This window comes from Burkholderia sp. Bp9015, from assembly GCF_003853505.1.
Classification (GTDB): domain Bacteria; phylum Pseudomonadota; class Gammaproteobacteria; order Burkholderiales; family Burkholderiaceae; genus Burkholderia.
On sequence record NZ_QTPZ01000022.1, the window covers coordinates 1 to 56291 of the forward strand.

General features: G+C 68.0%; 54 protein-coding genes (1 of these 54 running past the window's edge). 12 read left to right on the forward strand and 42 right to left on the reverse strand.

Translation table 11 applies throughout. The features are described from left to right. The 6 genes from DIE12_RS22550 to DIE12_RS22580 form a co-directional block, all read right to left on the reverse strand. The coding region (locus DIE12_RS22550) for an ATP-binding cassette domain-containing protein (RefSeq protein ID WP_148092719.1) at positions 1 to 179 on the reverse strand (179 nt) is incomplete at its 3' end. After that, a complete protein-coding gene (gene gltK / locus DIE12_RS22555; protein WP_014898078.1) occupies positions 176 to 853 on the reverse strand; it encodes a glutamate/aspartate ABC transporter permease GltK in 678 nt (225 codons plus the stop codon). The genes gltK and DIE12_RS22550, both read right to left, overlap by 4 nt. Continuing rightward, complete coding sequence (locus tag DIE12_RS22560) at positions 853 to 1593, reverse strand: amino acid ABC transporter permease (RefSeq protein WP_044848294.1); 741 nt, start codon at positions 1591 to 1593, stop codon at positions 853 to 855. Before DIE12_RS22560 ends, gltK begins: the two co-directional genes overlap by 1 nt. Positions 1594 to 1677: 84 nt before the next feature. Then, a complete protein-coding gene (locus DIE12_RS22565; RefSeq protein WP_185500314.1) occupies positions 1678 to 2571 on the reverse strand; it encodes a glutamate/aspartate ABC transporter substrate-binding protein in 894 nt (297 codons plus the stop codon). A gap of 252 nt (positions 2572 to 2823) precedes the next feature. After that, positions 2824 to 4110 (reverse strand): Glu/Leu/Phe/Val dehydrogenase, encoded by a 1287-nt coding sequence (locus DIE12_RS22570; protein ID WP_044848295.1) that lies wholly within the window; start codon positions 4108 to 4110, stop codon positions 2824 to 2826. 276 nt (positions 4111 to 4386) lie between these two features. Then, entirely contained in the window at positions 4387 to 5340 is a 954-nt protein-coding gene (locus DIE12_RS22580) for a LysR substrate-binding domain-containing protein (RefSeq protein WP_044848296.1), read from the reverse strand. A gap of 263 nt (positions 5341 to 5603) precedes the next feature. Between DIE12_RS22580 and purB the strand changes: the two genes are divergently transcribed. Further along, positions 5604 to 6992, forward strand: coding sequence for an adenylosuccinate lyase (gene purB, locus DIE12_RS22585; RefSeq protein WP_044844148.1), 1389 nt, complete (start codon positions 5604 to 5606; stop codon positions 6990 to 6992). A gap of 147 nt (positions 6993 to 7139) precedes the next feature. Here purB and DIE12_RS22590 read toward each other — a convergent pair whose 3' ends face one another. From DIE12_RS22590 to edd, 4 genes are all read right to left on the reverse strand, one after another. After that, positions 7140 to 7637 carry a gluconokinase gene (locus DIE12_RS22590; RefSeq protein WP_044844149.1) on the reverse strand — a complete coding sequence of 166 codons (498 nt, stop codon included), beginning with the start codon at positions 7635 to 7637 and terminating at the stop codon, positions 7140 to 7142. Positions 7638 to 7650: 13 nt separating this feature from the next. Continuing rightward, on the reverse strand, positions 7651 to 9012 hold the full coding sequence (locus tag DIE12_RS22595) for a GntP family permease (RefSeq protein ID WP_044844150.1): 1362 nt from the start codon (positions 9010 to 9012) through the stop codon (positions 7651 to 7653). A 219-nt stretch (positions 9013 to 9231) separates the two neighbouring features. Next, positions 9232 to 9858: a bifunctional 4-hydroxy-2-oxoglutarate aldolase/2-dehydro-3-deoxy-phosphogluconate aldolase gene (gene eda / locus DIE12_RS22605; protein WP_044844151.1), complete on the reverse strand. Its 627-nt coding sequence runs from the start codon at positions 9856 to 9858 to the stop codon at positions 9232 to 9234. A gap of 19 nt (positions 9859 to 9877) precedes the next feature. Next, positions 9878 to 11734, reverse strand: a complete 1857-nt coding sequence (edd, locus tag DIE12_RS22610; protein WP_044844152.1) for a phosphogluconate dehydratase — start codon at positions 11732 to 11734, stop codon at positions 9878 to 9880. A 293-nt stretch (positions 11735 to 12027) separates the two neighbouring features. Here edd and DIE12_RS22615 point away from each other — a divergent pair, with 293 nt between their 5' ends. After that, complete coding sequence (locus DIE12_RS22615) at positions 12028 to 12876, forward strand: MurR/RpiR family transcriptional regulator (RefSeq protein WP_044844153.1); 849 nt, start codon at positions 12028 to 12030, stop codon at positions 12874 to 12876. Between the two features lie 151 nt (positions 12877 to 13027). Here DIE12_RS22615 and DIE12_RS22620 read toward each other — a convergent pair whose 3' ends face one another. The 9 genes from DIE12_RS22620 to DIE12_RS22660 form a co-directional block, all read right to left on the reverse strand. Then, positions 13028 to 13450 carry a CopD family protein gene (locus tag DIE12_RS22620; RefSeq protein ID WP_124519973.1) on the reverse strand — a complete coding sequence of 141 codons (423 nt, stop codon included), beginning with the start codon at positions 13448 to 13450 and terminating at the stop codon, positions 13028 to 13030. Positions 13451 to 13467: 17 nt separating this feature from the next. After that, positions 13468 to 14739 (reverse strand): glutamate-5-semialdehyde dehydrogenase, encoded by a 1272-nt coding sequence (locus tag DIE12_RS22625; RefSeq protein WP_044844155.1) that lies wholly within the window; start codon positions 14737 to 14739, stop codon positions 13468 to 13470. A gap of 138 nt (positions 14740 to 14877) precedes the next feature. Then, a complete protein-coding gene (gene holA / locus DIE12_RS22630) occupies positions 14878 to 15972 on the reverse strand; it encodes a DNA polymerase III subunit delta (protein ID WP_124488266.1) in 1095 nt (364 codons plus the stop codon). An 18-nt stretch (positions 15973 to 15990) separates the two neighbouring features. Continuing rightward, on the reverse strand, positions 15991 to 16545 hold the full coding sequence (gene lptE / locus DIE12_RS22635) for an LPS assembly lipoprotein LptE (RefSeq protein ID WP_124519975.1): 555 nt from the start codon (positions 16543 to 16545) through the stop codon (positions 15991 to 15993). 38 nt (positions 16546 to 16583) lie between these two features. Continuing rightward, positions 16584 to 19178 carry a leucine--tRNA ligase gene (gene leuS, locus DIE12_RS22640; protein WP_124551374.1) on the reverse strand — a complete coding sequence of 865 codons (2595 nt, stop codon included), beginning with the start codon at positions 19176 to 19178 and terminating at the stop codon, positions 16584 to 16586. A gap of 294 nt (positions 19179 to 19472) precedes the next feature. After that, positions 19473 to 19928, reverse strand: coding sequence for a biopolymer transporter ExbD (locus DIE12_RS22645; RefSeq protein ID WP_044844159.1), 456 nt, complete (start codon positions 19926 to 19928; stop codon positions 19473 to 19475). A gap of 22 nt (positions 19929 to 19950) precedes the next feature. Next, positions 19951 to 20619, reverse strand: a complete 669-nt coding sequence (locus DIE12_RS22650) for a MotA/TolQ/ExbB proton channel family protein (RefSeq protein WP_044844160.1) — start codon at positions 20617 to 20619, stop codon at positions 19951 to 19953. A 19-nt stretch (positions 20620 to 20638) separates the two neighbouring features. Beyond that, positions 20639 to 21436 carry a 4-hydroxy-tetrahydrodipicolinate reductase gene (dapB, locus tag DIE12_RS22655; RefSeq protein WP_044844161.1) on the reverse strand — a complete coding sequence of 266 codons (798 nt, stop codon included), beginning with the start codon at positions 21434 to 21436 and terminating at the stop codon, positions 20639 to 20641. A 65-nt stretch (positions 21437 to 21501) separates the two neighbouring features. Beyond that, positions 21502 to 22308, reverse strand: a complete 807-nt coding sequence (locus tag DIE12_RS22660) for an outer membrane protein assembly factor BamE (RefSeq protein WP_124488264.1) — start codon at positions 22306 to 22308, stop codon at positions 21502 to 21504. Positions 22309 to 22450: 142 nt separating this feature from the next. Between DIE12_RS22660 and fur the strand changes: the two genes are divergently transcribed. Continuing rightward, positions 22451 to 22879, forward strand: coding sequence for a ferric iron uptake transcriptional regulator (fur, locus tag DIE12_RS22665; protein WP_011350926.1), 429 nt, complete (start codon positions 22451 to 22453; stop codon positions 22877 to 22879). Between the two features lie 210 nt (positions 22880 to 23089). Here the strand turns inward: fur and DIE12_RS22670 are convergent, their stop codons facing one another. The 3 genes from DIE12_RS22670 to DIE12_RS22680 all read right to left on the reverse strand — a co-directional run bounded on the left by DIE12_RS22670 (position 23090) and on the right by DIE12_RS22680 (position 26059). Continuing rightward, entirely contained in the window at positions 23090 to 23614 is a 525-nt protein-coding gene (locus tag DIE12_RS22670) for an ureidoglycolate lyase (RefSeq protein ID WP_044844245.1), read from the reverse strand. Between the two features lie 14 nt (positions 23615 to 23628). After that, positions 23629 to 24636, reverse strand: coding sequence for an allantoicase (alc, locus tag DIE12_RS22675; RefSeq protein WP_124488263.1), 1008 nt, complete (start codon positions 24634 to 24636; stop codon positions 23629 to 23631). Positions 24637 to 24739: 103 nt separating this feature from the next. After that, a complete protein-coding gene (locus tag DIE12_RS22680) occupies positions 24740 to 26059 on the reverse strand; it encodes a C4-dicarboxylate transporter DctA (protein ID WP_124488262.1) in 1320 nt (439 codons plus the stop codon). Between the two features lie 202 nt (positions 26060 to 26261). Here DIE12_RS22680 and DIE12_RS22685 point away from each other — a divergent pair, with 202 nt between their 5' ends. Beyond that, positions 26262 to 26984 carry a FadR/GntR family transcriptional regulator gene (locus tag DIE12_RS22685; protein ID WP_185640885.1) on the forward strand — a complete coding sequence of 241 codons (723 nt, stop codon included), beginning with the start codon at positions 26262 to 26264 and terminating at the stop codon, positions 26982 to 26984. Positions 26985 to 27041: 57 nt separating this feature from the next. On the opposite strand, the gene cynR is transcribed toward DIE12_RS22685, so the two are convergent. After that, positions 27042 to 27932 (reverse strand): transcriptional regulator CynR, encoded by an 891-nt coding sequence (cynR, locus tag DIE12_RS22690; RefSeq protein ID WP_124488260.1) that lies wholly within the window; start codon positions 27930 to 27932, stop codon positions 27042 to 27044. A gap of 314 nt (positions 27933 to 28246) precedes the next feature. Here cynR and DIE12_RS22695 point away from each other — a divergent pair, with 314 nt between their 5' ends. After that, a complete protein-coding gene (locus DIE12_RS22695; RefSeq protein WP_124551375.1) occupies positions 28247 to 29446 on the forward strand; it encodes an MFS transporter in 1200 nt (399 codons plus the stop codon). A 95-nt stretch (positions 29447 to 29541) separates the two neighbouring features. Here the strand turns inward: DIE12_RS22695 and DIE12_RS22700 are convergent, their stop codons facing one another. Both DIE12_RS22700 and DIE12_RS22705 read right to left on the reverse strand, forming a co-directional pair. Next, entirely contained in the window at positions 29542 to 30600 is a 1059-nt protein-coding gene (locus tag DIE12_RS22700; protein ID WP_124488258.1) for an L-idonate 5-dehydrogenase, read from the reverse strand. Positions 30601 to 30615: 15 nt separating this feature from the next. Next, the gene (locus tag DIE12_RS22705; protein ID WP_124488257.1) at positions 30616 to 31389 is read right to left on the reverse strand and encodes an SDR family NAD(P)-dependent oxidoreductase; all 774 of its coding nucleotides are present in this window, start codon (positions 31387 to 31389) and stop codon (positions 30616 to 30618) included. A 162-nt stretch (positions 31390 to 31551) separates the two neighbouring features. Between DIE12_RS22705 and DIE12_RS22710 the strand changes: the two genes are divergently transcribed. Continuing rightward, complete coding sequence (locus tag DIE12_RS22710; protein WP_124488256.1) at positions 31552 to 32442, forward strand: LysR family transcriptional regulator; 891 nt, start codon at positions 31552 to 31554, stop codon at positions 32440 to 32442. A gap of 79 nt (positions 32443 to 32521) precedes the next feature. Here DIE12_RS22710 and gap read toward each other — a convergent pair whose 3' ends face one another. Next, the gene (gene gap / locus DIE12_RS22715) at positions 32522 to 33532 is read right to left on the reverse strand and encodes a type I glyceraldehyde-3-phosphate dehydrogenase (protein WP_006485712.1); all 1011 of its coding nucleotides are present in this window, start codon (positions 33530 to 33532) and stop codon (positions 32522 to 32524) included. Between the two features lie 87 nt (positions 33533 to 33619). Continuing rightward, on the reverse strand, positions 33620 to 35692 hold the full coding sequence (gene tkt / locus DIE12_RS22720; protein WP_124551376.1) for a transketolase: 2073 nt from the start codon (positions 35690 to 35692) through the stop codon (positions 33620 to 33622). Between the two features lie 215 nt (positions 35693 to 35907). Here tkt and speE point away from each other — a divergent pair, with 215 nt between their 5' ends. The 3 genes from speE (at position 35908) to DIE12_RS22735 (ending at position 38182) form a co-directional block, all read left to right on the forward strand. After that, positions 35908 to 36765, forward strand: coding sequence for a polyamine aminopropyltransferase (gene speE, locus DIE12_RS22725; RefSeq protein ID WP_044844174.1), 858 nt, complete (start codon positions 35908 to 35910; stop codon positions 36763 to 36765). A 215-nt stretch (positions 36766 to 36980) separates the two neighbouring features. Next, positions 36981 to 37397, forward strand: coding sequence for a glyoxalase/bleomycin resistance/extradiol dioxygenase family protein (locus DIE12_RS22730; protein WP_044844175.1), 417 nt, complete (start codon positions 36981 to 36983; stop codon positions 37395 to 37397). A 17-nt stretch (positions 37398 to 37414) separates the two neighbouring features. Then, complete coding sequence (locus DIE12_RS22735) at positions 37415 to 38182, forward strand: 16S rRNA (uracil(1498)-N(3))-methyltransferase (RefSeq protein ID WP_124519989.1); 768 nt, start codon at positions 37415 to 37417, stop codon at positions 38180 to 38182. A gap of 191 nt (positions 38183 to 38373) precedes the next feature. Here the strand turns inward: DIE12_RS22735 and DIE12_RS22740 are convergent, their stop codons facing one another. The 3 genes from DIE12_RS22740 to DIE12_RS22750 all read right to left on the reverse strand — a co-directional run bounded on the left by DIE12_RS22740 (position 38374) and on the right by DIE12_RS22750 (position 42103). Further along, positions 38374 to 38937: a barstar family protein gene (locus DIE12_RS22740; RefSeq protein ID WP_044844247.1), complete on the reverse strand. Its 564-nt coding sequence runs from the start codon at positions 38935 to 38937 to the stop codon at positions 38374 to 38376. Positions 38938 to 38953: 16 nt separating this feature from the next. After that, positions 38954 to 39385: a ribonuclease gene (locus DIE12_RS22745; RefSeq protein ID WP_124519991.1), complete on the reverse strand. Its 432-nt coding sequence runs from the start codon at positions 39383 to 39385 to the stop codon at positions 38954 to 38956. 375 nt (positions 39386 to 39760) lie between these two features. Next, a complete protein-coding gene (locus DIE12_RS22750) occupies positions 39761 to 42103 on the reverse strand; it encodes an NADP-dependent malic enzyme (RefSeq protein WP_311766318.1) in 2343 nt (780 codons plus the stop codon). A 100-nt stretch (positions 42104 to 42203) separates the two neighbouring features. Here DIE12_RS22750 and thiL point away from each other — a divergent pair, with 100 nt between their 5' ends. Genes thiL through DIE12_RS22765 form a run of 3 tightly spaced genes read left to right on the forward strand, consistent with a single transcriptional unit; the run spans position 42204 to position 44305 of the window. Beyond that, complete coding sequence (gene thiL / locus DIE12_RS22755) at positions 42204 to 43238, forward strand: thiamine-phosphate kinase (protein WP_124519993.1); 1035 nt, start codon at positions 42204 to 42206, stop codon at positions 43236 to 43238. Further along, the gene (locus DIE12_RS22760) at positions 43228 to 43773 is read left to right on the forward strand and encodes a phosphatidylglycerophosphatase A (RefSeq protein ID WP_124488251.1); all 546 of its coding nucleotides are present in this window, start codon (positions 43228 to 43230) and stop codon (positions 43771 to 43773) included. Before thiL ends, DIE12_RS22760 begins: the two co-directional genes overlap by 11 nt. 31 nt (positions 43774 to 43804) lie before the next feature. Further along, on the forward strand, positions 43805 to 44305 hold the full coding sequence (locus tag DIE12_RS22765; protein ID WP_044844180.1) for a CinA family protein: 501 nt from the start codon (positions 43805 to 43807) through the stop codon (positions 44303 to 44305). Positions 44306 to 44347: 42 nt separating this feature from the next. Here DIE12_RS22765 and DIE12_RS22770 read toward each other — a convergent pair whose 3' ends face one another. The 12 genes from DIE12_RS22770 to DIE12_RS22830 form a co-directional block, all read right to left on the reverse strand. Beyond that, positions 44348 to 45406, reverse strand: coding sequence for a haloacid dehalogenase-like hydrolase (locus DIE12_RS22770; protein WP_124519995.1), 1059 nt, complete (start codon positions 45404 to 45406; stop codon positions 44348 to 44350). Positions 45407 to 45614: 208 nt separating this feature from the next. Beyond that, positions 45615 to 46442: an orotidine-5'-phosphate decarboxylase gene (pyrF, locus tag DIE12_RS22775; RefSeq protein WP_124488249.1), complete on the reverse strand. Its 828-nt coding sequence runs from the start codon at positions 46440 to 46442 to the stop codon at positions 45615 to 45617. A 39-nt stretch (positions 46443 to 46481) separates the two neighbouring features. Continuing rightward, entirely contained in the window at positions 46482 to 47546 is a 1065-nt protein-coding gene (locus DIE12_RS22780) for an aldose 1-epimerase (protein ID WP_124519997.1), read from the reverse strand. 74 nt (positions 47547 to 47620) lie between these two features. Further along, positions 47621 to 48436: an SDR family NAD(P)-dependent oxidoreductase gene (locus tag DIE12_RS22785; RefSeq protein WP_124488247.1), complete on the reverse strand. Its 816-nt coding sequence runs from the start codon at positions 48434 to 48436 to the stop codon at positions 47621 to 47623. A 23-nt stretch (positions 48437 to 48459) separates the two neighbouring features. Continuing rightward, complete coding sequence (gene araH, locus DIE12_RS22790) at positions 48460 to 49476, reverse strand: L-arabinose ABC transporter permease AraH (RefSeq protein WP_044844185.1); 1017 nt, start codon at positions 49474 to 49476, stop codon at positions 48460 to 48462. Positions 49477 to 49556: 80 nt separating this feature from the next. After that, complete coding sequence (gene araG, locus DIE12_RS22795) at positions 49557 to 51077, reverse strand: L-arabinose ABC transporter ATP-binding protein AraG (RefSeq protein WP_044844186.1); 1521 nt, start codon at positions 51075 to 51077, stop codon at positions 49557 to 49559. 67 nt (positions 51078 to 51144) lie between these two features. Next, positions 51145 to 52140, reverse strand: coding sequence for an arabinose ABC transporter substrate-binding protein (locus DIE12_RS22800; RefSeq protein ID WP_044844187.1), 996 nt, complete (start codon positions 52138 to 52140; stop codon positions 51145 to 51147). Between the two features lie 102 nt (positions 52141 to 52242). Further along, positions 52243 to 53022 carry an SDR family oxidoreductase gene (locus DIE12_RS22805; protein ID WP_124520043.1) on the reverse strand — a complete coding sequence of 260 codons (780 nt, stop codon included), beginning with the start codon at positions 53020 to 53022 and terminating at the stop codon, positions 52243 to 52245. Beyond that, positions 53022 to 53699, reverse strand: coding sequence for a 2-dehydro-3-deoxy-6-phosphogalactonate aldolase (locus DIE12_RS22810; RefSeq protein ID WP_044844188.1), 678 nt, complete (start codon positions 53697 to 53699; stop codon positions 53022 to 53024). Before DIE12_RS22810 ends, DIE12_RS22805 begins: the two co-directional genes overlap by 1 nt. A gap of 22 nt (positions 53700 to 53721) precedes the next feature. Beyond that, the gene (locus DIE12_RS22815) at positions 53722 to 54747 is read right to left on the reverse strand and encodes a 2-dehydro-3-deoxygalactonokinase (RefSeq protein ID WP_124519999.1); all 1026 of its coding nucleotides are present in this window, start codon (positions 54745 to 54747) and stop codon (positions 53722 to 53724) included. Further along, positions 54744 to 55643, reverse strand: coding sequence for an IclR family transcriptional regulator (locus tag DIE12_RS22820; protein ID WP_044844190.1), 900 nt, complete (start codon positions 55641 to 55643; stop codon positions 54744 to 54746). Before DIE12_RS22820 ends, DIE12_RS22815 begins: the two co-directional genes overlap by 4 nt. Before the next feature lie 347 nt (positions 55644 to 55990). Continuing rightward, on the reverse strand, positions 55991 to 56291 hold the 3' portion of the coding sequence (locus DIE12_RS22830) for a hypothetical protein (RefSeq protein WP_044844191.1). It continues 104 nt past the right edge of the window; the window shows 301 of its 405 coding nt (coding positions 105–405); its start codon lies off the right edge, out of view; the stop codon is at positions 55991 to 55993.

The following is a 56291-nucleotide window of genomic DNA, read 5'->3' on the forward strand; positions in this document are numbered from 1 at the left end:
ACGAGGATCTCGCCCTGCTGGAACGGCTCGAGGCCGTTCACGGTCTTGATCAGCGTCGACTTGCCCGAGCCGGACGGACCGCACACGACCACCACCTCGCCTTTCTTGACCTCGGTCGTGCAATCGGTGAGGACCTGAAACTGGCCGTACCACTTGGAAACGTTCTTGATGGAAATCATCTTGTGACCTTTTTCTGGAGACCTTTGACGAGGGCAGACGCCACCGAGCAAATCACGAAATAGCATGCACCCGCGAACAGGACCATCTCGACGGTCGTGCCGTCGCGATCGCCGACGTTGGCGGCCGTGCGGAAGAAGTCCGCGAGACTGATCACGTACACGAGCGACGTATCCTGGAACAGGACGATCGCCTGCGTGAGCAGCAGCGGCACCATCGCGCGGAACGCCTGCGGCAGGATCACGAGGCGCATCGCCTGCGCGTAGTTCATGCCGAGCGCGAACGCGGCGTTGACCTGCCCGCGCGGCACCGCCTGGATGCCGGCGCGGATGATCTCGGAATAATACGCGGCTTCGAACAGCGAGAACGCGACCATCGCCGACGCGAGGCGAATGTCGATCGTCGGCGACAGCCCCAGCACGCCCTGCAGCACCTGCGGCACGATCAGGAAGAACCACAGCAGCACCATCACGAGCGGGATCGAGCGGAACACCGTCACGTACGCCTTCGCGAACCACGCGAGCGGCTTCACGCCCGACAGCCGCAGCAGCGCGAGCAACGTGCCCCAGACGATGCCGACGACGATCGCGATCAGCGTGATCTTGAACGTGACGATCGCCCCCGTCCACAGCGTCGGTATCGCGCCGGGAATACTACTCCAGTCGAACTGATGCATCACTTGCCTCCGATGTAGCCGGGCAGCCGCGTGCGGCCTTCGATCCAGCGCATGAACGCCATCACGACGAGGTTGATGATCACGTACGCGAGCGTGACCGCGATGAACGACTCGTAGGTCTGCGCGGTGTAGTCGACGAGCTGGCGCGCCTGCGCGGACAGGTCGAGCAGGCCGATCGTCGACGCGACCGCCGAGTTCTTGAAGATGTTCAGGAACTCGGACGTGAGCGGCGGCACGATGATCCGGTACGCAACCGGCAGCAGCACGTAGCGGTACGTCTGCCATTGCGTGAAGCCCATCGCGAGGCCGGCCGCGCGCTGGCCCTTCGGCAGCGCGTTGATCCCCGAGCGCACCTGTTCGCACACGCGCGCGCCCGTAAACAGGCCGAGACAGATGATCGACGAGGTGAAGAACTGCGTGGTCGGCGGCAACTGCTTGATCCAGGTGCCGATCGATGCGGGCAGCAACTCGGGCACGACGAGGTACCAGATGAAGAACTGCACGATCAGCGGAATGTTCCGGAAGATCGACACGTACACGGTGCCGATCGCGGACAGCCATTTGTTCGGCACCGTGCGCAGCACGCCGAACAGCGAGCCGACGATCAGCGCGATGACCCAGGCGACGAGCGACACCTCGATCGTCACCCAGAAGCCGGACATCAGCCATCCGAAATAAGTCGTCGGCTCGCCGGTCGAGACGGGGCTCAGGAAGACGCCCCAGTTCCAGTGGTAAGACATGGGCAAGACTCCAGCAAAAAGAAACGGAAGAAGCGTGGCCTCTTCCGTTTCAGTAGCGTCATTTCTGCGTCAACGGCCGCGTGGTCAGTCGAGCGCCTTGTCGTTCGGGTTCGCGTACAGCTTCTTCATCGAATCGGACAGCGGGAAGTTCAGGTTCAGCCCCTTCGGCGGGATCGGGTTCTCGAACCACTTCGCGTAGATCTTCGCGGCTTCGCCCGACTTCTCGACTTGCGAGATCGCGTCGTCGACGACCTTCTTGAAGTCCGCATCGCCCTTGCGCATCATGCAGCCGTACGCCTCTTCCGACTGCGGCGTGCCGACGATCACCCATTCGCCCGGCTGCTTCGCCTTCGCGCGCTCGCCCGCGAGCAGCGCGTCGTCCATCATGAACGCGACCGCGCGGCCCGACTCGAGCGTGTTGAACGAGTCGCCGTGGTCCTTCGCGCTGATGATGTTCATGCCCAGCTGCTTGTCGTTGTTCATCTTGCGCAGCAGGCGCTCGGACGTCGTGCCGGCGGTGGTCACGACCGTCTTGCCCTTCAGGTCGGCGAAGTCCTTCACGCCCGAATCCTTCTTCGTCATCAGGCGCGTGCCGATCACGAAGATCGTGTCGGAGAATGCGGCCTGCTGCTGACGCTCCAGGTTGTTGGTCGTCGAGCCGCACTCGATGTCGACCGTGCCGTTCTGCACGAGCGGGATGCGGTTCTGCGACGTGACCGGGATGTTCTTGACCTGCAGGTTCGGCAGGTTCAGCTTCTTCTTCACCGCGTCCACGACCTTCAACTGGAATTCGCGCGAATAGCCGACGACCTGCTGGTTCTGGTCATAGTAGGAGAACGGAATCGACGATTCGCGGTGGCCCAGCGCGATCACGCCCGTGTCCTTGATCTTCTTCAGCGTGCCGGTCTCCTGTGCGTGCGCGCCGCTCGCGAACGCGCACAGCGCCGCGACCATCAGGACTGCCTTCTGGTATTTCATTTTGGTCATCTCCTTGGCTAAAACCCGCGCCAGTGTATCAAAGTAATATTTTTGAAAGTACTGGTTGTTAACCGCACTACGAATCGCGCTGTGCGAAGCCGTCCTCCCGGCTCCGGGCGCCCGTTTCGGCGCCTGAATGCGCGCGCGGGCGATGCCGGATTCGGCATCGCCCGCGAAGGTTCATGCGCGCAATCGGGTGGATTGCGTCATGCTTTGATCGTAGTCAACCGATCGGCGATCGGCAACGACCGATCAGGGGTACAGGCCGCGCATTTCGCGCGCCATCAGGATGCGCTTGCACGCGACGATGAACGCCGCCGTACGCACCGTCACCTTGTGCTCTTCCGCGACCGCCCACACGCCGGCGAACGCTTCGCGCATCACGCGCTCGAGACGGTGGTTGATCTCGTCTTCCGTCCAGAAGAAGCTCGAGAAGTCCTGCACCCACTCGAAGTACGACACGGTCACGCCGCCCGCGTTCGCGATCACGTCGGGGATCACGAGCACGCCGTTCGCGCTCAGGATGTCGTCCGCCGCCGTCGTCGTCGGGCCGTTCGCGCCTTCGACGATGATCTTCGTGCGGATCTTCGCCGCGTTCTTTTCCGTGATCTGGTTTTCCAGCGCCGCCGGGATCAGGATGTCGGTCTCGACCGTCCAGAACTCGTCGTTCGGCATCGGCTCGGCGCCTTCGAAGCCCGCGACGCCGCCCGTGCGTGCGACGTGGTCGAGCAGCTTGTTCGAATCGAGGCCGGCCGGCTGGTAGATCGTGCCCGTGTGATCCTGCACCGCGATCACCTTCGAGCCCGCTTCCTGGAACAGCTTCGCCGCGATGCCGCCGACGTTGCCGAAGCCCTGCACCGCGATGCGCGCGCCTTCGATTTCCAGGCCCTTCTTCTTCGCCGCTTCGGAGCCGACGACGAACACGCCGCGGCCCGTTGCTTCCTTGCGGCCGAGCGAACCGCCGAGCGCGATCGGCTTGCCGGTCACGACGCCGGTCGACGTCTGGCCCTGGTTCATCGAGTACGTGTCCATCATCCACGCCATCACCTGTTCGTTGGTGTTGACGTCCGGTGCCGGAATGTCGGTGTTCGGCCCGATGATGATGCCGATTTCGCTGGTGTAGCGGCGCGTCACGCGCTCGAGCTCACCACGCGACAGCTTGCGCGGGTCGACGCGGATGCCGCCCTTCGCACCGCCGTACGGCACGTTCACTGCGGCGTTCTTCACCGACATCCATGCCGACAGCGCCATCACTTCCGACAGCGTCACGTCCTGGTGGTAGCGCACGCCGCCCTTGCCCGGGCCGCGCGACACGTTGTGCTGCACGCGATAGCCTTCGAAGTGCGCGACGGTGCCGTTGTCGAGCTCGATGGGGCAGTCGACGATCAGGATGCGCTTCGGACGCTTCAGCGTCTCGAGCCAGCGCGACAGCGAGCCGAGGTACGGCGCGACGCGATCGACCTGCTGAAGGTAGTTGCCCCACGGGCCGAGATCGTCGGCGTGAAGGTAGGACGGGATGGACTGCAGTTGCGAAGACATGGACACTCCAACGTTCAACGGATTGCGCACATTGTCGAAAAACCCGTTTTTTTTATCCAATGCCGTTTGCTTATTCGATTATGCGTTTCTTGCATGATCGTGATTTTTCGCAAATCCGCGGTCGATTTGCGCAAGAACGCCCGCGATCGGCCGTGCATCGCGGGCGTGAAAAATCGTCGTGAAAGTCGCGGGACGCCCGCCGGACGGGCGTCCGACAGGCGCCGAAAGCGGCTCGTCAGTCGCTCGCGCCCGACCGGCCCGGTTAACCGCCCACGGTTAACCGGTGGTTTCGCGCAGTTCGTCGCGCACGACGTCCCACAGCGCGCGCACGAGTTTCTGATGCGGATCGTCGCCCTGCAGCGCGAGCTTGTCGCAGTACAGGCGGATCTCCATCGTCAGCGTGAACGGATGGGTGCCGCCGCGCGCGGAACGGTCAAGCCGGATCAGGCGGCCGCTCGCCACCGCGTCCTCGACCGCGCTGTGCGGCAGGAACGCGACGCCGTGGCCCGCGAGCGCCATCGCCTTCAACCCTTCCGCCATGTCGGTTTCGTAAACACGATCGAGGAACAGCGACGTCGGTGCATTCGCCACGATGACTTCGGTCATCCGGCCGAGATACGCGTTCGGCGTATACGACAGGTACGGCACGCGCGCCTCGGCCGTGCCCGGCAGCGTATAGCGCGGCCGGCCCGCGCGGCCCGGCGCCGAAAACGCGCTGATCGGCTCGCTGCCGAGCACCAGCATGTCGTAGCGGGCCGGGTCGAGCGCGACCGGGTGGCTCGGGTGGTGGTAGCCCATCACGAGATCGCAGCCGCCCTCGACGAGCGACAGCACGGCATCGTGCACGTTCAGCGCGCGCAGCCGCGTGTGGACCTGCCCCATCTTCGCCTCGATCCGCTGCAGCCAGCGCGGAAAATACGTGAGCGACAGCGTGTGCGGCACCGCGAACTCGATCGTCGGCACCGGCGCGCCGACGTGGCCGCGCAGCAGCGTGCGCGCCTCGTGCGCCTGCGACAGCATCGTCAGCGCCTGCTCGTAGAAGATCTGGCCGGCCTGCGTGAGCCGCGTCGGATAGACCGAACGATCGATCAGTTCAGTCGCGAGCCACGCCTCGAGCGCCTGGATACGCCGCGAGAACGCGGGCTGCGACACGTGCCGCAGTTCGGCGGAGCGGCTAAAGCTGCGCGTTTCCGCGAGCGAGACGAAGTCTTCGAGCCATTTCAGTTCCATGCAGGCGGGCGCGGCGGGCGGCGGTCGGGAAGAAGCCTGCATTCTACCGGCGGGCGGGCCGGCCCGGCGGCGTGGCGGGCGCCCCGGCGAGCCGGCGCGGGCGCCTGCCGGCAGGCCGGTCGCGCGCCGCCCGGGCGCCGGGCGCGTGCCGATCGCCCGCGGCGGCCGCGGCCGGACCGGTTCGGCCGGGATCGCCCCGCGGCGATGGTAAAATGCCGGATTCTTCCCCCCTCGCTCGACCCGGCCCCAAGGCCCGCCCGATCATGTCCGACACTCGTCCCGATACGCTTTTCGCCCTCACCGCGCTCTCGCCCATCGACGGCCGCTACGCCAGCAAGACCGAAGCGCTGCGCGACTGGCTCTCCGAAGCCGCCTTCATGCGCCACCGCGTCACCGTCGAGGTGCACTGGCTGATCGCGCTGTCGCGCGCCGGCTTCGCGGAAGTCCCGCGCTTCTCCGACGCGTCCGAACAATTCCTGCTGCAGCTCGCGGAGCGCTTCACCGCGCACGACGCCGCGCGCATCAAGGAAATCGAGCGCGTGACGAACCACGACGTGAAGGCCGTCGAATACTGGCTGAAGGAATCGGTCAAGGGCCAGGCCGAACTCGAGAAGGCCAGCGAATTCATCCACTTCGCGTGCACGTCCGAAGACATCAACAACACGTCGCACGGGATGATGCTCGCCGGTGCGCGCGAGCACGTGATCGTGCCGGCGCTGCGCACGGTCCACCAGCGCCTCGTCGCGCTGTCGCACGCGCTCGCCGAGCAGCCGATGCTGTCGCGCACGCACGGCCAGCCGGCCAGCCCGACGACGCTCGGCAAGGAACTCGCGAACGTCGCCGCGCGCCTCGCACGCGCGATCACGCGCATCGAGAAGGTCGAGATCCTCGGCAAGATGAACGGCGCGGTCGGCAACTTCAACGCGCACCTGTCCGCGTATCCGGAATTCGACTGGGAAGCGTTCTCGCGCGACGTGATCGAGAACCGCCTGAAGCTCACGTTCAACCCGTACACGATCCAGATCGAACCGCACGACTACATGGCCGAGCTGTTCGACGCGGTTGCGCGCGCGAACACGATCCTGCTCGACCTCGATCGCGACGTGTGGGGCTACATCTCGGTCGGCTACTTCAAGCAGAAGACGAAGGCCGGCGAAATCGGCTCGTCGACGATGCCGCACAAGGTCAACCCGATCGACTTCGAGAACTCGGAAGGCAACCTCGGCCTCGCGAACGCGACGCTGCGCCACCTCGCCGACAAGCTGCCGGTGTCGCGCTGGCAGCGTGACCTGACCGACTCGACGGTGCTGCGCAACATGGGCGTCGCGCTCGGCTATTCGCTGCTCGCCTACGACTCGCTGATCCGCGGCCTCGACAAGCTCGAAGTCAACCCGCAGCGCCTGAACGAAGATCTCGACAACTGCTGGGAAGTGCTCGCGGAGCCGGTGCAGACGGTGATGCGCCGCTACGGCATCGAGAACCCGTACGAACAGCTGAAGGAACTGACGCGCGGCAAGGGCATCACGCGCGAAGCGCTGCAGGAATTCGTCGCCACGCTCGCGATCCCGCAGGATGCGAAGGACCGCCTGCTCGCGATGACGCCGGCGTCGTACATCGGCAAGGCCGTCGAACTCGCGAAGCGGATCGCGTAAGCGCCGCCGTCGCCGGACGGAAAAAAAGCCCGATGCGAAATTGCTCGCATCGGGCTTTTTCTTTGGCGGCTCGCGCGCGCTCGACGAAAAAAGGCGCCCCGAGGGGCGCCTGTCTCACTGCGGCATCACGATTGCCGCGAACCGCGCTCAGTGCGCGTGGCCGATCTTCGCCATCACCTGATCGACGATCTGTTCGGGCGTCAGCTCGATGCTGACCTCGATCGCCTCGTCCGGGCCCGGCTCCTCGAGTGTGTCGAGCTGGCTCTTCAGCAGCGACGGATCGAAGAAATGGCCGGTGCGGCTTTTCAGGCGCTCGTGCAACACCTCGAACGAGCCCTTCAGATACACGAACCGCACGTCGGTGTCGGTGCCGCGCAGCACGTCGCGGTACGACCGCTTCAGCGAAGAGCACGTGAACACGGCCGTCTCGCCGGCACGCTGCTTTTCCTCGATGGCCGCGCGGATCGTGCGCAGCCACGGCCAGCGGTCGTCGTCGGTCAGCGGAATGCCGTTGTGCATCTTTTCCTTGTTCGCCGCGCTGTGAAACGCGTCGCCGTCGGTATAGCTGCACGACAGGCGTTCTGCCAGCATTTCGCCGATTCGCGATTTGCCCGCGCCCGACACGCCCATTGCGATCAGAATCATTGACTACCCCTTGTTACAAAACCACGCTCAGCAGCAGCGTAAAGCTCAGACCGAGCACCGAGATGATGGTTTCAAGCAGCGACCAGGTCTTGAACGTCTGACCAACCGTCATCCCGAAGTATTCCTTGATCAGCCAGAAGCCGCCGTCGTTCACGTGCGAGAAGATCAGCGAGCCCGAGCCCGTCGCGAGCACCAGCAGCTCCGGACGAACCGCCGCGCCCGACGCCGCCGCGATCGGCGCGACGATGCCGCAGGCCGTCGTCATCGCGACCGTCGCCGAACCCGTCGCGAGACGCATCAGCGCCGCGACGAACCAGCCGAGCAGCAGCGGCGACAGGTGCGCGTGCTTCGCGGTCTCGACGATCTGCTGCGAGATCCCGCTGTCGCGCAGGACGCCGCCGAAGCCGCCGCCCGCACCGACGATCAGCGTGATGCCGGCGATCGGTGCCAGGCACTCGCCGCAGAACTTCTGGATCTGGTCGCGGTTGAAACCCTGCAGCTTGCCGAACGTGAAGAAGCTCACCAGCACGGCGATCAGCAGCGCGACGTCCGAGTTGCCGGCAAAGCGCAGCAGGCTGTTCGGCAGCGACTTCGGCGTGAAGATCAGGTCGGCCCAGCTGCCGACCAGCATCAGGATCACCGGCAGCAGGATCGTGAACAGCGTGATGCCGAAGCTCGGCAGTTCGCGCTGCTTGCCTTCCGTGTGCGATTCGACGAACTGCGCGGCGAGCGGATTGTTCTCCGGCAGCTTGACGAACTTCGAGATCATCAGCGCAAACAGCGGGCCCGCGACGATCGCGGTCGGCACGCCGACGATCAGGCCGAACGCGATCGTCTTGCCGATGTCGGCACCGTATTGCTGGACGGCCAGCAGCGCGGCCGGGTGCGGCGGAATCAGCCCGTGCACGACGGACAGGCCCGCGACCATCGGCAGGCCGACGACGAGCAGCGACTTGCCGGTGCGCTTCGCGACGTTGAACGCGATCGGGATCAGCAGCACGAAGCCGACTTCGAAGAACACCGGCAGGCCGACGATGATCGCGACGAACATCATCGCCCAATGGATGTTCTTCTCGCCGAACCAGTCGATCAGCGTGGTCGCGATCCGCTCCGCGCCGCCCGATTCGGCCATCATCTTGCCGAGCATCGTGCCGAGGCCGACGACCACCGCGATGTGGCCGAGCGTGTTGCCGTTGCCGGTCTCGAACGACTTGACGATCTTGTCCATCGGCATCCCGACCACGAGGCCGAGGCCGAGCGAGACGATGATGAGCACCAGGAACGGATAGATCTTGAACCGCGCGATCATCACGATCAGCGCGACGATCGCGATCACGGTATAAATGAGCAGCATGCTGCCTTGGACAGCCCCCATGTGGCACTCCTCCTAGGATTGTTCGAACCGGGCGAGTTGTTGCGAGTATGCCCGGCTATGCAGGTCTCCGAAACACGGGGGTTCCCACCCCGCGAGGACGCTGAATTTTACTTATCTTTACGGTCCGCGGATAGAACCGGTTCCATCAGCAAAAACCCTCGGTAAAACAAGCACTAAGCGCTCGCTTACCGAGGGTCAAACGTTCGTTTCGTACAAGTCTTAACGGGGCAGCTGGCTCGCGGCTTGCGCGAGGCGCGTGACTTCGGCCCAGTCCTGCGCGGCGAGCGCGGCCTTCGGCGTGAGCCACGAACCGCCGACGCATACGACGTTCGGCAGCTTCAGGAAATTCGGCGCGGTGTCGACCGTGATGCCGCCCGTCGGGCAGAACTTCAGCGCCGGGAACGGACCGTGGAACGCCTGCAGCATCGGCACGCCGCCGGCTTGCTGCGCGGGGAAGAACTTGACGATCTCGTAGCCGAACTCGAGCGCCTGGATGATGTCGCTCGGCGTCATCACGCCCGGCAGCAGCGGCAGGCCGGCGTCGAGGGACGCGAGGTGCAGGTCCTTCGTCAGGCCCGGCGACACGCCGAACTTCGCACCCGCGCGCTTCGCCTGCTCGCAGTGCTCGGGCTTCGTGATCGTGCCGACGCCGACGACGATGTCGTCCGCGAGCTGGCTCGCGCGCTGGATCGCCTCCAGGCCGGCCGGCGTGCGCAGCGTGATCTCGAGCACCTTGACGCCGCCCGCGTGCAACGCGCGCGACACGTGTTCGCCCTGCTCGACCGAGTCGAATGCGAGCACCGGAATCACCGGGCCCAGCTTCACGATTTCAGCAATCGTCTTCATCTGGAACACTCCTTGAAATTCATGCAGCGACGCTGACGGCCGTTTCGCCGACCAGCGTCCCGAAAACCGATGCGCCCTGCTCGGCCGGCGCGGCCGCCGCGCGGAACACGCCGAACAGTTCGCGCCCGAAACCGACCTCGTTCTCGGCCTGGTGCAGCGGCTGCGCGACCGGGCGCGCCTGCCACTCGGCGTCGTCGACCTCGATGTCGAGGATGCCGGCTTCCGCGTCGATCACGAGCGTGTCGCCCGTCTTCACCTTGCCGAGCGGGCCGGCCAGCAGCGCTTCCGGCGACACGTGGATCACGGCCGGCACCTTGCCCGACGCGCCCGACATGCGGCCGTCTGTCACCAGCGCGACGTGAAAGCCCTGATCCTGCAGCACGCCGAGCAGCGGCGTCAAACGATGCAGCTCGGGCATCCCGTTCGCGCGCGCGCCCTGGAAGCGCACGACCGCGACGAAATCGCGCTTCAGCTCGCCGCGATCGAAGGCCTCCTGCACGGCTTCCTGCGAATCGAACACGATCGCGGGCGCCGTCACCTTGCGGTGCTCGGGCGCGACCGCCGAGATCTTGATCACGCCGCGGCCGAGCCGGCCCTGCATCAGGCGCAGGCCGCCGTCCGGCTGGAACGGGTCGCGAATGCCGCGCAGCACCTTCGTGTCGTGGCTCTCGGCCGTGCCGTCGACCCACGTCAGCTTGCCGTCGATCAGCTTCGGCTCCTTCGTGTAGTGCGACAGGCCCTTGCCCGCCACGGTTGTCACGTCTTCGTGCAGCAGCCCGCCCTCGAGCAGGTTGCGCACCAGGAACGCGACGCCGCCCGCCGCGTGGAAGTGGTTCACGTCGGCCTTGCCGTTCGGGTAGATCTTCGCGAGCAGCGGCACGACCGCCGACAGCTCGTCGAAATCGTTCCAGTCGATCAGGATGCCGGCCGCGCGCGCGATCGCGACGAGGTGCAGCGTGTGGTTGGTCGAGCCGCCCGTCGCGAGCAACGCGACGATCCCGTTGACGATCGCCTTCTCGTCGATCACGTGGCCGATCGGCGTGTAGTGGCCGCGCTCGACCGTCAGGTCGAGCACGCGGCGCGCGGCTTCGGCGGTCAGCGCGTCGCGCAGCGGCGTGTGCGGATGGACGAACGCCGAACCCGGCAGGTGCAGGCCCATCAGCTCCATCAGCATCTGGTTGCTGTTCGCGGTGCCGTAGAACGTGCAGGTGCCGTGGCCGTGATATGCCGCCGATTCCGCTTCGAGCAGCGCGTCGCGGCCGACCTGGCCAGTCGCGAACTGCTGGCGGATCTTCGCCTTGTCGTCGTTCGACAGGCCGCTCGTCATCGGGCCGGCCGGCACGAAGATGGTCGGCAGATGGCCGAATTGCAGCGCGCCGATCAGGAGGCCCGGCACGATCTTGTCGCAGATGCCGAGGCAGAGCGCCGCGTCGAACATGTTGTGGGTGAGCGCGATCGCGGTGCCCATCGCGATCGCCTCGCGCGAGAACAGCGACAGCTCCATGCCCGGGTTGCCCTGCGTGACGCCGTCGCACATCGCCGGCACGCCGCCCGCGAACTGCGCGACGCCGCCGTTCTCGCGCGCGGCGGCCTTGATGATGTCGGGGAAATCCTTGTACGGCGCGTGCGCGGACAGCATCTCGTTGTACGAGGACACGATGCCGATGTTCGGCTCGCGGATCGCCTTGATCTGGAACTTGTCGCTGCCTTCGAGACCCGCGAAGCCGTGCGCGAGGTTCGCGCACGACAGCGCGCCGCGCGCCGGGAACTTGCCTTGTGCGCCGTCGATGCGCTGCAGATAGGCGGAACGGGTCGATTGGCTGCGGGCGATCACGCGATCGGTGACTTTCGCCAGGGTGGGGTGCAGCGACGTCATGCTGGGCGCTCCTGTATGCCGGACGGACACCGGCGGTTGGAATCGTGGGGACGGTCGAGTGCATCGAACGAACGAAGTCAGTCTAGTAGAAAAACTACAAGCGCGCAATGCGGATCAGCATACGCGCAACTCACATCCCCGCCACCAGCAAGGCTTTCCTAGTGAAAACCCTAATCCACGGCATCGTCCACTGCAGAAATTGCCGACGATAGAGCTAGCATTTTCATGTAGATTTTCTACAATTCGATTGCGATACACTCGCTCATCCGAACCCGATTTCCATCCGCCGTCCCATGCTGCCTCGCATTGAAGCGATCCGCGCCGACCTGCGCCCGTCCGAGCGCAAGCTCGCCGACTACATCCTCGCCGCGCCGCGCGAGGTGCTCGACCTCGCGATGACCGAGCTGTCGACCCGCGCGGGCGTCAGCCAGCCGACCATCGCGCGCTTCTGCCAGGCGCTCGGCTGCAGCGGCTTTCGCGAATTCAAGATCCGGCTCGCGCAGAGCGTCGCGCCGGGCGTGTCGTCCGTGTATCGCGACGTCGAGCCCGACGAGCCCGCGCCCGGCATCATCGGCAAGGTGTTCGACCGCACGATCGGCGCGCTGATCGAGGTGCGCAACAGCCTGTCGGCCGGCAGCGTCGCCGACGCGATCGCGCTGCTGTCGAACGCGTCGCGCATCGAGTTCTACGGCGCCGGCGGCTCCGGCATCGCCGCGCAGGACATCCAGCACAAGTTCTTCCGGCTCGGCGTGCCGAGCGTCGCGTATTCGGACCCGCACACGTTCTCGATGTCGTCGGCGCTGCTCGGGCCGCACGACGTCGTCGTCGCGATCTCGAACACCGGTCGCACGCGCGACATCGTCGAGGCCGCGCGCTCCGCGCTCGCGTGCGGCGCGAAGGTCGTCGCGATCACGCAGAGCCATTCGCCGCTCGCGAAGCTCGCGACGGTGAGCCTCGCGTCGAACGTCGCGGAGGAAACCGACGTGTTCTCGCCGATGACGTCGCGCATGTCCCATCTCGCGATCGGCGACATCCTCGCGGTCGGCGTCGCGCTGTCGCGCGGGCCCGCATTGATGGAGCGCGTCGGCCGCGCGAAGGAAGCGATCACGCGCCGCCGGATCGACGACGGCACGAAGGATTGACCCACGCACGGCGCCCCGCCGGCGCATGAGCGATGCAGAACCGACGCACGGTCCGGCGCATCAGCCGCTACCCGGCACGCACGTAAACGAAGAACGGCGCCCCGCGGGGCGCCGTTGCGCTTGAGTCGGTGCGGCCAACCGGCCGCTCAGCTCAAAACGGCTTGATCACGACCAGCGCGACCGCCACGAGCATGCCGAGCACCGGCAGTTCGTTGAACACGCGATACCACTTGTCGGTGCGACGGTTCTCGCCGCGCTCGAACATCTTCAGCAGGTGCCCGCAATACGCGTGGTAGATGACGAGCAGCAGCACCACCGTCACCTTCGCATGGATCCAGCCCTGCCCCTGGCCGATGCCGATCACGAGCCACAGCCACAGCCCGCATGCGAGCGCCGGCACGGCGATCATCGTCATGAAGCGGAACAGCTTGCGCGCCATCAGCAGCAGGCGCCGCACCGCGGCCGGATCGGTCTCCATGGCCAGGTTCACGTAGATGCGCGGCAGGTAGAACAGTCCCGCGAACCACGCGGCGATCAGAACGATATGGAACGTCTTGACCCAGAGCATTGCCATCGGTTGTGCGCCTCGCTTTACTGGCGGCCTTCGCCGTGCCCGAGCACGACGTACTTCAGCGACGTGAGCCCTTCCAGGCCGACGGGGCCGCGTGCGTGCAGCTTGTCGTTCGAGATGCCGATTTCCGCACCGAGGCCGAATTCGAAGCCGTCCGCGAAGCGCGTCGACGCATTGACCATCACGCTCGCCGAATCGACTTCGCGCAGGAAGCGCATTGCGCGGTCGTGATCCTCGGTGACGATCGCATCGGTGTGGTGCGAGCCGTAATGGTTGATGTGCTCGATCGCGGCGTCGAGGCCGTCGACGACCTTGATCGCCAGCACCGGCGCGAGATATTCGGTGTGCCAGTCTTCGTCGGTCGCGTCGACGAGCGGACCGACGCCCGCCTCGGCGAGCACCGCGCGCGCGGCTGCATCGACGCGCAGCTCGACCTGCTTGTCGCGATACAGCTTGCCGAGGGGCGGCAGCAGCGCGGCTGCGATGCCGCCCGACACGAGCAGCGTTTCCATCGTGTTGCAGGTGCCGTAGCGGTGCGTCTTCGCGTTGTCGCACACCGTCAGTGCCTTGGCGAGATCGGCACGATCGTCGACGTACACGTGGCAGATGCCGTCGAGGTGCTTGATCATCGGCACGCGCGCCTCGTTGATCAGGCGCTCGATCAGGCTCTTGCCGCCGCGCGGCACGATCACGTCGACGTATTCGGTCATCGTGATCAGCTTGCCGACCGCCGCGCGATCGGCGGTCGCGACGACCTGCACCGCGTCCTGCGGCAGGCCGGCCGCCTCGAGCCCTTCGCCGATCAGCTTCGCGAGCGCCGCGTTCGATTCGAGCGCCTCGGAGCCGCCGCGCAGGATCGTCGCGTTGCCCGACTTCAGGCACAGCGCGGCCGCGTCGATCGTCACGTTCGGACGCGACTCGTAGATGATGCCGATCACGCCGAGCGGCACGCGCATCTGGCCGACCTGGATTCCGCTCGGGCGATACTTGAGATTGCCGATCTCGCCGATCGGATCGGCCAGCGACGCGACCTGGCGCAGGCCCTCGACCATCGTGTTCAGCGCCTTGTCCGACAGCGTCAGGCGGTCGATGAACGCCGCATCGAGCCCCTTTTCGCGGGCACGGGCGACGTCGCGCGCATTCGCGTCCTTCAGCGCCTGCGCGTCGCGCTCGATCGCGCGGGCCACGGCGTCGAGCGCCGCGTTCTTCGCCGCCGTGCTGGCGCGCGCCATCGCGCGGGAAGCGTGCCGGGCACGGCGGCCCAGGTCCGTCATGTACTGGTCGATATCCATCGTGTGACTCGAGAAGCGAGCCGCTTGGCGCGGCATGAATTCGTGGAGAAGCGTGAGGCGCGGCGGCAGGAAGGCCGCGCCGGCTATCGAAATATTGTAAGCGGGTTGCGATGCGTGCGCTGAAGGCCCGGACGGGGCTTAACGCCGCACGCGACCCGCGGTCGGCGGTCGTTCGCCGCGCGCGCCCGCCACCGTCATCGCGAGCTGGAACAGGCCGTCCCACGGATCGGGCGGCGGCTCGTCCTGCGTGCGGCGGCCCGGCGTGACGGCCGACAGCCCCTTCACCTGCCGGTCGAGCTTCGCGGCGAACGCGAGCGCCTTCTCGAGCACGCCTTCCGACACGCGGTTCAACGCGGGGCCGATCAGCCGCTCGCGCGGCCCCCACACGCGGTTCTCGCGCAGCAGCGTGGCCAGCGGCTTGCCGGCCGTCGTGCCGCGCTTGATCCGCAGCAGTGTGCGCAGTTCCTCGACGACGGCCCACATCACGAGCACGATCGCCTCGCCCTCGCCCTTCAGCCCGTCGATCATCCGCGCGAGCCGCGCGGCGTCGCCCGCGAGCATCGCCTCGTTCAGCTTGAACACGTCGTAGCGCGCGACGTTCAACACCGCGTCGTGCACCTGCTCGAACGTCAGCACGCCCTGCGGATAGAGCAGCCCGAGCTTCTGGATTTCCTGGTGCGCGGCGAGCAGGTTGCCCTCGACACGCTCCGCGATGAACTGCAGCGCGCGCCGGCCGTCGTCGCCGGGCGCGACGCGCTGGCCCTGCATCGACAGACGCTGGCCGATCCAGTTCGGCAGCTGCGCGCGGTCGACCGGATCGATCTTCAGCGCCACGCCGCCGTTCTGCAGCGCGGTAAACCACGCGGATTTCTGCGTTGCCGCGTCGAGGCGCGGCAACGTGACGAGCATCAGCGCATCGGGGTTCGGTGCGGCCGCGAGCGTCTTCAGCGCGTCGGCGCCTTCCTTGCCGGGCTTGCCCGACGGAATGCGCAGCTCGATCAGCTGACGCTCGCCGAACAGCGACATCGCCTGGGTCGCGCCGAGCAGCACGCTCCAGTCGAAACCGCGCTCGACCGTGTGCACCGAACGCTCGGTGAAGCCGGCCGCGCGCGCGGCCGCACGAATGCGGTCGCACGCTTCCTGCGCGAGCAGCGGCTCGTCGCCGTAGACGGTGTAGAGCCCGGCCATCCCCTTCGCGAGGTGCGGCTCCAGCGCATCAAGTCGCAATTGCATCGATACGTGCGCCGGCGATCAGAGCGGCGGCGGCGGCAGCGGTGCGCCCGGTGCAACGCCCGGCACCACGTCTTCCGGCGCCGGCGTCAGCGTGTGGACGATCGCGAGACGCCGCATCAGTTGGTCGACCGCGTCGTTCTCCATGTCGCCGTACAGGATCTCGGCTTCCTGCGCCTTCGCGTTCGTGTACTGGTCGCTGTACGTCATCGCGCGGTTCAGCGCGATCGCGCTCGGCGGGATCAGCACGGTGCCGTCCTTGCTCGTCAGCGTGTAGTTCAGCGTATAGAACAGCGCGTATTCCTGCGCCGAGCCGTACTTGTTGAGCGTCAGCGTGTTCTGCCCACGCGACTCCCACATGCGCAGCACGGCATCGGCGTCGTCCGCCGACTTGACGATCTTCGTGTCGCTGCCGGCCTCGACGAGGCGCACCAGGCGCGCCTCGACGGGCGCCGGCGCGCCGGCCACCAGCAGGCGCTTGAACGCGTAGTCCTGCTGGCCGCGCAACTGGAAACCGCATGCCGACAGCGCGAGCGCGCTGCCGACGGCGAGCATCAAAAACGATCTGCGGATCACCTTCGCTCCTTCTGTGTGCGCCCGGCGGCCAACGGCCGTCAGACGACGATGTTCACGAGGCGGCCCGGCACGACGACGATCTTCTTCGCCGGCTTGCCGTCGCTGAACTTCGCGAATGCTTCGTCGGCCACCGCCGCCGCTTCGATCGCCTCGCGGCTCGCGTCCTTCGCGACCTTCAGCGCGCCGCGCACCTTGCCGTTCACCTGCAGCACGAGTTCGATCTCGGCCTGCTCGAGCGCGGCCTCGTCGACCTTCGGCCACGGGGCGTCGAGCAGCGGGCCGAATTCGTCCGCGTAGCCGAGCGCCTTCCACAGTTCGAACGTGACGTGCGGCACGACCGGGTACAGCACGCGCAGCAGCACGCCGTACGTCTCGCGCAGCACGCCGGGCGTCGCGCCCTTCGCGCCGTCGATCGCGTTCAGCATCTTCATCGCGGCCGACACGACCGTGTTGTACTGCAGGCGCTGGTAGTCGAAATCGGCCTGCTTCAGCACGCTGTAGATCTCGCGGCGCAGCGCCTTGTCGGCATCGCCGAGCGCGGCCGCGTCGAAGCCCGCGCGCGCGGCGAGCGCTTCGCGGTTCGTCGCGCCGAAGCTCCACACGCGGCGCAGGAAGCGGCTCGCGCCTTCGACGCCCGCGCCCGACCATTCGAGCTGCTGCTCGGGCGGTGCGGCGAACATCGTGAACAGGCGCGCGGTATCGGCGCCGTACTGGTCGATCAGCACCTGAGGATCGACGCCGTTGTTCTTCGACTTCGACATCTTCTCGATGCCGCCGAGCACGACCGGCTGGCCGTCGGCGTTCAGCGTCGCGCCGACCGGGCGGCCCTTCTCGTCGAACGCGACGGTCACGTCGGCCGGGTTGTACCAGGTCTTCTTGCCCGATGCGTCTTCGCGGTAGAACGTCTCGTTCAGCACCATGCCCTGCGTCAGCAGGTTCTTCGCCGGCTCGCCGAACTTCACGAGGCCGAGGTCGCGCATCACCTTGGTCCAGAAGCGCGAATACAGCAGGTGCAGGATCGCGTGCTCGATGCCGCCGATGTATTGATCCATCGGCATCCAGTAATCGGTGCGCGCGTCGACCATCGTCTCGGCGTCCGGCGCCGTGTAGCGCGAGAAGTACCACGACGAATCGACGAAGGTGTCCATCGTGTCGGTTTCACGCTTCGCGGCCGCGCCGCACTTCGGGCACGAACAGTTCAGGAACGCTTCCGACTTCGCGAGCGGGTTGCCCGAGCCGTCCGGCACGAGGTCTTCCGGCAGCACGACCGGCAGATCCTGCTCCGGCACCGGCACGTCGCCGCACGACGGGCAGTGGATGATCGGGATCGGCGTGCCCCAGTAGCGCTGGCGCGACACGCCCCAGTCGCGCAGGCGCCACGTGACCTGCTTGTCGCCGAAGCCGCCGGCCTTCAGGTCGGCCGCGATCGCGTCGACCGCCGCGCCGTACGCGAGGCCGTCGTACTTGCCGCTGTTGATGCAGGTCGCGACTTCCTTGTCGCCGTACCACTCCTGCCATGCGTCGAGCGAGTACGTCTGGCCTTCGGCCGCGATCACCTGCTTGATCGGCAGGTCGTATTTCTTCGCGAATGCGAAATCGCGCTCGTCGTGCGCCGGCACGCCCATCACCGCGCCTTCGCCATAGCTCATCAGCACGTAGTTGCCGATCCACACCTCGACCGGCTCGCCCGTCAGCGGGTGCTGGACCGAGAAGCCGGTCGCGACGCCCTTCTTCTCCATCGTCGCGACATCGGCCTCGGCGACGCCGCCGCGCTTGCATTCGTCGATGAACGCCTGCAGTTCCGGCTTGCCCTGCGCGAGGCGCGTGGCGAGCGGGTGCTCGGCCGCGATCGCGCAGAACGTGACGCCCATGATCGTGTCGGCACGCGTCGTGAACACGCGCAGCAGCTTCTGCTCGCCGTCGAGTTCGTACGGGAAGCCGAAGTTCACGCCGAAGCTCTTGCCGATCCAGTTCTGCTGCATGATCTTCACGCGCTCGGGCCAGCCGAGGCCGTCGAGGTCGTTCAGCAGTTCATCCGCGTACTGCGTGATCCGCAGGTAGTACATCGGGATCTCGCGCTTCTCGACGAGCGCGCCCGAACGCCAGCCGCGGCCGTCGATCACCTGCTCGTTCGCGAGCACGGTCTGGTCGACCGGATCCCAGTTCACGGTGCCCGTCTTCTTGTACGCGATGCCCTTCTCGAGCATCTTCAGGAACAGCCACTGGTTCCACTTGTAGTAGTCGGGCTTGCACGTCGCGATCTCGCGCGACCAGTCGATCGCGAGGCCCATCGACTGCATCTGGCCCTTCATGTAGTCGATGTTGTCGTAGGTCCACTTCGCGGGCGGCACGCCGTTCGCCATCGCGGCGTTCTCGGCCGGCATCCCGAACGCGTCCCAGCCCATCGGCATCAGCGTGTTGTAGCCGTTCATCCGCAGATAGCGGTACATCACGTCGTTGATCGTGTAGTTGCGCACGTGACCCATGTGCAGCTTGCCGGACGGGTACGGCAGCATCGACACGCAGTAGAACTTCGGCTTCTGCGAATCTTCCTTCGTCTTGTAGGCATCGGCTGCGCGCCAGTCGCCCTGAGCGGCGGCTTCGACGTCGGCGGGTACGTATCTCTCGTGCATGGTGTGGTTCGGACTAGGCTTTAAGCGGCGCGCCACGAGGCGGGCACGCGGAAGTGGACGAAATCGGGCAGCCCGGCGGCGGGGGCAGGCTCACGGTTCTCGTGCCTGCCTCATGATCCGGATATTCGCCGGATAACCCGGAGGGTCTCCAGGTTACCCGGCGAAACCCTGCCAACCGGGCGAAAACGACGATTATACCGTTCGTGGCGGGCGGTACGGCCGGTCTCGCCGGCCGGCCCGCATTCTTGCCTGCGGGACGACACGGATGGCGCGAGCGCCCGGTGCGTCAGCCGGTCAGCGGGTCGCGCCCGCGGCGGCCGGCGCGGCGGCGCCCGCCGGCGGCACGTCGGTGACGAAGCCGATCCGCGTGAGCCCGGCGGCCTGCGCGGCGCCCATCACCTGCGCGATCACGTCGTAGCGGGTCGCGCGCGAGGCGCGCAGCCGCAGCTCGGGCGGCGCGGCGCCCGCGGCGGCGGCCCGGAAGCGCGCCGGCAGCGCGTCGAGTGCGACGGGCGCGTCGTCCCAGTAGAGCTTGCCGGCGTCGTCGATCGACAGCGTGACCGACTGCGGCGTGTCGCGCGCAACGCCGGCCGCGACCTTCGGCAGGTCGAGCCGGATCGCGTGCGTCATCAGCGGCGCGGTGATGATGAAGATGACGAGCAGCACGAGCATCACGTCGATCAGCGGCGTCATGTTGATCTCCGCCATCGGCGCGGACGTCTTGTGGTGCTCCAGCCCGCCGAATGCCATGGTCGTTCCTCCCGGCCGCGCGTCAGGCGCCCTGCGCGCACACGAATACGTGCAGGTCGCGCGCGAAGCCGTCGAGTTCCTCGGCGAGCTGCCGCACGAGCCGCCCGAGGATGTTGTAGGCAAGCACCGCGGGGATCGCGACGACGAGCCCGAACGCGGTCATGATCAGCGCCTCGCCGACCGGCCCCGCGACGTTCTCGATCTGCGCCTGCCCGCTCGCGGCGATGCTGCCGAGCGCGTGGTAGATGCCCCAGACGGTGCCGAGCAGCCCGACGAACGGCGCGGTGCTGCCGATCGACGCGAGCAGCACCTGGCCGAACTCGAGACGCCGCTGCGAGCGCAGCATCGCGTGACGCAGCGCGCGCAGCACGCGTTCGCTGCGCTCGACACGCGCGGCCAGCGCGGCCGGATCGTGTTCGTCGGCCGCATCGCGCGCGGCTTCGGCGAGCGGCACGAACACGCGCTCGCGATCGGTGCCGGCGAGCGCGGCGATGCCCGCATCGAGCGACGGCGCGCGCCAGAACGCGGCGAGCGCGCGCGGCCCCTGCCGCTTCGCACGGACCAGCAGCCAGGCTTTCATGAGGAGGAAGCACCAGCTGGCGACGGACATCGCCAGCAGCACGTAGGCGACGGCGTGCGTGATCGCATCGCCGCTTTCGAGGTAGTGGACAACGCCGGTGGGAATCGCCATCGGAGTTTCCCCGTGAGGGTCAGCGCAGGCCGAGCACGTCCTGCATGTCGAACAGGCCGGCGCCGCGCGCCGACAGGAAGCGGACCGCACGCAGCGCGCCCTGCGCGTAGGACACGCGGCTCGACGACTTGTGCGTGATCTCGATCCGTTCGCCGATCCCGGCGAACAGCACGGTGTGATCGCCGACGATGTCGCCGCCGCGCACGGCCGCGAAGCCGATCGTCGACGGGTCGCGTTCGCCCGTCACGCCCTGGCGGCCGTACACCGCGCAGTCGTCGAGCGAGCGCCCGAGCGCGCCGGCCACGGCCTCGCCCATCATCAGCGCGGTGCCCGACGGTGCGTCGACCTTGTGACGGTGGTGCGCCTCGATGATCTCGATGTCGTAGCCGTGCGAGAAATGCTTCGCCGCGAATTCGAGCAGCTTCAGCGTGACGTTCACGCCGACGCTCATGTTCGCCGCGAACACGATGCCGATCTTGCCTGCCGCGGCCTGCAGCTCGGCCTTCTGCTCGGCGGTGAAGCCGGTCGTGCCGATCACGAGCTTCACGTCGTGGCGCAGCGCGGCCGCGACGTGCGCGATCGTGCCTTCCGGCCGCGTGAAGTCGATCAGGTAGTCGGCCTGCGCGAACACGGCGTCGAGGTCGTCGGTCAGCTTGATCCCGGTTTCCTTGCCGAGAAACGCGCCCGCGTCCTGGCCGAGGAACGGCGAATCGGCGCGGTCGAGCGCGCCGACGAGCTGCGCGTCGGAATCGTTGAGAACGGCTTCGATCAGCATCCGGCCCATACGGCCCGATGCACCGGCAATCGCAATCTTCATGGCTTTCTACACGACAGGTCTAAAGGCGGGCGGCGCATGCCGCCCTGTTTCCGCACGCCGGCCGCTTACTGGGCCGGCGCGGTGAGCGGCTGGTTCTGCAGGTTGTCCGAGCCTTGCGGGCCGACCGGCGGCGACGCCTCGTTCGACGCGTTCGGCTGCGGCGGGCGATGGAACTGGAACTGCGGCTGGATCGCCGGCGCGGCGCCCGGCGGCTGGCCGCCCGGCACCGGCGCGCCGCCCGAGGCCTGCGCGGACGGCGTGAAGCGGCGGGCGGTCGTGCCCTGCCCGGACACCTGGTTGGTCGCGCGGTTCGCCGCGCGCGCCGCCTGGGCGTTCGCATCCTGGTCGACCGCCGCGCCGGAAACCGGCTCGACGGACGGGCTCGCGGCAGCGGTCGCCTGCGCGGCGCTCGCCGCAGCCGCGGCAGCGGCGGCTTCGGACGCCTTCTTCGCCGCGGCCGCGGCCTTCGCCTTCTTGCCGCCGCGGTCGCCATCGATATCGGCCAGCAGGTCGAGTTCGGACGGCAGGTTCTCGGCGCCCGTCCAGCTCGCGAGGCGATCGCCCGAGAACGTCAGCACGAGGTCGCGCTGCTGGACGACGGACGTCGAGCCGCGCTTGAAGTAAAAGAGGTAATCCCAGCGGTCGGCATGGAACATGTCCGACAGCAGCGGTGTGCCGAGCAACGCGCGCACCTGCTCGCGCGTCATCCCGGCCTGCAGCTGCGCGGCCTTCTCCTGCGACACGAAGTTGCCCTGCACGACAGTGATCCGATAGGGCGTGATGCTCTGCGCGATGCGCTGCGTCACGCTGTCGTACGACGAACAACCAGCCAGCGCGGCAACGGCGGCGGCAGCGATGATGGCACTCCGCATGCGACTCCTCTGATAGTGCGAAAGGGATTCCGGGAACATTTCCGTCACCGAGCTGGCCCGCGTCGCGGGTCGCGCGTGTTTCTGGAACGGCGAAAAGCCGGTAACATTGAAGCCCTGCATTGTACTCTAGGGATGCCTAGCCATGACCAATCCGACGGATCTCAAGAATATCGGGCTAAAGGCCACCCTACCGCGCCTCAAGATTCTCGAGATCTTCCAGCAAAGCCCGGTGCGTCACCTGACGGCCGAAGATGTCTACCGCAACCTGCTCAACGAGCAGCTCGACATCGGGCTCGCCACCGTTTACCGCGTGCTGACGCAGTTCGAGCAGGCCGGCCTGCTCACGCGCAGCAACTTCGAATCCGGCAAGGCCGTGTTCGAGCTCAACGAAGGTTCGCACCACGATCACCTCGTCTGCCTCGATTGCGGCCGCGTCGAGGAATTCTTCGATGCCGAGATCGAAGGCCGCCAGCAAGCGATCGCCAAGGAACGCGGCTTCCGGCTCCAGGAACACTCGCTCGCGATGTACGGCTCCTGCACGACCGAGAACTGCCCGCACCGCAAGCACTGATCCGCACCCTGCGCGCACGCGCGACGGCCCGGCCGGCAGCTCGCCGCCCGGGCCGTGTTGTTTTCGGGATGGAAAAACGGCCCGCACGTCGCGTGCGGGCCGGGTCGGGAACGTTTTCGGTCGATCGTGCGGGACGAGGCGCCGCGTGTCGCCGGCGCGCGGCGCTCGATCCACTCGAATCCGCTCAACCCCTGACCCTACCTTCGCGCGTCAGGCCGTGCTCGCGCACGCGGGCTCGAACTCCAGCGCCCACGCGTCGTCGAGCGGAATCTCGTCGCAGTTCGGCTGCGGGCCGCCACGGTCGACGATCACGAAGTCGCTGACCGCGTCGAGCGCGAGCAGCGGATGGTGCCAGACGCCCTTCGCGTAGTTCACGCCCTGCCAGCCTTCGGCGAGGAACGCGCGCATCGCGTCGGGCCGGAACTCGCCGGCCGGCGCGACGACGATCGCATAGCGCGACACGGCCGCCAGCGGGATGAACGCCTGGCTGCCGTGCGGATGGCGCTCCATCAGCGTGATCGCCACCGGCAGCGCGCGCGGCTGCGCACGAAACACGCTGACGAGCGGCCGGCCGCCGTCCGCGCAGACGTCGATCGTCGCGAGATCGTGGAAGCGCTCGGTGGTGCCGCCGTTGATCGGGAAGTGCCGCGCGCCTTCGAGCGCGATCACGTCGCCGAACGGCGCGAAGGCCTCGCGGGTCAGGCGCTCGACGCGCAGGATATGTGGTCCGCTCATGCCGATGCCCTCCTTCAAGCCGGCTCGCCCCACAGACGCAGGCGCGACACGCCGCCATCCGGGAAGATGTTGAAGCGCACGTGCGTGACGGGGCCGAGCGTTGCGAGCTGGTCGAACGTATGCACGTGGTCCATCTGCAGCTTCTGCTCGCCGAGCAGTTCGGCCCAGAACATCGCCTGCGTGACGAGAGAATCGTCGGTGCCGCCGGCGACGTGCGCGGCCTGCAGCGAACAGCGGTCGGGGAAGTTGCCCTTGAAGAACGCCGTATCGACCTCGACGCGCCGGATGATGCCCGGCCGCGCCAGCGCGACGATCGCCCAGTCGTTGCCGGGTTCGCGGCGGCGCCGCGTTTCCCAGCCGTCGCCCATGTTCGCGCCGCGCCCCGGCATCAGCATCTGCGAGGCCGGACCGAAGTGCTGGTTGTTCGCGGCCACCAGGTAGCCGCCGTTCTCGATCGCCGCGAGATCGACGAGTTCGCCCGCCGGCACGTGGCGCCAGTCGCGCTGCGGCTGGCCGTACACGCGCAGCCGCGCGAGCCCGCCGTCCGGATACAGGTTCACGCGCAGGTGCGTGACCGGCTGCGCATCGTCGACGCTCACGTAGTGATGCGAATTGCCCTGCAGCGTCGTCGCGGGGACGATCGTGCGCCATTCGGTGTCGTCCGGCGGCGTGTCGCCGTCCACCGCACAGGCCTCGATCGACGCGGCCGGCGGAAAGTTGCCGGTGAAGTGGCTCGTATCGAGATCGACGCCGTAGATCACGCCCGGCCGCGCGAGCCGGACCACGCAGAAGTCGTGGCCGGTGGTGCGCTTGCGGCGCGTTTCCCAACCGTCCATCCACTTGCCGTGGTCGTCGTACTTGCCGGGAATGAAGACGGCCGGCTCGGGATTCAGCATGCGCTCCTTCGGCGCGAAGAATTCGTCGCTGGCGAAGAGCGCCTGCGCGCCCAGGCGCGGGTCGGCGAGGTTCATGTAGCGCCGCGTGAAGGCCGGCGCGTTCGGATCGAGGATGGGGGCTGCCATGTCGTCTCCATTATTTTGGCAAGGACCGGCGCATCGTCGCGCCGGCCGCGGGACATTCGTTCGCGCGAAGCAGCCCGGGAGGCCGCTTCGCGCGCGGGTGCGCTCAGAGCGCGTGGGCCTGGTCGCCGGCGACCGGCGCGGCGCTGCCGGCTTCGTCGGCCACGTAGCGCAGTTCGCGGTTCAGCACGCGCTTCGCACGGGCCCGGTCGATGTCGTTCTCCCACACGGCGACGACCACCGTCGCGACGCAGTTGCCGATCAGGTTGGTCAGCGCGCGGGCAATGCCGACGAACCAGTCGACCGGCAGGATCAGCACGAGGCCGAGCACCGGAATCGCGGGAATCGCCGACAGCGTCGCCGCGAGGATCACGATCGCCGAACCGGGAATCCCGTGCGCGCCCTTCGACGTGACGAGCGACACGAGCAGCACGACGATCAGGTCGTGCGTGGACAGCGGCGTGTTGGTGGCCTGCGCGATGAACAGCACCGCGAGCGTCAGGTAGATCGAGAAGCCGTCGAGGTTGAACGAATAGCCGGTCGGGATCACGAGGCCGACCGTCGAATCCTTGATGCCCATGTATTCGAGCTTGCTCATCACCTGCGGCAGCACCGCGTCCGACGACGCCGTGCCGAGCACGATCGACAGTTCCTCGCGCAGGTAGCGGATCAGCTTGAACACCGAGAAGCCCGCGAGACGCATCACCGCGCCGAGCACGACCGTGACGAACACGAAGCAGCTCAGGTAGAACACCGCGACGAGGTAGCCGAGCTGCTTGAGCGACGCGACGCCGTACTTGCCGGTCGTGAACGCGATCGCGCCGAGCACGCCGAGCGGCGCGAGCTTGATGATGAAGCCGATGATGCGGAAGAACACGTGCGACAGTTCCTCGATCAGCGAATTGACGCGCTGCGCCTTGTCGCCCAGCAGCGACAGCGCCGAACCGAACAGCACCGCGAACACGAGGATCTGCAGGATGTCGCCCTTCGCGAACGCGTCGATCGCGGTCTCGGGGATGATCTTCATCAGGTAGCCGGCCGTGTCCTTCAGGCTTTCGGCGTTCTTCGCGTACGTCGAGAGCGAGGCCGCGTCGAGCGAGCGCAGGTCGATGTTCATGCCGACGCCCGGGCGCGTGACCCATGCGAGGACGAGCCCGATGCCGAGCGCAAGCGTCGTCATGATCTCGAAGTAGACGACCGCCTTCAGGCCGACCCGGCCGACCTTCTTCAGGTCGCCCGCATTGGCCATCCCGCTGACCACGACGCAGAACACGATCGGGCCGATGACCATCTTGATGAGCTTCAGGAAGCCGTCGCCGAGCGGCCGTAGCGACTCGGCGAAATGCGGGAAGAACGCGCCGAGCGCGACCCCGAGGATCAATGCGACGACTACCCGGCCAAACAGCGAATTGAGGAATTTCGACACGGCGCTCTCCCGATCCAACGGTTGCAGTTTCGTCTGTTCATACTGGTAAGACCAGTGATGTTATGGTGGATAGTAGGAAGCCGATATAGTCGAGTCAAGGACGGACAAAATAGGGATTTCCCGCCCCTGTGCCCCGCACCGTGCGGGGGCGGATCGTGGCTTTCCCGTAGGCCGGTCGTGCACCGCGCGCGTGCGGATTACAATGCCGGTCAGACCGGCCATCGTTCACATCATGAAAAACGTTCCGCACACCGTGACCGACGCCGCCATCGCGACGATCCGCGACCGGATCGAGGCAGGCGTGTATCCGGTCGGCAGCCTGCTGCCGGCCCAGCGCCAGCTCTCCGAGGAGCTGGAGATCAGCCGCGCGTCGCTGCGCGAGGCGCTGTCGACGCTCGAGGCGCTCGGGATGCTGCGCATCCGCGCCGGCAAGGGCGTGTATGTCGAAAGCGCGCAGGCGTCGGCCGCGCATCCGTGGCAATTCGCCGAGCAGTCGTCGCCGCCCGATACGTACCAGATGCGCTATGCGCTCGAAGGGTTCGCCGCGCGGATGGCCGCGCACGTCGTCAGCGACGACGACATCGCGTGGTTCGAGGACAACCTCGCCGACCTGCACGTCGCGCTGACCGACAGCGCGCTCGACGAAGCGTCGCAGCTCGACTTCGACTTCCACATGCGGATCATCCATCTCGCGGGCAACGCGGCGATCGAGTCGGTGCTGCGCAGCAGCGCCGACATCATGAAGGAAAGCCAGCGCATGCCGTTCTACCGGCGCGAGCTGCTGCTGTCGACGTGGCACGAGCATCGCGCGATCGTCGACGCGCTGATCGCCCGCGATGCGGCCGCGGCCGGCACCGCGATCGAGACGCACATCGCGAACGCCGCGCAGCGCGCGGGCATCTTCTTCCCGACGCCGGGCACCTGACGCAGCCGCCGGCCTACGGTCGCGGCCGGCGCGGCAGCGGTTCGCCGGTCGTACCGGTCATCCCCCCGAAGGATCGCGATACGCGAGCGCGCGCTCGATGAACGCGCGCGCCGCGACGCTGCGGTATGCGCCCTTGCGCGTGAGCAGCGCGGCCGTGCGCGACGGCAGCGGCGGATCGAGTTCCAGCGCGCACAAGTCGCCGCTCTCGCGCGCGATCGCGTCGGGCAGCACCGTCGCGAGCCGCCCGCGGCGCACGAGTTCGAGCACCGCGCTGACCGTATTCGTCTCGATCGCGATCCTCGGCTGCACGCCCTGCTCGATGAAATACCGGTCGATGCTCGCGCGCGTCGCGAACGCGCGGCTCAGCAGCACCAGCGGCTCGCCGGCGAGTTCGGCCGGGCTCAGCGCGCGGCGGTGGCGGGCGAGGCGGTGCGCGCGGCCCGTCACCAGGGCGAGCGGTTCGTCCCACAGCGGCAGCGCGTCGATGTCGGGCGCGCGCGGCGGCATGAACGCGAAGCCCGCATCGAGCCGGTCGTCGGCAAGCTGCGCCTCGATGCGCTCCTGCGACATCGCGTCGATCGTCAGCGCGACGTTCGGGAAATCCGCATGGAACGCATCGATCAGCGAGCCGCTCAGGTAGGCCGCGAAGGTCGGCATCATCGCGAGCCGCAGCGAGCCGCTGCCGAGATCGGCAACGTCGTGCAGCGCTCGCTGCCCGGTGTCGAGCTCGTGCAGCGCCGCGCGCGCGTGGCGCGCATAGACCTCGCCGAATTCGGTGAGCCGCACCGTGCGGCCCGAGCGGTCGAACAACTGCACGCCGAGCATGTCCTCGAGCTGGCGGACCTGCTGCGACAGCGTCGGCTGCGACACGTGCAGCGCATCGGCCGCGCGCGTGAAGCTGCGCTGCTCGGCGACGGCCAGGAAATAGCGGATGTGGCGGAGTAGCATGGCGGCCCGGGTATTGGTAGAACCAATGGATACCATAAGGATCCAGTCTTGGACGCTATGGTGCGGTTCCCGCATCATACGCACATCCGCTCCCGAGCACGCCGCCTGGCCGCCGCACCGGAGCGGCCCGCCCGGGCCCGCCTTCCCCCGCCCGCGGCACGACGTTGTGCCGCCGCCTCGACCGGGCACCGGCCACGCGCCGCCCGGCGCGCATCGCGCGCATCGCCGTTCCGTCGACGCCGGCCCCGATTTCCGCAACCCCGCGTTGCCGACGGCCCGCGCCGCCGGCCGGCACCGCTGTTTCTTTCGCGACCATGGAACCGCATCAAGACAACCATCCTCCCCTGACCCGCGCGATGACGCTGCTGTTCGCCTGCGCGTGCGGCATCGTCATCGGCAACATCTATTACGCGCAGCCGCTGCTCGCCGCGATCGCACACAGCTTCGGCCGCCCGCCCGCCGAACTCGGCTATCTCGTCACGCTGACGCAGCTTGGCTATGCGGCGAGCCTGCTGCTGATCGTCCCGCTCGGCGACGCGGTCAACCGCCACACGCTGATCGTGCGGCTGCTCGTGCTCAACGTGATCGCGCTGGCCGCCGTCGCGTTCAGCACGAACTTCACGATGTTCGTCGTCGCGAACATCGCGCTCGGCTTCGTCACCTGCTCGACGCAGCTGCTCGTGCCGTTCGCCGCGTCGCTCGCCGACGCGCGCACGCGCGGCCGCGCGGTCGGCACCGTGATGAGCGGGCTGCTGCTCGGCATCCTGCTCGCGCGCGTCGCCGCCGGCGCGATCGCCGACGGGTTCGGCTGGCGCGCGGTGTACGGCATCGCCGCGGCGATGATCCTCGCGCTGACCGGCGTGCTCGCGGTGAAGCTGCCGAAGGATCGACGCCACGCGCGGCTCGACTACGCGGCGCTGATGCGCTCGCTCGTCGCGCTGGTGCGCGCGCAGCCGTTGATCGCGCTGCGCTCGGCCTACGGCGCGCTCGTGTTCGCGTGCTTCAGCCTGCTGTGGACCGGCCTCACGTTCCTGTTGAGCCAGCCGCCGTACAGCTATTCCGAGGGGCAGATCGGCCTGTTCGGGATCGTCGGCGCGGTGGGCGCGCTCGCGGCGACGTCGGCCGGCCGGCTCGTCGACCGCGGCCACGGCAACGCGGCGACCGGCCTGTTCGCGGCGGCCGTGCTCGCGTCGTTCGCGCTGATCGCGGCCGGCGCGCATTCGCTCGTCGCACTGATTGCGGGGATCCTGCTGCTCGACGTCGGCGTGCAGGGCATGCACATCTCGAACCAGAGCGTGATCTATGCACTCGCGGGCCACGCGCGCAGCCGCGTGACGACCATCTACCTGACGAGCTACTTCGTCGGCGGCGCATTCGGATCGTTCGCGGCGAGCGTCGCGTACGGCATCGAAGGCTGGCGCGGCGTGTGCATCGCGGGCACGGCGCTCGCGGGCGTGCTGATCGCCCTGTGGCTCGCGTCGCAGCGCATCGGCGCGCGGCAAGTCACGCAATGATCCGGTTTCGCTCCAGCCGATGAAAAAGGCACGCTCCGCCAATCGCGGGCGTGCCTTCCTTGCCTTGTGCGCCGTCGCGCGCCATCAGCAGGAGATCATGCCGCCGCGTCCGCGAAATCGATCAGCACCTTCATCGCGCGCTGCCGGTCGCCGGCCAGCTCGAACGCGCGGTTCGCGTCGCGCATCGGGAACACGCCCGTCACGGCCGGGCGCAGGTCGACGCGCTCGGCATTGATCAACTGCACCGCGAGCGCGAATTCCGCATGGAAGCGGAACGAGCCGCAGATCGACAGCTCCTTCGCGACCACGACGTTCTGCGGCAGGCTGACGTCGCCGCCGAGCCCGAGCTGCACGACGACGCCGCGCGGCCGCATCACGTCGAGACCGTCGCGCAGCGCGCGCGCATTGCCCGAACACTCGATCATCACGTCGAACGTGCCCTTGTCGGCACCGTAGCGCGCGACCCAGCCGGTGTCGGCCGCCGCGTTGATCGTATGGTCGGCGCCGAGCGCGCGGGCGACCTCGAGCGGCGCATCGACCACGTCGGTCGCGACGATCTCCGCCGCGCCGTGCACCCGCGCCGCCGCGACCGCCAGCACGCCGATCGGCCCGCACCCCGACACGAGCACGCGCCGCCCAATCAACGGGCCCGCGCGCGACACCGCATGCAGCCCGACCGCGAACGGCTCGGCGAGCGCCGCGAGCGACAGCGGCACATGGTCCGCCACCTTCACGCACTGCGCGGCATCGCACACGAGCGCGTTGCGAAACGCGCCCTGCACGTGCGGCATGCGCATCGCGCTGCCGTAGAAGCGCATGTCGAGACACTGGTTCGGCAGCCCTTCGAGGCAGTAGCGGCATGCGCCGCACGGGCGGCTCGGATTCACCGCGACGCGATCGCCGACCTTCACCGACGTCACGTCCGGCGCGACCGCCGCCACCGTGCCGGCGACTTCATGGCCGAGCACCATCGGCTGCTGCAGCCGGATCGCGCCGAAGCCGCCGTGCCGGAAGTAATGGAGATCGGAGCCGCAGATGCCGCCCATCGCGACCTCGACGCGCACCTGGCCCGGACCGATCTCGCCCGCGTCCTGCTCCTCGAGCCGCAGGTCGTTCGGCCCGTGGATCACGAGACACATGCAACGCATACGCATGACGTTCCTCCTTTTCTAGACGGCGCTGGTCAGCCCGCCGTCGACGAACAGCGTCTGACCGTTCACGAAATCGGATGCGGCCGACGCGAGGAAGATCGCCGCGCCGCACAGCTCGTCGACCTGCCCCCAGCGGCCGGCCGGCGTGCGCTTGCACAGCCAGTCGGAGAACGCCGCGTCGTCGACCAGCGCGCGATTCAGCTCGGTCTCGAAATAGCCGGGCGCGAGGCCGTTCGCCTGGATGCCGTGGCGCGCCCAGTCGGCGCACATGCCTTTCGTCAGCATCCGCACCGCGCCCTTGGTCGCAGCATACGGCGCGATCGTCGGCCGGGCGAGCTCGCTCTGCACCGAGCAGATGTTGATGATCTTGCCGCGGCCACGCGCGATCATGTGGCGCGCCACCGCCTGCGCGACGTTGAACACGCCGTCGAGGTTCACGCGCATCAGTGCATGCCAGTCGTCCGGGTCGAATGCGTCGAGCGGCGCGCGGCGCTGGATGCCCGCGTTGTTCACGAGGATGTCGATCGCGCCGACGCGCGCCTCGAAATCGTCGATCGCCGCGCGCACCTGCGCGTGCTCGGCGACGTCGAACACCGCGTAGTCGGCCGCGAAGCCTTCCTCGCGGAAATGGCGCGCGAGCGTCGCGGCCTTCTCCTCATTGCGATCGTTGATCACGATCGCCGCACCGGCCTCCGCGAGCCCGCGGGCGAGCGTCAGGCCGATCCCGCGTCCGGAACCCGTGATCAGTGCGCGGCGGCCATCCAGGCGGAACCGGTCAAGCGCGTTGTTCATGCATGTCTCCTCGTGCCATCGAGCCGACCGCCGGTCGCGGCCGGTCTCGCGTCGAGGGTATCTTCGACGCTCGGACGGGCGTCGCGCCAATGGTCTTTTTTGATCCGGTTATCATGAAATCCGATCACCGTTCTCTTCACCGTTTGCCGCCGCCCGCCCACCATGGAACTCAAGCAATTGCGCGCCTTCGTCACGCTCGCGGAAGAACTGCATTTCGGGCGCGCCGCGCAGCGCCTGTTCATCGTGCAGTCCGCGCTGAGCATGCAGATCAAGGCGCTCGAGGAGGAGCTGGGCGCACGCCTGTTCGAGCGCGACCGCCACAAGGTCGAGCTCAGCGATACGGGGCGCGTGTTCCTGCCCGAAGCGCGGGCGACGCTGCAGCAGGCCGCGCGCGCGGAGCAGATGGCGCGGCTGTCGAGCCGCGGCGAGATCGGCACGCTGCGCATCGCGTTCGTGTCGTCGGTGCTGCCGGCGCTGCTGCCGGCCGTGCTGCGCACGATGCGCGAGCGTTATCCGCTGATCGCGCTCGAACTGAAGGATTTGCCGACGCCCGACCAGATCGCAGCGCTGCGCGACCGGCGCATCGATTTCGGGATGATCCGGCTGCCGGCCGCGTATGCGGGCATCGACACGCGCGTGGTGCTCGAGGAGGGCTTCGTGGTCGCACTGCCGCTCGACCATCCGCTCGCCGCGCACGACACGATTTCACCATCCGCGTTGCGCGGCCAGCCCGCGTTCGTGCTCGCGCGCCGCTACGCGCCCGGCTTTCACGACGACATGCTGCTCGCGCTGAGTCGCGCGGGCACGACGCTCGAGATCGCGCAGGAGTTCGGGGAATTCACGACGATGCTCGCACTCGTCGCGGCCGGCATGGGGATCGGGCTGATCCCGGCGGAAGCCGCGAGCGCGCTGCCGCCGAACGTGCTCGCGCGGCCGCTCGACCTGGCCGGCCACCGCAGCGGCATCGGCCTCGCGTGGACCGACCTCGACAGCCCGCTGAAGCGCGCGTTCGTCGACGCGCTCGAGCAGGTGACGGCGAACGCCGCGCAATAAAAAACCCGGCCGGGAAAAATTCCGGGCCGGGCTCGTTCGCCACGCAGGCCGCCGTGCGGCGGCCGCGCGACGTGCGGGATTACTTCGCGTTCGCGAATGCGACTGCCGTATCCAGCATGCGGTTCGAGAAACCCCACTCGTTGTCGTACCAGCTCGACACCTTGACGAGGCGGCCCGACACCTTGGTCAGCGTTGCGTCGAACGTCGACGAGGCCGGGTTGTGGTTGAAGTCGATCGACACCAGCGGTGCGTCGTTGTAGCCGAGGATGCCCTTCAGCGCGCCTTCCGATGCTTCCTTCATGATCGCGTTGACTTCCTCGACCGTCGTGTCGCGCTTCGCGATGAACGACAGGTCGACGATCGACACGTTGATCGTCGGGACGCGGATCGCGTAGCCGTCGAGCTTGCCGTTCAGTTCCGGCAGCACGAGGCCGACGGCCGACGCAGCGCCCGTCTTGGTCGGGATCTGGCTGTGGGTGGCCGAACGCGCGCGACGCAGGTCTTCGTGGTAGACGTCCGTCAGCACCTGGTCGTTCGTGTATGCGTGGATCGTCGTCATCAGGCCGGTTTCGAGGCCGATCTTGTCGTTCAGCGGCTTGACGAGCGGCGCGAGGCAGTTCGTCGTGCACGATGCGTTCGAGATGACGGTGTGCTCGGCCTTCAGCACGTCGTGGTTCACGCCGTAGACGATCGTCGCGTCGACGTCCTTGCCGCCCGGCGCCGAGATGATGACCTTCTTCGCGCCGCCCTTCAGGTGCGCGCTCGCCTTTTCCTTCGTCGTGAAGAAGCCCGTGCATTCCATCACGACGTCGACGCCCAGCTCGCCCCACGGCAGTTCTGCCGGGTTGCGGTTCGCCAGCACGCGGATCTTGTCGCCGTTCACGACGAGGTAGTCGCCGTCGACCGACACTTCGCCCGGGAACTTGCCGTGCGCGGTGTCGTACTGGGTCAGGTGCGCGTTGGTCTTCGCATCGCCCAGGTCGTTGATCGCGACGATCTCGAGATCGTGCTTCTTGCCGTTTTCATAGAACGCGCGCAGCGTGTTGCGGCCGATACGGCCGTAGCCGTTGATTGCGACGCGAATCGTCATGGTCTATCTCCTGATGGCTGAAAAAATTCGTTTCGTGCAGCTTCACGGTGCGACGCGCGCGAGGGGTGGCGCGCGTCGCGAATGCTTTTAGGCCAGCACGGCCTTCGCGGTCTCGACGACGTGCTCGACGGTGAAGCCGAAGTACTTGAACAGCACGCCGGCCGGCGCCGATTCGCCGAACGTGTCGATCCCGACGACGCCGCCTTCGAGGCCGACGTACTTGTGCCAGAACGCGGTCACGCCCGCTTCGATCGCGACGCGGCGCACGCCGTGCGGCAGCACGCGTTCGCGGTATTCGGCGTCCTGGCGGTCGAACACGTTGGTCGACGGCATCGACACGACGCGGGCCGCGATGCCCTGCTGCGCGAGCGGCTCGACGGCCTTCATCGCGAGTTCGACTTCCGAGCCCGTCGCGATCAGGATGATCTTGCGCGCGACGATCTCTTCGTCCCAGTCCTTCAGCACGTAACCGCCCTTCTCGATGTTGGCGATCTGCGCGTCGGTGCGCGGGTTGAACGCGAGGTTCTGGCGGCTGAAGATCAGGCTCGACGGACGATCGGCGGCAACCGCGTGGGTCCAGGCGACGGCCGTCTCGACCGTGTCGGCCGGACGCCAGACGTCATGGTTCGGGATCAGGCGCAGGCTCGACACGTGCTCGATCGACTGGTGCGTCGGGCCGTCTTCGCCGAGGCCGATCGAGTCGTGCGTGAACACGAAGATCGACGGGACCTTCATCAGCGACGCGACGCGCAGCGCGTTGCGGCTGTAGTCGGAGAACGTCAGGAACGTGCCGCCGAACGGCTTGTGGCCGCCGTGCAGCGCGAGGCCGTTGATCGCGGCGCTCATGCCGAATTCGCGCACGCCGTAGTTGATGTGGTTGCCGAGCAGCACGCCCGCGCCTTCCGAATTCGCGCGGACCGCCTTCGATGCCTTCCAGTTGGTCAGGTTCGAGCCGGTCAGATCGGCCGAGCCGCCGAGCAGCTCCGGCAGTGCGGCAGCGAGCCCTTCGATCGCCTGCTGCGACGCCTTGCGGGTCGCGACCGTCTCGGCGCGCTCGTTCGCACCGGCGATGATCGCCGCAGCCTTCTCGGCCCAGTCGGCCGGCAGCTTGTTGGCCATCCGGCGCTCGAATTCGGCGGCTTCTGCCGGGAACTTCGCGCGATAGGCGGCGAACGTCGCGTCCCATTCGGTCTCGGCGCGCTTGCCGGCTTCCTTCGCGTCCCATGCCGCATAGACTTCCTGCGGAATCACGAACGGCTCCCAGGTCCAGCCGAGCGCCGCGCGCGTCTTCGCGATTTCTTCCGCGCCGAGCGCCGCGCCGTGCACGTCGTGGCCGCCCGCCTTGGTCGCGGCGCCCTTGCCGATCACCGTCTTGCAGCAGATCAGCGTCGGCTTGTCCGACAGCTTCGCCTTCGCGATCGCCGCGTCGACCGCGTCGACGTCATGGCCGTTCACGTTCGGGATCACGTTCCAGCCGTACGCTTCGAAGCGCTTCGGCGTGTCGTCGTGGAACCAGTTCACGACGTCGCCGTCGATCGAGATGCCGTTGTCGTCGTACAGCGCGATCAGCTTGTTCAGCTTCAGCGTGCCCGCGAGCGAGCAGGCTTCGTGCGAGATGCCTTCCATCAGGCAGCCGTCGCCGAGGAACACGTACGTGTGGTGATCGACGATCTTCGCGCCGTCACGGTTGAACTCGTCGGCCATCAGCGCTTCGCCGAGCGCCATGCCGACCGCGTTCGCGAGACCCTGGCCGAGCGGGCCGGTGGTCGTCTCGACGCCCGGCGTGATGCCGTATTCCGGGTGGCCCGGCGTCTTCGAGTGCAACTGGCGGAAGTTCTTCAGCTCTTCCATCGGCAGGTCGTAGCCGGTCAGGTGCAGCAGCGAGTACAGCAGCATCGAGCCATGGCCGTTCGACAGCACGAAGCGGTCGCGGTCCGCCCAGTGCGGGTTCGTCGGGTTGTGCTTCAGGTGACGCGACCAGAGCGCGACGCCGATTTCGGCCATGCCCATCGGCATGCCGGGGTGGCCGGAGTTCGCTTGCTGGACGGCGTCCATCGCGAGCGCACGGATCGCATTGGCCATCAGGGTGGTGGAGGCGGGAGACGAAGTCGTCATGTCGAGTCCGGAGAACGAGTCGAGGAAACGGGGGCACGGCGGCATCCGGAAGCTCGAGCGTCAATCGTTCCCGGCGCGCAGTGCGGCGCCTGACGGACGCGAAGCGGACGGAGCCTACGGACGGGGCTGCAAAGCTCGTCATTTTAACAGATGGGCTGACATTTCCCTTGTCGGCGCGTAGTGTTCCGGCACGGTTTTCCGCCAAACCGCCCGCCTCCTATAATTCAGACGTCGGAACTGTCTGCCCGAGCGGCCCGCCCGTGAACACGACCCTTCTCTTCCATCCCACGCCCGACGTCGCGTACGGCTTCCCGAACGCCCGCCGGCTCGCGCACGTCGCGTCGCCGCACCAGCACATCGAGGTCTGGGAAACCCCGCAGCTCGGCCGCCTGTTCACGCTGGACGGCCGGCCGATGACGTCGGTCGGCGACGAATACGTGTACCACGAGTGCATGACGCACCCGGCCGCGCTCGCGCACCCGTGCCCGAGGAAGGCGCTCGTGCTCGGCGGGGGCGACGGCGGTGCCGCGCGTCAGCTGCTCAAGCACGCGTGCATCGAGCGGATCGTCGTCGCGGAGCTCGACGACGAGGTCGTCGGCATGGCGCGCCGCTATCTCGACGACGTGCACCAGGGCGCGCTCGACGACCCGCGCGTCGCGATCGTGATCGGCGACGCCGCGCATTTCGTCGCGTCGACCGTCGAGCATTTCGATCTCGTCGTGTTCGACCTCACGCCGCCCGACTCGCCGGCGGCCGGCCTCTATACGCGCGAGTTCTACGCGCGGCTCAAGCGGATCCTCACGCCGTGCGGCGCGATCTCGATGCATCTCGGCTCGCCGGTGTTCCACACGGCGCGCATCGCCGCGCTGCTCGACGACCTGCGCGCGAGCTTCGCGGTCGTCGATCCGCTGTCCGCGCACGTGCCGCTGTACGGATCCCAGTGGCTGATGGCGATCGCGAGCGACACGCTCGACGCGGCCGCTCTGTTTGCTCACGACATCGACGAACGGCTCGCCGCACGCCGCGTGCAGGGCTTGCGCTACTACGACGCGCGACTCCATGCGGCCCTCTTTGCCCTGCCGCGCGCGCTGCGCGATACACTGGGCGTTCGCCGCTGAGCTTCCGGGCGGACGCATCGCTCCGCGGGCGGGCCGCGCTTTCTCGCGCGCCCGACCCGCCACGCGCGGGCCCGGCGCGACGCAGGCGGCCCGCCTGCGTATCCTCTGCCCGGCGCGGTGCCGCCCCGGGCACCCGCGCGCCAATATCCGTTGGACTGCAAAGCATGGGACCGGAGTCACCGCTCAAGCGCCAACCCCGTTCGACAGGAGATTTCATGACCGATCCACGTCCGGCCAACGTGCCTTGGTTGACGCCTTACCTGGCCGTGCGCAATGCGCACGCGACCATCGAGTTCTTCAAGGCCGCTTTCGGCTTCGAATTGCGCGACGTCCTCGACGAGGACGGCGCGATCATGCACGTCGAGATGACCTACCGCGGGCAGCTGATCGTGATGTTCGCGCCCGAAGGCGCATTCGGCTCGATCGCGCTCACGCCGAAGAGTGCGCACGCAACCGCTCCGCAGTCTTTCTACCTGTATGTCGACGACGTCGACGCAACCTGGCAGCGCGCGCTCGACGCGGGCGCGCAATCGCTGACCTCGCCGCAAGATCAGTTCTGGGGCGACCGCTTCGCCCAGATCGAGGATCTCGACGGCTACCGCTGGGCGCTCGCGCGCCGCCTGGCTGCATGAACGGAGCCGCGATACGCATGAGTGAAGCCACCACCACCGCGGCCGTGCCGCGTTTCTTCGTCGAAGCGGCGCTGCGCGCCGATACGACGCTCGCGTTGCCGGCCGACGTCGCGCGGCACGCGCAAGTGCTGCGGCTGCAGCCCGGCGACGCGCTCGCGCTGTTCGACGGCAGCGGCGGCCAGTACCGCGCGCGGCTCGTCGAGATCGACAAGCGCGGCGCGCTCGCGCAGCTCGAAGGGTTCGATCCGGCCGAGGCCGAGCCGCCCTATCGCGTGACGCTGGCGCAAGGCATCGCCGGCGGCGACAAGATGGACTGGGTGATCGAGAAGGCCGTCGAGCTCGGCGTCGCGGCGGTCGTGCCGCTGTCGACGGCGCGCGGCGTCGTGAAACTGTCCGGCGAGCGCGCGGACAAGCGCGTCGCGCACTGGCGCGGCGTCGTGCGCGCGTCGTGCGAGCAATGCGGGCGCAACCGCGTGCCCGACGTCGCGCCGGTACGCGGCTTCGGCGCGTGGCTCGATACGCTGCCGGCCGCGCCGGCCGACGGCGAGCTGCGGTTGCTGCTGTCGCCGCGCGCGAGCATCCCGTTTGCGTCGCTGCCCGACGCGCCGCCCGCGGCGGCCGTCACGCTGCTGATCGGGCCCGAAGGCGGGCTGTCGCCCGACGAGGAACACGCGGCCCGCGCGCACGGGTTCACCGCGTTGTCGCTCGGCCCGCGCGTGCTGCGCACCGAGACGGCCGGCGCGGCCGTGCTGGCGGCGCTGGCCGCGCGCTGGGGCGGATGGTGATGCGTCGGGGCGCGGCCGGCGTGGCATGCGCCCGAAACGACCGACGCCGGCCCGATGCCTGACGCACGTTCGGACCGACGCCGCGCGTGACTTCCCGGCGCCCATCGGCCGGAACGCAGACGCAAAAAAGCCCGCGCGATGCGGGCTTTTTGCCGAATCGGCCGCGCTCGGGCGGCCAGTGGATCCGCGCTTTACGCGAACGAATAGAACACGCGGAACGCGACCTTGCGCTCGGCCCAGAACTCGGCGGCTTCGCGGAACACGTCGAGCAGCGTCTCGCGCCCTTCCTTGTCGAATTTCTGCGCGATCGGCAACCCTTCGAGAACGATCACGAAACCTGGCTGCGCGCCGGCCTTCGCGACGAGGTCGGTCAGGCAGTCGTACAGCGCGTCGTAGTTCTTGCCGAAATGCTTCGGAAACAGGAACGACGTCGCGATCGTCTCCATCACTTCCTGCTTCGACTGCGCGGCACCGCAATACGCGTACAGGAAATGCTGGCCGAGCCGGCCGGCTTCGTCGGCGAGATCCTGCACGCGGAACGCGCGGATCGACTGCACGAGATTGGGTCGCACGGTCGTGAAAAGGCTCATAGGCTCCTCGTTCGATGAAAGCCCGGGCTCGGCTTCCTGTTGCTCCGCCGCGACGCCTGCCTGTGCCGCCGCGTGAAGTTGGATCACGCGCTGAAACAGGTTGCCGTCGCCGGCCGCGAACAGTTCCGCCGCCGCCGTATCGTGCGCGTAGATGGAGTCGCTCATGCCGTTCATCCCGAAGTCATTCAACAATACGTTTAAAACTGTTGTAGTGGTCGTCCGTGTAATAACAGTTGTCGATCCGGCGCAATGGCCCGCCACAGACGATCCGGCGCGCGCCGCGATTGCGCGCGCGCGGCGTCGGCACCGTGTACTCGTGGTAGTAGCCGCGCTTCGCCTTCGGCAGGATCCGCTCGCGGTTGCCGAAGACGACGCCGTCCTTCTCGTACGGATAGGGGCCACCGGCGCCGATCAGGCCAAGCGTGGTCACGGCCTCGCGCGGCAGGCGGGCGGTCGGGATCGTATCGACCCCGCCGACGGCCAGGTCGGCCGAAACGGCCTGCCGTGCGAAAGCGGCGGAAACCAGACTGCCCGTCGGTGTACCGACGATACCCATCGCGAACATCGCGAAGACGGACGCGAGCGCGCCGTTGCGGAGCCACTTGCGTGCCATGAACCAGGGTTCCCGCTGTTAAATCAAGTAGTTGACGACCAACCAAAGGCGTTAGCGTAGCGCTATTGTCCGCGCGAATCAATGTTCGTTTGGGAACCGAAAGGCTGGCTCCGCCCGGAATCGCGCATTTTTCACCGAAAAAAGACTACATTTATCTTACATGAGATAAAATATCCGCGGCATCTCTCGCATGGCAAGACCTGCCTCCTTGCCACGCTCGCTAGCCTAGGGGGAGAGATGCCGCTGTTGCTTATGGGAAGCGCGTTTGCGCCCTGCCCGCGGCGTGCCCATTGCGGGCACGCCTCTTTTTGCTTTTGTTTACAATTTTGCCCGCCGCGCGGCAGCGGTTCGACCGGCGCCGCGCGTTCATTCCGCTCAGCGTGCGGCGTTCACGTCGGCGACCAGCAGCGCCGCCATGTTGACGATGCGGCGAACGGTCGCCGATTCGGTCAGCACGTGCACCGGCTGGGCCGCGCCCAGCAGGATCGGCCCGATCGCGATGTTGTTGCCGGCCGCCGTCTTCAGCAGGTTGTACGCGATGTTCGCGGCATCGATGTTCGGCAGGATCAGCAGGTTCGCGTCGCCTTCCAGCGTCGATTCCGGCAGGATTTCCTTGCGCAGCGCCGCGTCGAGCGCGACGTCGCCGTGCATTTCGCCGTCGACCTTCAATTCCGGCGCACGTTCCTGCAGGATCGCGAGCGTATCGCGCATCTTCTGCGCCGAAGGCGCGTTGCTCGTGCCGAAGTTCGAGTGCGACAGCAGCGCGACCTTCGGTTCGATGCCGAAGCGGCGCACTTCCTCGGCAGCCATGATCGTGATCTCGGCGAGTTGCTCCGGGGTCGGATCCACGTTCACGTGCGTGTCGACCAGGAAGATCTGGCGGCCCGGCAGCACGAGGCCGTTCATCGCCGCGTACACGCTGCAGCCCGGGCGCTTGCCGATCACCTGGTCGATGAAGTGCAGGTGGCGGTGCGTGGTGCTGATCGTGCCGCAGATCATCCCGTCCGCCTCGCCCTTCTTCACCAGCATCGAGCCGATCAGCGTCGTGCGGCGGCGCATCTCGACACGGGCCAGCTGCTCGCTGATGCCCTTGCGCGCCATCATCTTGTGGTACGTCTGCCAGAAATCGCGGTAGCGCTCGTCGTGCTCGGTGTTGACGACCGTGAAGTCGGTACCCGGCGTGAGGCGCAGGCCGTAACGCTGGATACGGTGCTCGATCACCGACGGACGGCCGATCAGGATCGGCTTCGCGAGTTTCTCGTCGACGATGATCTGGACGGCGCGCAGCACGCGCTCTTCCTCGCCTTCCGCGAACACGACCCGCTTCTTCTCCGCCGGCGCGCTGCGCGCGAGCTGGAAGATCGGCTTCATCGTCGTGCCGCTGTGATACACGAATTGCTGCAGGTGCTGCTTGTAGGCTTCCATGTCCTCGATCGGGCGCGTCGCGACGCCGCCGTCCATCGCGGCCTGCGCGACGGCCGGCGCGATCTTGACGATCAGGCGCGGATCGAACGGCTTCGGAATCAGGTATTCGGGCCCGAACGACAGGTCCTGGATCCCGTAGGCAGTCGCGACGATGTCGCTCTGCTCGTGCTGCGCGAGTTCGGCGATCGCGTTGACGGCCGCGATTTCCATTTCACGCGTGATCGTCGTCGCGCCGACGTCGAGCGCGCCGCGAAAGATGAACGGGAAGCACAGGACGTTGTTGACCTGGTTCGGGTAGTCGGTGCGGCCGGTCGCGAGAATCGCGTCGGGGCGCACTTCGAGCGCCAGTTCCGGCAGGATTTCCGGCGTCGGGTTCGCGAGCGCGAGGATCAGCGGGCGCTCGGCCATGCCCTTCACCATCTCCTGCTTCAGCACGCCGGCGGCCGACAGGCCGAGGAAGATGTCCGCGCCGTCGATCACCTCGGCCAGCGTGCGGGCTTCGGTTTCCCGGGCGAAACGCTCCTTGTCCGGATCCATCAGCTCGGTGCGGCCCTTGTAGACCACGCCGGCCAGGTCGGTCACCGTGATGTTCTCGAGCGGCAGGCCGATGTCGACCAGCAGGTCCAGGCAGGCCAGCGCGGCCGCGCCAGCGCCCGACGCGACGAGTTTCACCTTCTTGATGTCCTTGCCGACGACCTTCAGGCCGTTCGTGACGGCCGCGGCCACGACGATCGCGGTGCCGTGCTGGTCGTCGTGGAACACCGGGATCTTCATCCGCTTGCGCGCTTCGCGCTCGACGATGAAGCAGTCCGGCGCCTTGATGTCTTCCAGGTTGATCCCGCCGAAGGTCGGCTCCAGCGCGGCGATCACGTCGACCAGCTTGTGCGGGTCCGACTCGTTCAGCTCGATGTCGAACACGTCGATGCCGGCGAACTTCTTGAACAGTACCGCCTTGCCTTCCATCACCGGCTTCGACGCGAGCGGGCCGATGTTGCCGAGCCCCAGCACCGCCGTGCCGTTCGTGACGACGCCGACCAGGTTGCTGCGCGCGGTGAAGCGCGCGGCGTTCAGCGGGTTCTCGACGATCTCCTCGCACGCATACGCGACACCCGGCGAATACGCGAGCGCGAGGTCGCGCTGGTTGATCATCTGCTTGGTCGGTGCGATCGCGATCTTCCCCGGAGTCGGGAATTCGTGATAGTCGAGAGCGGCTTCGCGGAGCTTGGCTTTGGAGGAGGCTTGGGTCGACATGTGTCTCGTGGCGGGCGGATTAGAATGACTGTTCGACGGCATTGTAGCGCCAATCGAAGGCCGTCAGACCGGCGATTCGGGTGCGACAGCCGCGACATAAATGTACTGAACGGTGCAGGAACGGCACCGCTCGCTGCGTACAATGCCATTCCTTTCACCGCTTCCGGGTTCCTCCGCCGTGCCAGCCGCCCTGTCCGAGTTTTCGCTGATCGATCGCTTCTTCGCGCGCCGCGCGGCCCGGGGGGCGCGTGCGTCGACGCTCGGCATCGGTGACGATTGCGCGCTGATCGCGCCGCGATCCGGAAAATTGCTGGCCATTTCGACGGACATGCTGGTCGAGGGCCGCCACTTCTTCCCTGACGTCGCGCCCGACGCGCTCGGCCACAAGACGCTCGCGGTCAACCTGTCGGATCTCGCGGCGATGGGCGCCGAGCCGCGCGCGTTCACGCTCGCGTGCGCGCTGCCGCGCGCCGACGCGGCGTGGCTCGAGGCGTTCAGCAACGGCCTGTTCGCGCTCGCCGAGCGGTTCGGCTGCGAGCTGATCGGCGGCGACACGACGAGCGGGCCGCTGAACCTGTGCGTGACCGTGTTCGGCGAAGTCGCGCCGGATGCGGCGCTGCGGCGCGACGCCGCGCGCGACGGCGACGACGTCTGGGTGTCCGGCACGCTCGGCGACGCGCGCGCGGGGCTCGGGCTCGCGCGCGGCGAATGGAGCGCCGGCGCGGCCGAAGCCGCCGCGTTCCGGCAGGCACTCGAGCGCCCGGAGCCGCGCATTGCGCTCGGGCTCGCGCTCGCGGGCGTCGCGCATGCGGCGCTCGACATCTCGGACGGCCTCGCCGGCGACCTGCGGCACATCCTGACCCGCTCGAACGTGCGCGCCGAGATCGACGCCGACGCGGTTCCGCGCTCGGCCGCGCTCGCGACGCTGCCGCCCGACGTGCAGCGAAGCTGCACGCTGGCCGGCGGCGACGACTACGAGCTGTGCTTCACCGCGCCGGCCGCGGCCCGCGCCGCGGTCGAGGCAGCGGGCGCGAGCGCCGGGGTTCCGGTCACGCGAGTCGGTACAATACATGCGTTGTCCTCGCCGTCGGAGCAGCCCGCGATCGCGTGGCACGACGCCGCCGGCGCGCCCCTGACTCTCACGTTGCACGGTTTCGACCACTTCCATGCAGACTGACCCGACGACCGCGCAATCCGCGGCCGCGCCAGGCGCCGCCCGCAACGCGCCGCGGCGCGCCACCGTGCGCTTCATGCTGTCGCACCCGGCGCACATCGTGTCGCTCGGCTTCGGCAGCGGGCTCGCGCCGTTCATGCCCGGCACGTTCGGCACGCTGTTCGGCTGGCTCGCGTTCGTCGTGCTCAACCGCTACCTGACGGTGCCCGAATGGTGGGCGCTGATCGCGGTCGGTTTCGCGGCGGGCACGTGGGTCACCGGTTTCACCGCACGCAGGATGGGCACGAGCGATCCGGGCGCCGTCGTCTGGGACGAGATCGTCGCGATCTGGCTCGTGATGCTGTTCGTCACGCCCGCGACCTTCATCGGCCAGTTGTGGGCGTTCGTCGTGTTCCGCTGCTTCGACATGCTCAAGCCGCCGCCGATCCGCTATTTCGACCGTCGCGTGAAAGGCGGGCTCGGCATCATGGTCGACGACCTGATCGCCGCGTTCATGACGCTGCTCGTGATCGCGTTCTGGCGCTCCGTCGTCGGCTGACCGATTTCCCGACTCCCGTTTCCCGACGCGCATGCCAACCGATTCCGTCGTCCATCAGCTTGCGATCCGCGCAGGCAACAAGCTGCGTGACGAGCACCTGTCGCTCGCCACCGCCGAATCCTGCACGGGCGGCATGATCGCCGCCGCGATCACCGACATCTCCGGCAGCAGCCAGTGGTTCGAGCGCGGCTTCGTCACCTACTCGAACCAGGCCAAGATCGAGATGATCGGCGTGCCGCCCGACCTGATCGAGAAACACGGCGCCGTCAGCGAGCCGGTCGCGCGCGCGATGGCCGAGGGCGCGCTGCGCAACAGCCGCGCGCAGGTCGCGCTGTCGGTCACCGGCATCGCCGGCCCGGCGGGCGGCAGCGAGAAGAAGCCGGTCGGCACCGTGTCGTTCGCATGGAGCAACCGGCTGCATACCGACGTCGAAACGCTCGTGTTCAAGGGCGACCGCGAGCAGATCCGCACGCAGGCGGCCGCGCATGCGCTGCGCGGGCTGCTCAAGCTGCTCGACGAACGCGAAGGCTGATTCCCCCGCGCGACGGCAGGGGCGGCCGCCGCCCCTCGCCGCTTACTGGATCGCGTCGGGCTTCACGACGATCCAGTTCTTGTCCGCCGTGACCGGCAGGCCGAGCGCCTTCTGCTGCGCGGCCGATTCGTCCGACCATGCGCGGATCTGCGCCATCTGCTTGTCCTTCTTGTTCACCCACACGCGCACGCCGCCGCGCGCGACGTCGGTCGCGTTCAGCAGCATGTAGCCGTCGGATTTCGGCGTGTCGCCCGCGACGAGCACCGGCTTCTTCCACTGGTCGATCCAGCCGGCGATCGAGCCGAGCTTGCCTTCGTACCACGTCATCGGATTCATCAGGAACGGCGTGATCACGAGATTGCGGTTCGCGGCCTCGTCGTACTTGCCGGCCTTGATCTGCAGCCGCGACGTGGTCAGCGCGCCCGTCGCCGGGTCGCGCAGCAGCGTCGTCACGCCGATCACGTTCTGCGGCTTCACGTTGTAGCCGTATTTCGGATCGGACAGCACAAGCCGCGCGAGCTCCTCGTGCGCGGCGGTCATCACGTACACCTCGATACCGTTCTCGTGCAGCGCGTTGTACAGCTCCTGCATGCCGCGGAAGAAGCGCGGCGGGTTCGCGGTGCCGTCGACGACCTTGTCGCCCTGCCAGTAGCGGATCGGCACCGGCTTGCCGTCGGCGAGCATCGCGTCGACATGGCGCTTCAGGTCGGCCAGCGACAGCCCCGCGAACGCCTGCGCGATCCACGGGTAGCAGACCAGGTCGTCGATCTCGCAGAGCCGGTAGTAGTAGCTCGTCAGCGACTCCTTGTAGTCGGCCGAATCCTTGAACGGGATCAGCTTCAGCGACGGATCGAGCGAGTCGCGCGTCAGCACGCCGCGGTTCTCGAGATACGGCAGCAGCGACTCCTCGAGATCGTAGCGATAGGTCGTGTTGTCGGCGTCGAACACCGCGTAGTCGCCGCGGTTCGCGTGCGCGGCGATCATCGCGTTCAGCGCCTTCGCGCTGTCCGCCGGCCAGTGCGACAGGTCCGCCGCGTGGGCGAACGACATGCACAACGACGCGGCAAGCGCGCTCAGAAGACGTCGGGACAGCTTGGGCATGGCGCCGCTCCTTTTATGACATTCTGGTGACGGATCGATGACAAGCGGCAGCATCGCGCGATTGTGGCGCGGGCATGCGGTGCGCAAGCGACGGGAAGTTGTTCGCGTGCGCCAGGACGGCAAACACGCGAGGCAGGCGCGCGGCCCGCAGATGCGGGTTCGGCATTGAAGGGCCGCCCGGGCGGGCGGCCTGTGGCTCAGCGATATTTCAGCGATGCGCGTTGATCGTATCGCGCGTCTTCTGCGCGGCGAGCGCGGCGGCTTCGGCGAAATCCTCGCCCTTGCTCGCGTACAGGATCGCGCGCGACGAGTTGATCATCATCCCGCTGCCGTCGGCGGTGCGGCCCGCGTTGACGGTCGCCTGCACGTCGCCGCCCTGCGCGCCGATGCCGGGGATCAGGAGCGGCATGTCGCCGACGATCCCGCGCACGATCTCGATCTCCTTCGGGAACGTCGCGCCGACCACGAGGCCGAGCTGGCCGTTCTTCGCATTCCACTTGTTCGCCGCGAGGTCGGCCACGACCTGGTACAGCGGCCGGCCACCCGTTTCGAGGAACTGCAGGTCCGACCCGCCCGGGTTCGACGTGCGGCACAGCACGATCACGCCCTTGCCTTCATGCTCGAAGTACGGCTCGACCGAGTCGTAGCCCATGTACGGGTTCACGGTGACCGCGTCCGCGCGATAGCGCTCGAACGCTTCGCGCGCGTACTGCTCGGCGGTGCTGCCGATGTCGCCGCGCTTCGCGTCGAGGATCACGGGCAGGCCCGGATGCTGGAGGTGGATGTGCGCGATCAGCCGCTCGAGCTGATCTTCCGCGCGATGCGCGGCGAAGTACGCGATCTGCGGCTTGAACGCGCTCGCGTACTGCGCGGTCGCGTCGACGATCTGCCGGCAGAACTCGAAGATCGCGTCGGGCTGGCCGTCGAACTGCACGGGAAAACGCGACGGCTCGGGATCGAGGCCGACGCACAGCAGCGAATTCGTGCGCTGCCACGCGGCGCGCAGCGATTCGATGAAAGTAAGCGGGGAAGACATGGCGGATACTCGCGGCAAACCGTTGATAGACCGCGTATTTTACCCGCGTCGCCGGCGGCCTTCGCGCACGGCGGCGTCGACCCGTGCATCGGCCCGCTCGACGGTGAACGCGAAACGCCGCGTGAGCCGCTCGCCCGGCGCGAGCAGCGTCATCCCGTGCGCGGCCGCGCCGCCCGGCAGGTTCACCGCATTGATCGGATGATCGACCGGCTCGAAGCAGAAGAACGACTCGCCGGGCGGCGTATAGAGCACGTACGCATCGGCGTCGGCCGCGATCGTCAGCAACAGCCCGCGGCGCGGCCAGCTCACCGTCGCGTGGCCGCCCCAGCCGGTGAACGCGTGATTGACGAGCGTCGCCGGCAACGGATACGCGACGCCGAACTGCCAGGCCGGCGGCACGCACACGTGCCGCACCGGCAGGAAATCCGCGCCCGACAGCCACAGGCCGCCCGCGGCCGCAGCCAGCTCGGTCGCGTCGTCGCGCACCAGGAACGGGTGCAAGCCGAGCCCGAACGGCAGCCGTGCGCGCCCAGCATTCTCGATCGTCAGCGCGATCGACAGCGTCGTGTCGTCGAGCGCGAACGACTGGATCGCACGAAACGCGTACGGCGCGCCGCTCGCGCGATCGAGCGACAGCTGCAGCGTGGTGTCGGTCGCGTCGTCCACCTGCCACGGCGCGAGCCAGCCGTCGCCGTGGATCGGCAGCGGCTCGTCGCGGCGGTTGCGCGGCACCGCGACGCTGCGCCCGTCGCATTCGAAGCGACCGTTGCCGATCCGGTTCGAATACGGCAGCAGCGGATAGCACGCGAGTGCGTTCGGGTCCGTCGCCGTCTCCGGGTGTTCGCAGCGTCGGAACACCGGTACCAGCGCACCGTGGTCGCCGCGCCAGTCGAAGCGCGCGATGCCGCCGCCGAGGTGGGGCAGCACGTCGAGCCGCAGCGCCGCGTTCGACAGCGTGACGCCCGCCGCATGCGCGGCGCCGACGCCCTGCGCGAACGTGGCGGTCTGCGGGCCGGCGCTGACCGGCTGCGCGGCGGCAGCCAGGCGCGCACGGCGCGACTGGCTCGTGGACGACGACGATGCGCGCGAGGACGTGGCGGTCATGGTGAACTCCTTTGCTTCGTCGATGAAGCGATACGGATCGTCGCGCGGTGCCGCGCGAACACGGACATCGGCAATCAGGCCCAGCCGCCGTCGACCACCACGTCCTGCGCGGTGATCATCCGGCTGTCGTCGGCCGCGAGAAACAGCGCCATCCGGGCGAGATCGTCCGGCAGCAGCTCGGCGTCGATGCACTGGCCGGCCTTGATCGCCGCCCGGCCCGCGTCGTCGAGCCACAGCCTGCGCTGCTTGTCGGTCATCACCCAGCCGGGCACCAGCGAATTCACGCGGATCCCGAACGGGCCGAGATCGCGCGCGAGCCCGCGGGTGAGGCCCTGCACGGCGGCCTTCGCCATCACGTAGACGGGATAACCGCCGTTCTTCAGCATCCAGCTGATCGAGCCGAGATTGATGATCGCGCCGCCGCCGCGCTGCTTCATGTCGTCGATCACCGCCTGCGCGGCGAAGAACTGGTGGCGCAGGTTCACCGCGATGCCCGCGTCGAACGACGCGGGCGTCACGTCGCCGATCGCGTGGCGCGTGTCGTTCGCCGCGTTGTTCACGAGCACCGCGATCGCGCCGATCCGTACGCGGATCGTGTCGATCGCATGGCGCAGCGCGTCGATGTCGGTGAGGTCGCACGGGAGGAACAGCGGCGCGTGACGTACGTCCGGCGCCTGCGCGAGGCTTTCCGCGAGCGCCTGGCCCGCCTGTGCGTCGAGATCGACGAACGCCACGCGCGCGCCCTGCCGCGCGAAGTGCTCGACGAACGCCGCGCCGATGCCGGTCGCGCCGCCCGTGATCAGCACCGCGCGATCCTCGAGGCTCGGGTAGCGCGCATAACGCGCGTCGCTCGCGGCGCGCGGATCCGGCGCGGAAGTTTCGATGGTCATGCGAATCGTCTCCGTGGAATCGGTCAGTCGCGTACGCCGCGGTTCTTCAGCTGGTCGAGCAGCACGGCCGCGAGCAGGATCGCGCCGCGCACCAGGTACTGGTAGAACGCGTCGATGTTCAGCAGGTTCATCACGTTCTCGACGGTGCCCATGATCAGCACGCCGATCACGACGCCCGAGATCGTCGCGCGGCCGCCCATCAGCGACACGCCGCCGAGCACGCACGCGGAGATCACGTTCAGCTCGAAGCCCTGCGCGGCGTTCGGCTGGCCCGACGTGATGCGCGACGCGAGGATCACGCCGGCGAGCGCCGTCACCGCGCCCTGGATCAGGAAGATGTACACGCGCGTGCGTTCGACGTTGATCCCCGCGAGACGCGACGCCTCGGGGTTGCCGCCGATCGCGAGCGTGTTGCGGCCGTACACGGTCTGGTTCAGCAGCACGCCGAACACGATGAAGCACAGCAGCGTGACCCAGATCGGCAGCGACACGCCGAAGAGCGTGAGCCCGCCGAGCGCGATGAAGGTATCCGACGACACGCCGACCGCCTGCCCCTTCGACACGATGAAGCCGAGCCCGCGCACGATTTCCATCGTCGCGAGCGTCGTGATCAGCGCGTTGATGCGCAGGTACGCGATCACCGCGCCGTTCACGAAGCCGATCGCGGCGCCTGCCGCGACCGCCGCGACGATCGCGACGAACGTGTTGTCGGTCGCGTTCAGCACCATCGCGCACAGCACGCCCGAGAACGCGACGGTCGAGCCGATCGACAGGTCGAAGTCGCGCGACGCCAGACAGAACATCATCGTGCACGCGACCATCCCGATCTGCGAGATCGACAGCGCGAGGCCGAGCATGTTGTCGATCGAGAAGAAGTGATCGACCGTCAGCGACATCGTCAAGAACATCACCGCGAAGATCGCAATGAGGCTGTATTCGGTGAGGTGCTGCCACCACTTCTGGCGGTCGCTCTGCTGCGGAACCAGCGCGTCGGCCGACGGCTTCACGGCTGCGCTGGCGAGGTTTTCCCTGACTTGCATGGTTGTGTCTCCTGCTCCTGCATCGCGCGGCCCGCGCCGCGCGTGATCGATTCGAATGTCCTGCGTCGCCCGCGGCGACCTCACACTGCGTCAGCCGCCTCGACGACGCTCGTCTGCGGCAGCGCGAGGCTCAGCACCGCATGCTCGTTCGCCCGTTCGCGCGGCAGCTCGCCCGCGATCCGCCCTTCGCGCATCACGACGATGCGGTCGGACACGCCGAGCACTTCCGGCAGCTCCGACGACACCATCACGATCGCGCAGCCGCGCTCCGCGAGCCGGTAGATCACGTCGTAGATCTCGTGCTTCGCGCCGACGTCGATGCCGCGCGTCGGCTCGTCGAGGATCACGACCTTCAGGTCGGGCTCCGCGAGCCAGCGCGACAGGATCGCCTTCTGCTGGTTGCCGCCCGACAGGAAGCGGATCTTCTGCCGCCGGTTCGGCGTCTTGATCTTCAGCCGCTGGATGAAGCGGTCGGCCGTTTCGCTCTCGGTCTTGCGGTCGATGAACAGGCCCGCACGCAGCGAATGACGGCGGCAGCTGATGTTGATGTTCTCCGCGACCGACGCCATCGCGATGATCCCTTCCTCCTTGCGGTCTTCCGGACACAGCACGATGCCGTGACGGATCGCGTCGCCGGTGCGCTTCACGTCGATACGCCGGCCGTCGAGCGTCAGCGTGCCCGCGCGCCGGCGGTCGGCGCCGTACACGAGCCGCATCAGCTCGCTGCGTCCCGCGCCGACGAGGCCGAAGAACCCGACGATCTCGCCCGCGCGCACCGAGAAGCTCGCGGGTTCGCGCAGCGCCGGGCCATCGACGCCTTCCGCCGACAACCGCACGTCGCCGAGCGCGCGCGGCGCGTAATGGTAGATATCCGAAATTTCGCGCCCGACCATCTCGGCGACCAGCCGCTCGCGCGGCACGTCGGCGAGCGATTCGTGCGACGCGATCTTGCGCCCGTCGCGAAAGATCGTGCACGCATCGCACAGCCGGTAGATCTCGTCCATCCGGTGCGAGATGTAGATCAGCGCGCGGCCCTGCGCGCGCAGGTCGTCGACGAGCTTGAACAGCACCTCGGTCTCGCGATGCGACAGCGAGCTCGTCGGCTCGTCGAGCGCGATCACGCGCGCATTGCGCATCAGCGCCTTGCAGATCTCGACCATCTGCCGCTGCGCGATCGACAGCCGGCCGAGCTTAGCATCCGGATCGAGATCGACGCCCATCGCCGCGAGCCGCTCGCGCACGTGGCGCTTCGCCTCGCCCTTCCTCACCCAGCCGAGCGCATTCGGCAGGCGGCCGAGCAGCAGGTTCTCCGCGACCGTCAGGTCGGGCACGTACTGCAGTTCCTGGTGAATCACCGCGATGCCGGCCGCGATCGACGCGGCCGCACTCGAGAAATGCACGGGCTGGCCGTCGACCAGCACGCTGCCCGCATCGGGCTGGTATTCGCCGCCGAGAATCTTCAGCAGCGTCGACTTGCCCGCGCCGTTCTCGCCCATCAGGCCATGCACCTCGCCCGCGTGCACGTCGAACGAGATGCCGTCGAGTGCGCGCACGCCGGGAAATACCTTGCCGATATTGTCAAAACGCAGTGCCGCTGACACGTCGTCTCCCCACTTGCAGATCCATCGATCGCCGGCCGCCGCATCGCTGCGGCGGCCGGCGTGCCGCTTACTTCGAGGCAAGCCCCATCTCCTCGCGCACCTTCGACACGTTGTCGCGCGTCGCGAGCATGCCGGTGGTCAGCGTGAGCGGCGCCGGCGCCTTGCCCTGCGTGATCCACGTGTACATCAGCTCGGAGGTTTCCTCGCCGTGGCGCTTCGGGCTGATGATCACGGTGCCGTAGAAGCCCGTCGGCTGCGGCTTCTTGAACTCGTTCAACGCCGAATCGGAACCGCCGATGCCGATGCCGATCATGTTGTCCGCCTTGAAGCCGCGCCCTTCGGCCGCGCGCACCGCGCCGAGCACGGCCTCGTCGTTCAGGCCGTAGGCGACCCAGTGCTTGAACTGCGGGTTCTTGGTGAGCGCGATGTTCGCCGCGTTGAACGCGTTCTCGGTATCGGTCTTCGCCTGCGGCGCCGCGATCACGTTCGCCTTCGGAAAGCCGGCGGCCACCAGCGCATCGGTCGCGCCGCTCGTGCGGTCGTGCGCGGTCGGCAGTTGCTCGTAGGTGATGTCGATCGCGCCGACGTCCTTCATGTTCCAGCCGCGCTTCTTGATCTCGGCCGCGATGCCGTCGCCGACCTGCTTGCCGATGTTGTACGCGGAGATCCCCATGTGCGGCACCGCCTCGATCGGCTTGCCCGCGCCGTCGACGAGGCGGTCGTCGACCGTCATCATCTTCAGGTTGTGCGACTTCGCCTTCGCGACGATGCCCGGCCCGAGCTTCACGTCAGGCGTGCAGATGATGAAGCCCTGCGCCTTCTGCGCGGACAGGTTGTCGATCGCGCTCATCACCTTCTCGCCCGACGGCGCGCCGATCTTCACGAGCGTGAAGCCCTTGTCCTTCGCCGCGATCTCGGCGAACTTCCATTCGTCCTGGAACCACGGCTCTTCCGGCTGCTTCACGAGGAAGCCGATCTTGACCGGGTCGGCCGCGTGCGCCACCGGGCTTCCCATCACCACCGCGGCCGCGGCGGCCAGCGTTACGAACGTTCTGCGTTTCATCTCCAGTGTCTCCTTGTCTTCATCGAACGGAATGCAGCCGCTTGTTGGTTTCGACGCAGCGTGCGCGCGGCCGTCGCACGTGCGGTCTGTCGAATCGTTGCGTCAGTCGTGGTACAGCGCCGCGCGCCCGCCGTCGACGGTGATGCACGCGGCATTGATGAACGGCGCCTCGTCGGACGCGAGGAACACGGCCGTCATCGCGACTTCCTCCGGTTTGCCGATCCGCTTCATCGGCTGCAGCGCGAGCGTCTCGGCGCGCGCCGCGGCCGGGTCGGCCTGCGCATCCCACCAGTCGCGCGTGAGCTGCGTCTCGATGTAGCCGGGCGCGATCGCATTCACGCGCACGTTGCGCGCCGCGTATTCGATGCCAAGCGCACGCGTGAGGCCCAGCACGCCGTGTTTCGCGACCGGATACGGAAAGCAGCCCGGGATGATCCGGAACGCATGCGTCGACGCGATGTTCACGATGCTGCCGCGGCCGCGCTCGACCATGCCCGGCAGCGCCGCGCGGCAGCCGTGCCACACGCCGTCGAGGTCGACCGCGAAGCAGCGGCGCCAGTCGTCGTCCGTCATCGTCAGCGGATCGGCGAACACGTTGATGCCCGCGTTGTTCACCAGCACGTCGAGCGGGCCGAAAGCCGCTTCGGTCTGCGCGAGCGCGTCGCGTACCGAGTCCTGCCGCGCGACGTCCGCATGCAGCGCCAGCACGCGCGCGCCGTCGATGTCGTCGGTGATCGCCGCGGCCGTGCGCTGCGCCTGCGCGAAGTCGAGGTCGACGAGCGCGACGGCCGCGCCCTCGCGCGCGAACGCCTGCGCGATCGCAGCGCCGATCCCGCGGCCCGCGCCCGTCACCATCGCGACCTTGCCCGCGAGGCGTTCCATCATGCGGCTCCGCCGCGCGCCGCGCGCAGGCCGGCCTGGAACGCGCGTGCGTTCGCCGCGGTCGTGTCCGCCGACTGGCCGGGCCGGTACAGCGCCGAACCCAGGCCGAAGCCGTTGGCGCCTGCCGCGAGGAACGGCTGCATGTTGTCCGGCGTAATCCCGCCGACCGGAAGCAGCGGCACCGCGCGGTCGATCACCGCGCGCCACGCCTTCACGACGGGCACGCCGAGCTGCTCGGCCGGGAACATCTTCAGCACGTCGGCGCCGTTCGCGAGCGCGGCGAAGGCCTCGGTCGGCGTCGCGACGCCCGGTGCGCTCGCGAGCCCGCGCTCGCGCGCGCGGCGGATCACCGCCGCGTCGCTGTGCGGCATCACGATCAGCGTGCCGCCCGCGTCCTGCACGCGGTCGACGAATTCGGCGCGCAGCACGGTGCCCGCGCCGACGATCATGTCGTCGGGCAGCGCGCGGCGCAGCGCCGCGATGCTGCCGAACGGATCGGGCGAGTTCAGCGGCACCTCGACGATCCGGAAGCCGGCTTCATGCAGCGCAAGGCCGTGGTCGACAGCTTCCGCGGGCGCGATGCCGCGCATGATCGCGATCAGCGGGCACGCGTCGAACGCGCGCATCAGCGCGGCGTGCGGCGTGTACGGCGCGGGCAGCGTAAGGTCGGACGACATCGGCGGTTCCTCTTCAATCGGTTCATTGGTCGGCGCAGACGGGTTCGCCATCCGCGCGCACGAGTCCGGCACGCGACGCGATCCACCACATGCCGCGCTCGGTCGCCTGTGCGACGACGCGTGCATGCGTGCAGCCGAATACGCTCAGCGCGTCGACGTAGCGCGCGCACAATCCGTCGTCGCCGATCAGCAGCAGCGGCTGGTTCGCGAGCGCGACACCGCGCTCCGCGAGCATCGCGTCGAGCGCGTTCAGCTCATGGCCGATCAGCAGCCCGGACAGATAGTCGCCCTGCGCATCGGGCGCGAGCCGGTCGGTCAGGCCGAGCGTGCGCGTGCTGAAGATCGTTGCGAGCAGCCCCGCGCGCTGCGCGCCGCGGGCCACCGCGACACCGCGCGCGAACGCCGCGCGATCTGGCGACGCGCTCGCGCGCATCGTGCGGCCGAGGATCGTGTGATCGCGCAGCGCCGCGAACAGCTCGCCCGTCATGAAAGTCTGGAAGCGCTCGATGAGCCCGTCCTTCACCCATGCCCACTTCGCATGCGTGCCCGGCAAGCCGATCAGTACCCCTGAACGATCGGCATCAAGCATCGGATCGTTCGCGAGTGCGCCGAATATCTGCGTTTCTTCGCCGCGCATCACGTCGGGCAATTCGCCCGTCGCGATCACGCCCGGCACGATCGACACCGTCGTGCCGCGCGCCGTCGTCACCGTGACGAGCCCCGCGACGAGCGCGTCGGCGCCGGCCGGCACCGCGACGTACGGCGCCTCGCGCCAGCCCTGCGCGCTGCCGACCATCCCGGCCGCCAGCACCGGCACGCCCGGCGCGCGGTCGAGCCAGTCGCCGCACGCTTCCTCGAACACGACGTCGAAGGCACGCGCGCCGCCGGCCGGCACGTGCATCACGCCTGCCGCGCGGCTGCGCGTGTCGAGCAGCGCGCCGTGCGCGTCGAACAGATACGCGCGCAGCGACGTCGTGCCCCAGTCGAGCGCGATCAGCGACGGGGTGGCGGTGTTGGCGTCCGGAGCGGTCCGGGTCGAGTGGGTCATCGTTTGATCCTGCGGGTACCCTGCGGCGGGCTCCAGCCCAGTTCCGCGGAAATGGCTCGCGCTTCGCGCTGCACGAGCGGAATCAGTTCGTCCATCCGGTCGTGCGGCATGTACGGGATCGTGCTCGCGACCGATACGGCGGCGACGATCGCGCCCGACGCGTCGCGGATCGGTGCGGCCACGCAACGGATCGATGCTTCGTTTTCCTCGAGGTCGAACGTGTAGCCGCCGGCCGCGTAATGCGCCATGCGCTGCAGGAACGCGCTCGTCTCGGGCCGGTTGTCCGGCTTGAAATTGACGCCGGCCAGCGCGCGCCGCGCGGCTTCGAACAGCGAGCGCCACCGGTCCGGATCGAGGTCGAGCATCATCGCCTTGCCGATGCCGGTCGACGCGAGCGGCATCCGGTGGCCGACACGCGAACGCATCTCGAGGCCGCGCGTGCCGGGAATCTTGTCGATGTACAGCACGTCGTCGCCGTCGCGCACACCGAGGTGGATCGTGTCGAGCGTCGCTTCGGCGAGCGCCTCGAGGTGCGGCCGTGCAACCGCCGTGAGCGGCATCTGCTCGAGCGCGATCGTGCCGAGTTCGATCAGCTTCGGGCCGAGCAGGTAGCCGCCCTGCACCTGGCGCAGGTAGCGCGCCTGCACGAGGCTGCTGACGAGACGGTGCGTCGTGCTGCGCGTCGTGCCGAGCGCGGCGCCGATCGCGCGCATGTCGCGCGCGCCGTTCGCGATCGCTTCGAGGATCGCGAGGCCGCGCAGCAGCGTCTGCGTGCCGGCCTGCTGCGCGGCGAGGTCGAGCGGCGTGCTGGTCGCGCCGATGCTGTCGGTCAGCGGCGCATCGTCCGGCGTCGCGCGCCGGGCGTCGAGAGCAAGGGTATCGGGCATCTTGGTCATGGAACGGGCTTCTTCAGCGGAATCGGTCTAGCCGCTGTCGCGAGGCCGGAACGAAGTCCGGCGTCGCGGCAACGCGGCGGTCGATGCACCGAGGAAAGCGCCCGGCGAACGTCATGGAAGGTGTCTCCGTGTGCGTCGGGCGCCGCGCGATGCGTGGGTCCGAAGCTGTCGATGTGCTTCGGATTGTAGGAGCGCACGCACTCGCCTCCAATATTTGAGTGCGTTGTCCAGATAATGAGAAAAGCGACGGAAGCCGCGGCATTCGGCGCGGAACCGCCGCGCCATGCGCACGGGGGCGGAACCCGACACGTTGCGGGTCCCGCCCCCGTTATCCGCGCGCGGCGCGCTTACTGCTGGTTCGTGCTGCGCGCCTGCATGTAGCGCTGCACGTCGGAGAACGACACGCGGCCGCTACCGTTCGCGTCGATCTGCCGGAAGTGGTTCGCGACGTAGCCGAGGCCGGCCGCGCGCGCCTGCGCTTCGGTGATCGAGCCGGTGTTCTGCGTGTCGGCCGCGCCGAACTGCCGCGCGAGCTTGCGCACCACCTGCGCGTGCAGCGCGGCGCCCGTCGTCTGCGTGCCGGCGGTCGGCTTGCGCGCGGCCGGCGGCACGTATGGATCGCCGAGCTGCGCCTGGCGCGCGCGCGCC

Bases quoted from the DNA above. Each gene is read 5' to 3' on its own strand.
- fur (WP_011350926.1), top strand. From the start codon at position 22,451: ATGACCAATCCGACGGATCTCAAGAATATCGGGCTAAAGGCCACCCTA.
- DIE12_RS22645 (WP_044844159.1), bottom strand. From the start codon at position 19,928: ATGGCATTCGGCGGGCTGGAGCACCACAAGACGTCCGCGCCGATGGCG.
- DIE12_RS22815 (WP_124519999.1), bottom strand. From the start codon at position 54,747: ATGACCCACTCGACCCGGACCGCTCCGGACGCCAACACCGCCACCCCG.
- DIE12_RS22750 (WP_311766318.1), bottom strand. From the start codon at position 42,103: ATGCCGTCGAACAGTCATTCTAATCCGCCCGCCACGAGACACATGTCG.
- DIE12_RS22660 (WP_124488264.1), bottom strand. From the start codon at position 22,308: ATGCGGAGTGCCATCATCGCTGCCGCCGCCGTTGCCGCGCTGGCTGGT.
- thiL (WP_124519993.1), top strand. From the start codon at position 42,204: ATGCCATTCCTTTCACCGCTTCCGGGTTCCTCCGCCGTGCCAGCCGCC.
- DIE12_RS22785 (WP_124488247.1), bottom strand. From the start codon at position 48,436: ATGACCATCGAAACTTCCGCGCCGGATCCGCGCGCCGCGAGCGACGCG.
- DIE12_RS22685 (WP_185640885.1), top strand. From the start codon at position 26,262: ATGCCGGTCAGACCGGCCATCGTTCACATCATGAAAAACGTTCCGCAC.
- gltK (WP_014898078.1), bottom strand. From the start codon at position 853: ATGCATCAGTTCGACTGGAGTAGTATTCCCGGCGCGATACCGACGCTG.
- eda (WP_044844151.1), bottom strand. From the start codon at position 9,858: ATGAAGACGATTGCTGAAATCGTGAAGCTGGGCCCGGTGATTCCGGTG.
- DIE12_RS22765 (WP_044844180.1), top strand. From the start codon at position 43,805: ATGCCAACCGATTCCGTCGTCCATCAGCTTGCGATCCGCGCAGGCAAC.
- DIE12_RS22695 (WP_124551375.1), top strand. From the start codon at position 28,247: ATGGAACCGCATCAAGACAACCATCCTCCCCTGACCCGCGCGATGACG.
- DIE12_RS22620 (WP_124519973.1), bottom strand. From the start codon at position 13,450: ATGGCAATGCTCTGGGTCAAGACGTTCCATATCGTTCTGATCGCCGCG.
- DIE12_RS22705 (WP_124488257.1), bottom strand. From the start codon at position 31,389: ATGAACAACGCGCTTGACCGGTTCCGCCTGGATGGCCGCCGCGCACTG.
- pyrF (WP_124488249.1), bottom strand. From the start codon at position 46,442: ATGTCTTCCCCGCTTACTTTCATCGAATCGCTGCGCGCCGCGTGGCAG.
- DIE12_RS22560 (WP_044848294.1), bottom strand. From the start codon at position 1,593: ATGTCTTACCACTGGAACTGGGGCGTCTTCCTGAGCCCCGTCTCGACC.
- gap (WP_006485712.1), bottom strand. From the start codon at position 33,532: ATGACGATTCGCGTCGCAATCAACGGCTACGGCCGTATCGGCCGCAAC.
- tkt (WP_124551376.1), bottom strand. From the start codon at position 35,692: ATGCCGCCGTGCCCCCGTTTCCTCGACTCGTTCTCCGGACTCGACATG.
- DIE12_RS22700 (WP_124488258.1), bottom strand. From the start codon at position 30,600: ATGCGTATGCGTTGCATGTGTCTCGTGATCCACGGGCCGAACGACCTG.
- cynR (WP_124488260.1), bottom strand. From the start codon at position 27,932: ATGCTACTCCGCCACATCCGCTATTTCCTGGCCGTCGCCGAGCAGCGC.
- DIE12_RS22595 (WP_044844150.1), bottom strand. From the start codon at position 9,012: ATGGGGGCTGTCCAAGGCAGCATGCTGCTCATTTATACCGTGATCGCG.
- alc (WP_124488263.1), bottom strand. From the start codon at position 24,636: ATGGCAGCCCCCATCCTCGATCCGAACGCGCCGGCCTTCACGCGGCGC.
- DIE12_RS22565 (WP_185500314.1), bottom strand. From the start codon at position 2,571: ATGAAATACCAGAAGGCAGTCCTGATGGTCGCGGCGCTGTGCGCGTTC.
- DIE12_RS22745 (WP_124519991.1), bottom strand. From the start codon at position 39,385: ATGGCACGCAAGTGGCTCCGCAACGGCGCGCTCGCGTCCGTCTTCGCG.
- holA (WP_124488266.1), bottom strand. From the start codon at position 15,972: ATGCAATTGCGACTTGATGCGCTGGAGCCGCACCTCGCGAAGGGGATG.
- DIE12_RS22570 (WP_044848295.1), bottom strand. From the start codon at position 4,110: ATGTCTTCGCAACTGCAGTCCATCCCGTCCTACCTTCACGCCGACGAT.
- purB (WP_044844148.1), top strand. From the start codon at position 5,604: ATGTCCGACACTCGTCCCGATACGCTTTTCGCCCTCACCGCGCTCTCG.
- DIE12_RS22590 (WP_044844149.1), bottom strand. From the start codon at position 7,637: ATGATTCTGATCGCAATGGGCGTGTCGGGCGCGGGCAAATCGCGAATC.
- DIE12_RS22780 (WP_124519997.1), bottom strand. From the start codon at position 47,546: ATGACCGCCACGTCCTCGCGCGCATCGTCGTCGTCCACGAGCCAGTCG.
- DIE12_RS22650 (WP_044844160.1), bottom strand. From the start codon at position 20,619: ATGGCGATTCCCACCGGCGTTGTCCACTACCTCGAAAGCGGCGATGCG.
- leuS (WP_124551374.1), bottom strand. From the start codon at position 19,178: ATGCACGAGAGATACGTACCCGCCGACGTCGAAGCCGCCGCTCAGGGC.
- DIE12_RS22805 (WP_124520043.1), bottom strand. From the start codon at position 53,022: ATGGAACGCCTCGCGGGCAAGGTCGCGATGGTGACGGGCGCGGGCCGC.
- dapB (WP_044844161.1), bottom strand. From the start codon at position 21,436: ATGAAGATTGCGATTGCCGGTGCATCGGGCCGTATGGGCCGGATGCTG.
- edd (WP_044844152.1), bottom strand. From the start codon at position 11,734: ATGACGTCGCTGCACCCCACCCTGGCGAAAGTCACCGATCGCGTGATC.
- DIE12_RS22740 (WP_044844247.1), bottom strand. From the start codon at position 38,937: ATGAGCGACTCCATCTACGCGCACGATACGGCGGCGGCGGAACTGTTC.
- DIE12_RS22810 (WP_044844188.1), bottom strand. From the start codon at position 53,699: ATGTCGTCCGACCTTACGCTGCCCGCGCCGTACACGCCGCACGCCGCG.
- DIE12_RS22730 (WP_044844175.1), top strand. From the start codon at position 36,981: ATGACCGATCCACGTCCGGCCAACGTGCCTTGGTTGACGCCTTACCTG.
- DIE12_RS22800 (WP_044844187.1), bottom strand. From the start codon at position 52,140: ATGAAACGCAGAACGTTCGTAACGCTGGCCGCCGCGGCCGCGGTGGTG.
- DIE12_RS22770 (WP_124519995.1), bottom strand. From the start codon at position 45,406: ATGCCCAAGCTGTCCCGACGTCTTCTGAGCGCGCTTGCCGCGTCGTTG.
- DIE12_RS22615 (WP_044844153.1), top strand. From the start codon at position 12,028: ATGCTGCCTCGCATTGAAGCGATCCGCGCCGACCTGCGCCCGTCCGAG.
- DIE12_RS22710 (WP_124488256.1), top strand. From the start codon at position 31,552: ATGGAACTCAAGCAATTGCGCGCCTTCGTCACGCTCGCGGAAGAACTG.
- DIE12_RS22735 (WP_124519989.1), top strand. From the start codon at position 37,415: ATGAGTGAAGCCACCACCACCGCGGCCGTGCCGCGTTTCTTCGTCGAA.
- araH (WP_044844185.1), bottom strand. From the start codon at position 49,476: ATGCAAGTCAGGGAAAACCTCGCCAGCGCAGCCGTGAAGCCGTCGGCC.
- DIE12_RS22670 (WP_044844245.1), bottom strand. From the start codon at position 23,614: ATGAGCGGACCACATATCCTGCGCGTCGAGCGCCTGACCCGCGAGGCC.
- DIE12_RS22625 (WP_044844155.1), bottom strand. From the start codon at position 14,739: ATGGATATCGACCAGTACATGACGGACCTGGGCCGCCGTGCCCGGCAC.
- DIE12_RS22820 (WP_044844190.1), bottom strand. From the start codon at position 55,643: ATGACCAAGATGCCCGATACCCTTGCTCTCGACGCCCGGCGCGCGACG.
- DIE12_RS22580 (WP_044848296.1), bottom strand. From the start codon at position 5,340: ATGGAACTGAAATGGCTCGAAGACTTCGTCTCGCTCGCGGAAACGCGC.
- DIE12_RS22760 (WP_124488251.1), top strand. From the start codon at position 43,228: ATGCAGACTGACCCGACGACCGCGCAATCCGCGGCCGCGCCAGGCGCC.